Source organism: Rhodanobacter sp. FW106-PBR-R2A-1-15 (assembly GCF_058789735.1).
In genome coordinates this window covers 58767-115818 of record NZ_JBYTEM010000003.1, presented here as the reverse complement: position 1 = coordinate 115818, position 57052 = coordinate 58767, and the positions used below count along the sequence as shown (strand labels likewise).

The 57052-nt window shown below is 67.9% G+C and carries 49 protein-coding genes and 3 tRNA genes (1 of these 52 running past the window's edge); 29 read left to right on the top strand and 23 right to left on the bottom strand.

From position 1 onward, the window contains the following. From phbB to AC3WTD_RS02835, 16 genes are all read left to right on the top strand, one after another. Positions 1-524 carry the 3' portion of an acetoacetyl-CoA reductase gene (phbB, locus tag AC3WTD_RS02910; protein ID WP_492612861.1) on the top strand. The gene continues 238 nt to the left of window position 1, outside the view, so only the last 524 of its 762 coding nucleotides appear in the window; its start codon lies off the left edge, out of view; the stop codon is at positions 522-524. Between the two features lie 190 nt (positions 525-714). Beyond that, entirely contained in the window at positions 715-2262 is a 1548-nt protein-coding gene (locus AC3WTD_RS02905; RefSeq protein WP_492612860.1) for a M4 family metallopeptidase, read from the top strand. Positions 2263-2455: 193 nt separating this feature from the next. Further along, positions 2456-3958 carry an FAD-dependent oxidoreductase gene (locus AC3WTD_RS02900; protein ID WP_492612859.1) on the top strand — a complete coding sequence of 501 codons (1503 nt, stop codon included), beginning with the start codon at positions 2456-2458 and terminating at the stop codon, positions 3956-3958. Beyond that, positions 3951-4358 carry a DUF3293 domain-containing protein gene (locus AC3WTD_RS02895; protein ID WP_492612858.1) on the top strand — a complete coding sequence of 136 codons (408 nt, stop codon included), beginning with the start codon at positions 3951-3953 and terminating at the stop codon, positions 4356-4358. Before AC3WTD_RS02900 ends, AC3WTD_RS02895 begins: the two co-directional genes overlap by 8 nt. 58 nt (positions 4359-4416) lie before the next feature. Beyond that, entirely contained in the window at positions 4417-5058 is a 642-nt protein-coding gene (gene ccmA / locus AC3WTD_RS02890) for a cytochrome c biogenesis heme-transporting ATPase CcmA (RefSeq protein ID WP_425504507.1), read from the top strand. A gap of 84 nt (positions 5059-5142) precedes the next feature. Continuing rightward, positions 5143-5829: a heme exporter protein CcmB gene (gene ccmB / locus AC3WTD_RS02885; RefSeq protein WP_027493888.1), complete on the top strand. Its 687-nt coding sequence runs from the start codon at positions 5143-5145 to the stop codon at positions 5827-5829. 5 nt (positions 5830-5834) lie between these two features. Next, entirely contained in the window at positions 5835-6593 is a 759-nt protein-coding gene (locus tag AC3WTD_RS02880) for a heme ABC transporter permease (RefSeq protein WP_492612857.1), read from the top strand. After that, the gene (gene ccmD / locus AC3WTD_RS02875; protein ID WP_027493889.1) at positions 6590-6796 is read left to right on the top strand and encodes a heme exporter protein CcmD; all 207 of its coding nucleotides are present in this window, start codon (positions 6590-6592) and stop codon (positions 6794-6796) included. Before AC3WTD_RS02880 ends, ccmD begins: the two co-directional genes overlap by 4 nt. Before the next feature lie 24 nt (positions 6797-6820). After that, complete coding sequence (ccmE, locus tag AC3WTD_RS02870; protein WP_492612903.1) at positions 6821-7270, top strand: cytochrome c maturation protein CcmE; 450 nt, start codon at positions 6821-6823, stop codon at positions 7268-7270. Between the two features lie 105 nt (positions 7271-7375). Further along, positions 7376-9355 carry a heme lyase CcmF/NrfE family subunit gene (locus tag AC3WTD_RS02865; protein ID WP_027493891.1) on the top strand — a complete coding sequence of 660 codons (1980 nt, stop codon included), beginning with the start codon at positions 7376-7378 and terminating at the stop codon, positions 9353-9355. Next, positions 9352-9894, top strand: a complete 543-nt coding sequence (locus AC3WTD_RS02860; protein ID WP_027493892.1) for a DsbE family thiol:disulfide interchange protein — start codon at positions 9352-9354, stop codon at positions 9892-9894. Before AC3WTD_RS02865 ends, AC3WTD_RS02860 begins: the two co-directional genes overlap by 4 nt. A 71-nt stretch (positions 9895-9965) precedes the next feature. Next, positions 9966-10412 carry a cytochrome c-type biogenesis protein gene (locus AC3WTD_RS02855; protein ID WP_027493893.1) on the top strand — a complete coding sequence of 149 codons (447 nt, stop codon included), beginning with the start codon at positions 9966-9968 and terminating at the stop codon, positions 10410-10412. Continuing rightward, the gene (locus AC3WTD_RS02850) at positions 10409-11461 is read left to right on the top strand and encodes a tetratricopeptide repeat protein (protein WP_492612856.1); all 1053 of its coding nucleotides are present in this window, start codon (positions 10409-10411) and stop codon (positions 11459-11461) included. Before AC3WTD_RS02855 ends, AC3WTD_RS02850 begins: the two co-directional genes overlap by 4 nt. A gap of 2 nt (positions 11462-11463) precedes the next feature. Beyond that, positions 11464-12588 (top strand): homoserine O-acetyltransferase MetX, encoded by a 1125-nt coding sequence (gene metX, locus AC3WTD_RS02845; RefSeq protein WP_492612855.1) that lies wholly within the window; start codon positions 11464-11466, stop codon positions 12586-12588. Between the two features lie 47 nt (positions 12589-12635). Further along, on the top strand, positions 12636-13217 hold the full coding sequence (locus tag AC3WTD_RS02840; RefSeq protein ID WP_027493896.1) for a cysteine dioxygenase family protein: 582 nt from the start codon (positions 12636-12638) through the stop codon (positions 13215-13217). 27 nt (positions 13218-13244) lie between these two features. Beyond that, positions 13245-13330 (top strand) — tRNA-Leu (locus tag AC3WTD_RS02835). 60 nt (positions 13331-13390) lie between these two features. On the opposite strand, the gene AC3WTD_RS02830 is transcribed toward AC3WTD_RS02835, so the two are convergent. Further along, positions 13391-15325 (bottom strand): formylglycine-generating enzyme family protein, encoded by a 1935-nt coding sequence (locus AC3WTD_RS02830; protein ID WP_027493897.1) that lies wholly within the window; start codon positions 15323-15325, stop codon positions 13391-13393. Positions 15326-15423: 98 nt separating this feature from the next. Between AC3WTD_RS02830 and AC3WTD_RS02825 the strand changes: the two genes are divergently transcribed. Together AC3WTD_RS02825 and AC3WTD_RS02820 are read left to right on the top strand one after the other, a co-directional pair. Continuing rightward, on the top strand, positions 15424-16539 hold the full coding sequence (locus AC3WTD_RS02825) for a ribonuclease D (protein ID WP_492612854.1): 1116 nt from the start codon (positions 15424-15426) through the stop codon (positions 16537-16539). Positions 16540-16598: 59 nt separating this feature from the next. Then, positions 16599-16674, top strand: a tRNA-Ala gene (locus AC3WTD_RS02820). Between the two features lie 485 nt (positions 16675-17159). Here the strand turns inward: AC3WTD_RS02820 and ppk1 are convergent. Continuing rightward, positions 17160-19319 (bottom strand): polyphosphate kinase 1, encoded by a 2160-nt coding sequence (gene ppk1, locus AC3WTD_RS02815; RefSeq protein WP_027493899.1) that lies wholly within the window; start codon positions 19317-19319, stop codon positions 17160-17162. A 256-nt stretch (positions 19320-19575) separates the two neighbouring features. On the opposite strand from ppk1, the gene AC3WTD_RS02810 reads away from it, so the two are divergent. Next, a complete protein-coding gene (locus AC3WTD_RS02810) occupies positions 19576-20823 on the top strand; it encodes an MFS transporter (protein WP_492612853.1) in 1248 nt (415 codons plus the stop codon). Between the two features lie 189 nt (positions 20824-21012). Here the strand turns inward: AC3WTD_RS02810 and AC3WTD_RS02805 are convergent, their stop codons facing one another. The 5 genes from AC3WTD_RS02805 to amaB all read right to left on the bottom strand — a co-directional run bounded on the left by AC3WTD_RS02805 (position 21013) and on the right by amaB (position 25940). After that, positions 21013-21540: an REP-associated tyrosine transposase gene (locus AC3WTD_RS02805; protein WP_492612852.1), complete on the bottom strand. Its 528-nt coding sequence runs from the start codon at positions 21538-21540 to the stop codon at positions 21013-21015. A gap of 271 nt (positions 21541-21811) precedes the next feature. After that, complete coding sequence (murB, locus tag AC3WTD_RS02800) at positions 21812-22840, bottom strand: UDP-N-acetylmuramate dehydrogenase (protein WP_492612902.1); 1029 nt, start codon at positions 22838-22840, stop codon at positions 21812-21814. Between the two features lie 10 nt (positions 22841-22850). After that, positions 22851-23888: a quinone-dependent dihydroorotate dehydrogenase gene (locus tag AC3WTD_RS02795; protein ID WP_492612851.1), complete on the bottom strand. Its 1038-nt coding sequence runs from the start codon at positions 23886-23888 to the stop codon at positions 22851-22853. Between the two features lie 122 nt (positions 23889-24010). Further along, entirely contained in the window at positions 24011-24313 is a 303-nt protein-coding gene (locus AC3WTD_RS02790) for a DUF4190 domain-containing protein (RefSeq protein ID WP_492612850.1), read from the bottom strand. A 91-nt stretch (positions 24314-24404) separates the two neighbouring features. Then, on the bottom strand, positions 24405-25940 hold the full coding sequence (amaB, locus tag AC3WTD_RS02785) for an L-piperidine-6-carboxylate dehydrogenase (RefSeq protein WP_492612849.1): 1536 nt from the start codon (positions 25938-25940) through the stop codon (positions 24405-24407). Positions 25941-26166: 226 nt separating this feature from the next. Here amaB and AC3WTD_RS02780 point away from each other — a divergent pair. Continuing rightward, a tRNA-Arg gene (locus AC3WTD_RS02780) sits at positions 26167-26243 on the top strand. A 150-nt stretch (positions 26244-26393) separates the two neighbouring features. On the opposite strand, the gene AC3WTD_RS02775 is transcribed toward AC3WTD_RS02780, so the two are convergent. Both AC3WTD_RS02775 and AC3WTD_RS02770 read right to left on the bottom strand, forming a co-directional pair. Then, the gene (locus AC3WTD_RS02775) at positions 26394-27953 is read right to left on the bottom strand and encodes a protein adenylyltransferase SelO (protein WP_492612848.1); all 1560 of its coding nucleotides are present in this window, start codon (positions 27951-27953) and stop codon (positions 26394-26396) included. 65 nt (positions 27954-28018) lie between these two features. After that, the gene (locus AC3WTD_RS02770) at positions 28019-28957 is read right to left on the bottom strand and encodes a lysozyme family protein (protein ID WP_492612847.1); all 939 of its coding nucleotides are present in this window, start codon (positions 28955-28957) and stop codon (positions 28019-28021) included. Positions 28958-29519: 562 nt separating this feature from the next. On the opposite strand from AC3WTD_RS02770, the gene AC3WTD_RS02765 reads away from it, so the two are divergent. Together AC3WTD_RS02765 and AC3WTD_RS02760 are read left to right on the top strand one after the other, a co-directional pair. Further along, positions 29520-30110 carry a DUF1415 domain-containing protein gene (locus AC3WTD_RS02765; RefSeq protein ID WP_027491577.1) on the top strand — a complete coding sequence of 197 codons (591 nt, stop codon included), beginning with the start codon at positions 29520-29522 and terminating at the stop codon, positions 30108-30110. A gap of 47 nt (positions 30111-30157) precedes the next feature. Beyond that, positions 30158-30490, top strand: coding sequence for a YkgJ family cysteine cluster protein (locus tag AC3WTD_RS02760; RefSeq protein WP_027491578.1), 333 nt, complete (start codon positions 30158-30160; stop codon positions 30488-30490). Positions 30491-30576: 86 nt separating this feature from the next. Here AC3WTD_RS02760 and AC3WTD_RS02755 read toward each other — a convergent pair whose 3' ends face one another. From AC3WTD_RS02755 to AC3WTD_RS02745, 3 genes are all read right to left on the bottom strand, one after another. Continuing rightward, positions 30577-31278: a pseudouridine synthase gene (locus AC3WTD_RS02755; RefSeq protein ID WP_027493073.1), complete on the bottom strand. Its 702-nt coding sequence runs from the start codon at positions 31276-31278 to the stop codon at positions 30577-30579. Then, entirely contained in the window at positions 31275-32345 is a 1071-nt protein-coding gene (locus tag AC3WTD_RS02750; RefSeq protein ID WP_492612846.1) for a class I SAM-dependent methyltransferase, read from the bottom strand. Before AC3WTD_RS02750 ends, AC3WTD_RS02755 begins: the two co-directional genes overlap by 4 nt. Before the next feature lie 128 nt (positions 32346-32473). Further along, a complete protein-coding gene (locus tag AC3WTD_RS02745; protein WP_492612901.1) occupies positions 32474-34468 on the bottom strand; it encodes an OPT family oligopeptide transporter in 1995 nt (664 codons plus the stop codon). A 144-nt stretch (positions 34469-34612) separates the two neighbouring features. Here AC3WTD_RS02745 and AC3WTD_RS02740 point away from each other — a divergent pair, with 144 nt between their 5' ends. Together AC3WTD_RS02740 and AC3WTD_RS02735 are read left to right on the top strand one after the other, a co-directional pair. After that, the gene (locus tag AC3WTD_RS02740) at positions 34613-35170 is read left to right on the top strand and encodes a YaeQ family protein (RefSeq protein ID WP_027493075.1); all 558 of its coding nucleotides are present in this window, start codon (positions 34613-34615) and stop codon (positions 35168-35170) included. 75 nt (positions 35171-35245) lie between these two features. Continuing rightward, the gene (locus AC3WTD_RS02735; RefSeq protein WP_027493076.1) at positions 35246-35680 is read left to right on the top strand and encodes an FKBP-type peptidyl-prolyl cis-trans isomerase; all 435 of its coding nucleotides are present in this window, start codon (positions 35246-35248) and stop codon (positions 35678-35680) included. A gap of 254 nt (positions 35681-35934) precedes the next feature. Here AC3WTD_RS02735 and AC3WTD_RS02730 read toward each other — a convergent pair whose 3' ends face one another. Next, entirely contained in the window at positions 35935-36792 is an 858-nt protein-coding gene (locus AC3WTD_RS02730) for a PA4780 family RIO1-like protein kinase (RefSeq protein WP_027493077.1), read from the bottom strand. 33 nt (positions 36793-36825) lie between these two features. After that, entirely contained in the window at positions 36826-37845 is a 1020-nt protein-coding gene (locus AC3WTD_RS02725; protein WP_027493078.1) for an LLM class flavin-dependent oxidoreductase, read from the bottom strand. Between the two features lie 379 nt (positions 37846-38224). On the opposite strand from AC3WTD_RS02725, the gene AC3WTD_RS02720 reads away from it, so the two are divergent. Further along, a complete protein-coding gene (locus AC3WTD_RS02720) occupies positions 38225-39235 on the top strand; it encodes an HDOD domain-containing protein (RefSeq protein ID WP_492612845.1) in 1011 nt (336 codons plus the stop codon). Between the two features lie 434 nt (positions 39236-39669). Here the strand turns inward: AC3WTD_RS02720 and AC3WTD_RS02715 are convergent, their stop codons facing one another. From AC3WTD_RS02715 to AC3WTD_RS02705, 3 genes are all read right to left on the bottom strand, one after another. Beyond that, positions 39670-40167: a GNAT family N-acetyltransferase gene (locus AC3WTD_RS02715; RefSeq protein ID WP_027491787.1), complete on the bottom strand. Its 498-nt coding sequence runs from the start codon at positions 40165-40167 to the stop codon at positions 39670-39672. Beyond that, positions 40151-40336: an oxidoreductase-like domain-containing protein gene (locus AC3WTD_RS02710; protein WP_492612844.1), complete on the bottom strand. Its 186-nt coding sequence runs from the start codon at positions 40334-40336 to the stop codon at positions 40151-40153. Before AC3WTD_RS02710 ends, AC3WTD_RS02715 begins: the two co-directional genes overlap by 17 nt. Before the next feature lie 98 nt (positions 40337-40434). Next, a complete protein-coding gene (locus AC3WTD_RS02705) occupies positions 40435-41208 on the bottom strand; it encodes a class I SAM-dependent methyltransferase (protein WP_027491788.1) in 774 nt (257 codons plus the stop codon). Between the two features lie 216 nt (positions 41209-41424). Here AC3WTD_RS02705 and AC3WTD_RS02700 point away from each other — a divergent pair, with 216 nt between their 5' ends. The 4 genes from AC3WTD_RS02700 to AC3WTD_RS02685 all read left to right on the top strand — a co-directional run bounded on the left by AC3WTD_RS02700 (position 41425) and on the right by AC3WTD_RS02685 (position 50244). Next, positions 41425-42849 carry a hypothetical protein gene (locus AC3WTD_RS02700; protein ID WP_037089042.1) on the top strand — a complete coding sequence of 475 codons (1425 nt, stop codon included), beginning with the start codon at positions 41425-41427 and terminating at the stop codon, positions 42847-42849. Beyond that, on the top strand, positions 42846-45155 hold the full coding sequence (locus AC3WTD_RS02695; protein ID WP_492612843.1) for a transferrin receptor-like dimerization domain-containing protein: 2310 nt from the start codon (positions 42846-42848) through the stop codon (positions 45153-45155). Before AC3WTD_RS02700 ends, AC3WTD_RS02695 begins: the two co-directional genes overlap by 4 nt. Positions 45156-45318: 163 nt before the next feature. Beyond that, positions 45319-47310 carry an alpha/beta fold hydrolase gene (locus AC3WTD_RS02690; RefSeq protein ID WP_492612842.1) on the top strand — a complete coding sequence of 664 codons (1992 nt, stop codon included), beginning with the start codon at positions 45319-45321 and terminating at the stop codon, positions 47308-47310. Between the two features lie 186 nt (positions 47311-47496). Then, positions 47497-50244 (top strand): M14 family zinc carboxypeptidase, encoded by a 2748-nt coding sequence (locus tag AC3WTD_RS02685; RefSeq protein WP_492612841.1) that lies wholly within the window; start codon positions 47497-47499, stop codon positions 50242-50244. A 22-nt stretch (positions 50245-50266) separates the two neighbouring features. Here AC3WTD_RS02685 and AC3WTD_RS02680 read toward each other — a convergent pair whose 3' ends face one another. From AC3WTD_RS02680 to AC3WTD_RS02655, 6 genes are all read right to left on the bottom strand, one after another. Continuing rightward, positions 50267-51946: a M28 family peptidase gene (locus tag AC3WTD_RS02680; RefSeq protein ID WP_492612840.1), complete on the bottom strand. Its 1680-nt coding sequence runs from the start codon at positions 51944-51946 to the stop codon at positions 50267-50269. Positions 51947-52126: 180 nt separating this feature from the next. Continuing rightward, a complete protein-coding gene (locus AC3WTD_RS02675) occupies positions 52127-53860 on the bottom strand; it encodes a diguanylate cyclase (RefSeq protein WP_492612839.1) in 1734 nt (577 codons plus the stop codon). Between the two features lie 97 nt (positions 53861-53957). Continuing rightward, positions 53958-54266, bottom strand: a complete 309-nt coding sequence (locus AC3WTD_RS02670) for a hypothetical protein (RefSeq protein ID WP_492612838.1) — start codon at positions 54264-54266, stop codon at positions 53958-53960. A 219-nt stretch (positions 54267-54485) separates the two neighbouring features. Continuing rightward, positions 54486-56294 carry a GGDEF domain-containing protein gene (locus tag AC3WTD_RS02665; RefSeq protein WP_492612837.1) on the bottom strand — a complete coding sequence of 603 codons (1809 nt, stop codon included), beginning with the start codon at positions 56292-56294 and terminating at the stop codon, positions 54486-54488. Positions 56295-56306: 12 nt separating this feature from the next. Beyond that, positions 56307-56597, bottom strand: a complete 291-nt coding sequence (locus AC3WTD_RS02660) for a hypothetical protein (protein WP_027491796.1) — start codon at positions 56595-56597, stop codon at positions 56307-56309. Positions 56598-56685: 88 nt separating this feature from the next. Beyond that, positions 56686-56952: a hypothetical protein gene (locus AC3WTD_RS02655; protein ID WP_492612836.1), complete on the bottom strand. Its 267-nt coding sequence runs from the start codon at positions 56950-56952 to the stop codon at positions 56686-56688. Positions 56953-57052 lie beyond the last annotated feature (100 nt).

Below are 57052 nucleotides of genomic sequence, written 5' to 3'. Positions count from 1 at the left end.
GGGTCGAACAGCAGCACGGCGGCATCGACATCCTGGTCAACGCCGCCGGCATCACCCGCGACGCCAGTCTGCGCAAGATGACCCCGCAGCAGTGGCACGAGCTGCTGCAGGTGAACCTGGACGGCGTGTTCAACATGTGCCGCCAAGTGGTCGAGGGCATGACCGCGCGCGGCTTCGGCCGCATCGTCAACATCAGCTCGGTGAATGGCCAGACCGGCCAGTTCGGCCAGACCAACTATTCCGCCGCCAAGGCCGGCGTACACGGCTTCAGCATGGCGCTGGCGCGCGAGACCGCGCGCAAGGGCGTCACCGTCAACACCGTCTCGCCCGGCTACTGCGACACCCCGATGGTGGCCGCGGTACCGGACGAGATCCGCGCGCAGATCATTGCCGCCATTCCGGTCGGCCGCCTCGGCTCGCCCGCCGACATCGCCCGCGCCGTGGCCTTCCTCGCCGCCGACGACGCCGGCTACATCACCGGCGCCAACCTGCCGGTGAACGGCGGCTACTTCATGAGCTTCTGAGCCGGCCGGTCGGAACCCGCGCCGCCACGCCGCCGGCCGCCGCCAACGTCGACCGGCTGCATTGACGCGGACCGGCCTTGGCCGTAATTTCCTGCGATCCGGTTGCCGTCCTGGGGGGACTTCTCGCATACCGGACCGCAAGACGCACCCAGCGGGTGCGTCTTTCCAATCATGAGGAGGGGAAACACAGATGATGCACAAACCACTCGCCGCGGCGCTGCTGGGCGCCTTCGGCCTGGCCGCCATGTCCGACGCCGGCGCCGCCACGCATACCCGCGTCCAGGCCCAATCCATGGGCCAGATCGCGCCTGCCGCCTTGGCCAGCCGCATCGGCCTGGAAGCCGACGCCTCGTTGTCGCCGCGCCTGCAGGCGCGGACCGCCCACGGGACCTTCAAGACCCGCGAGCAACAGACTTTCCGCGGCGTACCCGTGTACGGCCGCCAGGTCGTGGTGGAACGCGACGGCAGCGGCAGCGTGCTCGGCGTCAGCGGCGAAATTTCTCGCGGTATCAGCCACGACGTCGCGTCGGTCGCCCCCGCCATCAATGGTGCCCGCGCCACCGCCCTGCTGCGCGAACACGCCGGCCTGCTGCCGCTTGGCATCGGCGTCAACGGCATCCAGGACAGCGACATCCAGAACGCGAAGAACGATCTGTACGTCTATGCCGAGGGCAACCGCGCCCGCCTTGCCTACCTCAGCTCGTTCTTCGTCGACCGCGGCAACGGCCCGACGCGCCCGATGGCGATCATCGACGCCAACACCGGCGAAGTGATCCAGGCCTGGGAAGGCCTCACCACCAAGGGCAAGCCGGGCGGCGGCACCGTCACCGGCACGCCCGCGCTCGCCACCGGCGCCGGCGGCAACCTGAAGACCGGCCAGTATTTCTACGGCACCAACTACGCCTCGCTCGCGGTCACCCAGTCCGGTTCCACCTGCTACATGCAGAACACGAACGTGAAGACCAACAACATGGCCGGCAGCACGCGCACGGGTACGTTGTGGAGCTTCATCTGCCCGAACAGCAGCGGCGACGGCGTGAACGGCGCCTATTCGCCGATCAACGATGCGCACCATTTCGGCGGCGTCGTGCACGACATGTACAACACCTGGCTCGGCGCGCCGCCGCTGACCTTCTCGCTGGTGATGAACGTGCATTACGGCCGCAACTACGAGAACGCGTTCTGGAACGGCTCGTCGATGAACTTCGGTGACGGCGCCAGCTACTTCTATCCGCTGACCTCGCTGGACGTGACCAGCCATGAAGTCAGCCACGGCTTCACCGAGCAGCACTCCAACCTGCAGTACTCCGGCCAGTCCGGCGGCATCAACGAGGCGTTCTCGGACATGGCCGGCGAAGCGGCCGAGTTCTATGACCGCGGCGGCAACGACTGGCTGGTCGGCGCCGACATCATGAAGACCGGCACCGCGCTGCGCTGGATGTGCACGCCGACCCAGGACGGCCGCTCGATCGACAACGCCGCCAACTTCACCAGCTCCATGGACGTGCATTATTCCAGCGGCGTCTACAACAAGGCGTTCTGCACGCTGGCGAAGACCACCAACTGGAATACGAAAAAAGCCTTCGAGGTGTTTGCGCGCGCCAATGCGATGTACTGGACGGCCACCTCCACGTTCAACTCCGGTGCCTGCGGCGTGGAAACCGCGGCAGTCGACTACGCCTACACCCGCAGCGACGTGACGGCGGCGTTCAATGCCGTCGGCGTGACCTGCAAGTAAGCAGCCCGCAAGTGCGTGACCCAAGGGCCGGCCCACCTGGGCCGGCCCTTCTCTTTTGCTGCAGCCTCCATGCGGGATCCGCCCGGCGCAGCCCACTCCCCATGGCGCTCCTTTGACACGGAACGGCCTGCCCGGGATTGCAGTCCCGCGGCGCTTGCGGAACAGTGTGCGGACTCCTTCTACGGATCGCAGCATGGCGCAGCAACCCATCACCCTCATCGGCGGCGGCCTGGTCGGCACCCTGCTGGCGCAGCAGCTGGCGCGGCGCGGTTTCGCGGTCGAGGTGTTCGAGAAACGGCCCGATCCGCGGCGCGCAGGCTTTCTGGGCGGCTGCTCCAGCGCATTCGGCAATCGCTCCCGACATCGCTCTACCTCCGGCATCCCTGCCGTCGCCTGCGCCCGCAGCACTGGCCCATCCATGGGCGGCGGCCGCTCGATCAACCTGGCGCTGGCCGAGCGCGGCCTGCAGGCGCTGCGTACGGCGGGGTTGGCCGACGACGTGCTGCAGCGGGCGGTGATGATGCGCGGGCGCATGGTGCACGACCGCGACGGCCGCAGCGCGCTGCAGCGCTACGGCGTGGACGACAGCGAGGTGATCTGGTCGGTCTCGCGCGGCGCGCTGAACATGCTGCTGCTGGACGCGGCCGAGACCGCCGGCGTGCGCTTCCACTTCGGCCAGTCGCTGACCGGCGCCGATTTCGGGCAGCAGCGCATCCGGCTCGCCGACGAAGCTGGCACGGAACGCGAACGGGACGCTGGCCTGCTGATCGGCGCCGACGGCGCCGGCTCCGCGCTGCGCGCGGCGATGAACGCACATGCGCCGCTGGGCGAACGCATCGAATCGCTCGGCCACGGCTACAAGGAGCTGGAGATCCCGCCGGCCGGCGAGTTGCCGGCGGCGCTGCAGCAGCAGGGCAGCGGCCGCGAGCAGTTCGCGCTGGAGCCGCACGCGCTGCACATCTGGCCGCGTGGCGGCTACATGTGCATCGCGCTGCCGAATGCCGAAGGCAGCTTCACCGTCACCCTGTTCCTGCCGGCGCAGGGCGCCGCGCCGAGCTTCGCGGCGTTGCCTGACATCGCGGCAGCGCGCACCTTCTTCGCCACCGACTTCCCCGACCTGCTGCCGCTGATCCCGCGCTTCGACGAGGATTTCGACAGCCATCCAGTGGGCACGCTGTCCACGCTGTACCTCGAACGCTGGCACTTGGACGGCCGCGCGCTGCTGATCGGCGACGCCGCGCACGCGATCGTGCCGTTCCACGGCCAGGGCATGAACTGCGGCTTCGAGGACACCGTGGTGCTGGCCGACCTGCTGGCCGCGGCGCCGGACGACAGCGCCGGGGTGTTCGCCGAATTCCAGCGCGTGCGCCAGCCGAACGCCGACGCGATCGCCGCGATGGCGCTGGAGAACTACGTGGAGATGCGCGACTCGGTGGCCGACCCGCGCTACCTGGCCAAGCGCGAACTGGGCAGCGCGCTGGCCGCGCGCATTCCGGGCCATTACATGGCGCGCTACCGGCTGGTGACCTTCACCCATGTGCCCTACGCCTACGCGCTCGAACGCGGCCGTGCGCAGGACCGCTTGCTGGAACAGCTGCTGCGCGATACGCCGAACGCGGCGGCCGTCGACCTCGACGCCGCGGGGCGGCTGTTCCAGGCGAAACTGGAACCGCTGCCGAGACTGCGCCATGGATGAGGCCCTGCTCGAGGCGTTCCGCGCCACCGCCTACCACGTCTGCCTGGACGCCGTGACGTGGGCGACGATCCGCGTAGACCTGCCGTTGCCGGCCCAACTCGCTGACGCGGTCGGTTCGCGCCCGTGGGCTTTCATCACGGCATGGAATCCGCAGGCGCGCCGACGCCCGCCGGCGGAGAACCTCGTCGCCCAGCGCGAACTGCTGGCCGCGCTGCAGGAGCAGCCCGGCGTCGACGTCCGCCCGGCCATCGGGGTGGGCACCTCCGGCTGGAGTGAACCCAGCCTGTTCGCCATCGGGGCGGACGCCCGCACCCTGGACCGGCTGGCCCGCGCCCATGGGCAATTGGCCTACGTGCATGGCGAAGCCAGTGGCGCCGCCCTGCTGCGGCTGCTGGACTGACCCGCACAGCGGCAGCGCGCCGCATGGACAAGCGCCATCGGCATTGCGGACAATCAAGGTGATGACCGCCGCCGATACCGCCCTGCCCCTGCTCGAAGCACGGGCCTTGAGTTTCTTTCGCCAGGATGAGCCGGTGTTCGCACCGCTGGATTTCCGTCTGCATGCGGGCGAGCTGGCCCTGGTCGAAGGCGACAACGGCAGCGGCAAGACCACCCTGCTGCGCATGCTGGCGGGGTTGCTGCACATCACCGCCGGCGAGCTGCACTGGCACGGCGAGCCGATGCAGCGCGACCGCTGCGCCGGCGAGATCCTGTTCCTCGGCCACCAGCTCGGCCTCAAGGCCGATCTCAGCCCACGGGAAAACCTGCGCATCGCCGCCGGCCTGCACGGGGTGCGCGATGATGGGACCAGCGCGGCCTCGGTACTGGCGCGAATCGGCCTGCGCGGCTACGAGGACGAACCGGTGCGCCGGCTGTCCGCCGGCCAGAAGAAGCGCGCCGCACTGGCGCGCCTGCTGCTGCTGCCGGCCAGCCTGTGGCTGCTCGACGAGCCGTACGCAAACCTTGACCGCATCGGCATCGCGCTGGTGAACGAATTACTGGAAAGCCACACCGACACCGGTGGCGCGGCGATGGTCACCAGCCACGGCACGGTGAGCTTCCACGGCGGCGAACCGCGACGGATCCGCATGCATGATTAACGCCGGGAATTCCATGCGTGGACGCCCTCCCCTGTTTGCCCCAAAGGGACTTCCTTCGGGACAAGCAGGGGGAGGAGTACAGCCATGAACCGCCCCAGCCTCGCCAGCGCCTGCGCCGCCATGCTGCGGCGCGACCTCACGCTCGCCTGGCGCCGGCGCGGCGACATCGCCATGCCGGTGCTGTACGCGCTGATCGTGACCATGCTGTTCCCGTTCGCGCTGGGGCCGGAGGACACCCTGCTGCAGCGGATCGCCGGCGGCGTGGTGCTGGTCACCGTGCTGCTGGCGATGCTGCTGGCACTGGACGCGATGTTCGCCAGCGACATCGAGGATGGCTCGCTGGAACAGCTGGTGCTGGCGCCGCAGCCGCTGGCGCTGCTGCTGGGCATGAAGATCCTCGCCCACTGGCTCGCCACCGCGCTGCCGCTGATCGTGATCGCACCGCTGATGGCCGCGATGCTGCACCTGCCCGGCGCGGTGATCCCGGTGCTGCTGCTGGCGCTGGCGCTGGCCACGCCGCTGCTCAGCCTGCTCGGCGCAGTACTGGTGGCGCTGACGGCCGGCACCCGGCGCTCTGGTATGCTGCTCGCCTTGATGTTGCTGCCGCTCTGCGTGCCAACCGTGATCTTCGCCGCCGGCGCCGTGGCTGCCGCCCAGCAGGGCTTGCCGTGGTTCGCGCCGGTCGCCTGGCTCGCGGCCGCGCTGGTGCTGGTCGTGGTGCTGGCGCCACTGGCCTGCGCAGCGGCCCTTCGCATTGCCCTGGACGCATAACGTTTATGTCTGACTGGATTCCGCTCTGGTTGCACAAGCTCGGCTCGCCGCCGACGTTCTACCGCTTCGCCGGCGCGCTGCAGCCGTGGGCGATGGCGTTGGCGCTGCTGCTCGGCGCGATCGGGCTGTATGGCGGGCTGGTGCTGGCGCCGACCGACTACCAGCAGGGCGATGCCTACCGGATCATCTTCATCCACGTGCCCAGCGCGTGGATGAGCATGTTCATCTACGGGGTGATGGGCGTGGCCTCGTTCATCGCGCTGGTGTGGCGGATCAAGCTGGCCGAGGTGGTGGCGATGGAGTCGGCGCCGATCGGCGCAGCGTTCACCTTCATCACCCTGGTCACCGGCTCGCTGTGGGGCAAGCCGATGTGGGGCACCTGGTGGACCTGGGACGCGCGGCTCACTTCCGAGCTGGTGCTGCTGTTCCTGTTCCTGGGCGTGATCGGGCTGTACCACGCGTTCGAGGATCGCCGCCAGGGCGCGCGCGCCGCCGCTTTCTTGGCCATCATCGGCATCATCAACGTGCCGATCGTGCATTTCTCGGTGAACTGGTGGAATACCCTGCACCAGGGCAGCACGGTCAATCTGTTCGGCCAGTCGAAGATCTCCGCGGACATGCTGTGGCCGATGCTGACCATAACCCTGGCGACCAAGTTCTACTACCTCGCCAGCCTGTTCAGTCGCGCACGCACCGACCTGCTGGCGCTGGAAGGCGGCAAGGACTGGGTGCGCAAGATCGCCGAAGACGAGGCCCGTCGATGAACGCCCTGCAGCACCTTCTAGCGATGGGCGGTTACGCCGCCTACGTGTGGCCGGCCTACGCGCTGTTCTTCGCCGTGCTGCTCGCCGACACCCTGGCGCCGCGCCTGCGTCGCCGCCGCGTGCTGGCGGAACTTCGTGTCCGCCTGGCGCGTCAGAGCGCGCGACAGGAACGCAAACCCCTTTCCACTCCACCATCTCCCTGAGCGGGGCGATCGACCACCATGCCCATGAACCCCACCCGCAAGCGCCGACTCACTATCGTGCTGGCCATCCTCGCCGCGGCGGCCGTCGCGGCCGTGCTGGTCGTGCTGGCGTTGCAGAACAACATGAACTACCTGCTCACCCCGAGCCAGGTGCAGTCGGGCGAGGCGGCCAGCTACAACACGTTCCGGCTCGGCGGCATGGTCAAGGCCGGCTCGATCCAGCGCTCCAGCGATTCGCTCAAGGTCACCTTCACCGTGGTCGACGCCGGCGGCACGATGCCGGTGGAGTACACCGGCATCCTGCCCGACCTGTTCCGCGACAACCAGTCGGTGATCGCCACCGGCCACATGGACGGCGCCCGCTTCGTCGCCACCGAAGTGCTGGCCAAGCATGACGAGACCTACATGCCGAAGGAACTCAAGGACGCCATGGCGAAGGCGCATGGACAGAAGGGAATCGAGAATCGGAAATAGGGCATCGGAACTCCTCAGGCCGCCCCTTCCCTACCGCGCCGTCGCACATGACGCCATGCTTCTGACGAATCCCGAATCCCGTATCCCGAATCCCGGCACCCAACCATGACCCCCGAACTCGGCCAACTCGCGTTGATCCTCGCCCTGCTGCTGGCACTGGCGCAGAGCATCCTGCCCTTGATCGGCGCGTGGCGCGGCAACCGCGCGCTGATGGCGGTGGCGCGCCCGGCGGCGGCCGGCCAGGCGGTGTTCGTCGCCATGGCATTCGGCATCCTGGCCTGGGCGTTCCTGCACTTCGACTTCTCGGTGCAGTACGTGGCCGACAACTCGAATCTGGCGCTGCCGTGGTACTACCGCATCGCCGCGGTATGGGGCGCGCACGAGGGTTCGCTGCTGCTGTGGATCCTGATCCTCAACTTGTGGACGGTGGCGCTGGCCGCGTTCAGCCAGAAGCTGCCCGAGGTGTTCGCCTCGCGCGTACTCGCCGTGATGGGACTGATCGCGGTGGGCTTCCTCGCCTTCATCATCTTCACTTCCAACCCGTTCGGCCGGCTGCTGCCGATGCCGGGCGACGGCGCGGACCTGAACCCGGTGCTGCAGGACCCGGGCATGACCTTCCATCCGCCGATGCTGTACATGGGCTACGTCGGCTTCTCGGTGGCGTTCGCGTTCTCGATCGCCGCCCTGCTCGGCGGCGAGCTGGAGCAGGCCTGGGTGCGCTGGGCGCGACCGTGGACCAACGTGGCCTGGGCCTTCCTCACCTGCGGCATCGTCGCCGGCAGCTGGTGGGCCTACGCGGAGCTGGGCTGGGGCGGCTGGTGGTTCTGGGACCCGGTGGAGAACGCCAGTTTCATGCCGTGGCTGGTCGGCGTGGCGCTGATCCACGCGCAGGCGGTGACCGAAAAGCGCGGCTCGCTGCGCGCCTGGACCATCCTGCTGTCGATCTTCGCGTTCTCGCTGTCGCTGCTCGGCACCTTCCTGGTGCGCTCGGGCGTGCTCACCTCGGTACATGCGTTCGCCTCCGACCCGCGCCGTGGCGTGTTCATCCTCGCCTTCCTGACCATCGTGGTCGGCGGCTCGCTGCTGGTGTACGCGCTGCGCGCGCCGAAGGTGCTGGGCGGCAAGCCATTCCAGGTGGTCTCGCGCGAAACCGCGCTGCTGACCAGCAACCTGATGTTCGCGGTGGCTGCGGCGATGGTGCTGCTGGGCACGCTGTTCCCGCTGATCGGCGACGCGATGAACCTGGGCCGCATCTCGGTCGGCCCGCCCTACTTCGGCTTCCTGTTCCCGCTGCTGATGCTGCCGGTGGTGCTGTTGCTGCCGTTCGGCCCGTTCCTGCGCTGGGGCAAGGGCGAGGCGTCGGCGCTCAAGAGCCTGCTGCTGCGCGTGGCCATTGCCGCGCTGGCCTGCGCCATCATCGCGGCCTTCCTGGTCGACGGCAACCTGAAGGCGATCGTCGGCGTGGCCGCCGGCGTGTGGGTCGTGGTCGGCGTGCTGCTCTATGCGTACAAGCGCTGGCGTGAAATGCCGCGCGGCCGGCGCTACCCGACCGAGATGGCCGGCATGCTGATGGCGCACCTGGGCGTTGGCGTGTTCGTGGTCGGCGTGCTGCTGTCCGAGTCGCTCAGCGTGACCCGCGACGTACGCATGGCGCCGGGCGAGAGCCAGCGCATCGGCAGCTACGAGTTCCGCTTCGACGGCGTGCACCACACCACCGGGCCGAACTGGACCGCCGACCAGGGCGCGGTCACCGTGACCCGCGGCGAGAAACGGATCGCGGTGATGCACCCGCAGAAGCGCACCTATCCGCGCGGCCAGGTGCAGACCGAATCCGCCGTGGACGCCGGCGTTACCCGCGACCTGTACGTGGCGCTGGGCGAGCCGATGGACGCGAACGACATCGAGGGCGCCTGGGCACTGCGGCTGTACTACAAGCCGTTCATCCGCTGGATCTGGGCCGGTGGCCTGTTGATGATGCTGGGCGGCCTGGTCTGCGCCGCCGACAAGCGTTTCCGCCTCAAGCGCAGCGCCACCGTCGGTGCCCCGGCGACCGACGGCCTGCTGCCGCAGGAGACGCGCGCATGAGCCGGCTGCTGCCGTTCATCGGCTTCATGCTGCTGGTGGGCCTGTTCGGCTTCGGCATCTGGTGGAACACCCAGCACGACCCGAACGCGATCCCGACGCCGCTGCTGAACAAGCCGGCGCCCGAGTTCAACCTGCCCAAGCTGTACGAGCCCGCGCAGACGGTCAGCAAGGCCGACCTGCTGGGCCGGCCTTACCTGCTCAACGTGTTCGCCAGCTGGTGCATCGAATGCGGCGTGGAGCATCCGGTCCTGACCGCCGAGGGCCCGACCCTGGGCGTGGAGCTGGTCGGCTACAACTACAAGGATGCGCCCGACGACGCCAAGGGCTGGCTGGCGAAACACGGCAACCCGTATAACCTGCTGATCGCCGACGAACCCGGCCACACCGCGATCGACTTCGGCGTGTACGGCGCGCCGGAAAGCTTCCTGATCGACGCGAAGGGCGTGATCCGCTACAAGCACATCGGCCCGCTGACACCCGAGGTGATGGCGAAGGAGCTGAAGCCGGCGATCGCGGCGATGCTGAAGGAGGCGCCGTGAAGTCGGGATTCGGGATTTGGGATTCGGGATTCGCAAAAGCAAAGGCATCGCCCGCAAGCGGGCTCCTACGCATGCTGTTGCTGGTCGTGCTGGCGTTCGCCGGCTTCGCCCACGCCCAGGCGATCGAGCCGATGCCGTTCAAGGATCATGTGCAGGAGCTGCGCTTCCAGCACCTCACGCACCAGTTGCGCTGCCCGATGTGCCAGAACGAGACGCTGGCCGATTCCAACGCGCCGATCGCGCGCGACCTGCGCAACCAGATCTTCCAGATGATGCAGCAGGGCAGGAGCGACGAGCAGATCAAGCAGTACCTGGTCGCGCGCTACTCCAGCTTCGTGCTGTACGACCCGCCGCTGAGCTCGCGCACCTGGCTGCTCTGGTTCGGCCCGCTGCTGATCCTGCTCGGCGGCGCCGGCGTGGTACTGGCGGTGATCCGCAAACGCAGCCGTGCCGGCGCCACCGCCGGCACGGCGACCGCGGCCGACGATCGGCCGATCGACAACGGGGACGACTGGTGAAGACCGCTTTCGTGATTGCCGCCGCCGTGATGGTTGCGGTGGCGCTGGCCGTGCTGTTGCTGCCGCTGCTGCGCCAGGGGCGCAAGCTGGGCCGGCCGCGCGGCGTGTTCGCCGTCGCCCTGCTGATCGCGCTGGTGCTGCCGCTGGGCACCGGCGCGCTGTATCTGCTGGTGGGCACGCCGGCCGCGCTGAACGGGGCGACCGCCGCGGCCGCTGCGCCGATCAGCATGCAGCAGGCGCTCACCGAACTGCGCGCGCACCTCAAGCAGCAGCCGGACGACCTGCAGGGCTGGATGCTGCTGGCGCAGACCAGCAGCATGCTGCGCCAGCCGGCCGAGGCGCGCGACGCATTCGACCAGGTGCTGCGGCTAGCCCCGAACGACGCCGAGGCGATGGTCGGCTGGGCCGAGAACGACTCCATGATGCGCAGCGACCACTCGATCGAAGGCCGGGGCCTGGAGCTGCTCAAGCGCGCCGTGCAGCTGCACCCGGACAGCCAGCGCGGCCTGTGGCTGCTCGGCATCGGCGATTTCCAGCGCGGCGCCTACCGCGAGGCCGCCGCCACCTGGCGCCTGCTGCAGCCGCAACTGGAGCCGGGCTCGAACGTGGCCAAGGCGGTCGCCGAGCAGATCGCCGTGGCTGACGCCCGTGCCGGCGGCGCCCCGGCCGATGCGTCGTCGAGCGCCGCCGCTGCTACCCAGCAAGGCGCCGCACTGCAGGTGCAGGTGGCGCTGGCCCCCGCGCTGAAGGACAAGCTTGCCCCCGGCGACGCATTGTTCGTCTATGCCCGCGCCGAGAACGGCCCGCCGATGCCGCTGGCCGTGGCCAAACTCGACCCCGCGCAGCTGCCCGTCACCGTCACCCTCACCGACGCGATGGCGATGACGCCGGCGTACCGGCTGTCCTCGGTCGAACGCGTCTTCGTCGGCGCGCGGATCAGCCACAGCAGCCAGCCGGCCGCCCAGCCCGGAGACCTGGAAGGCGACGCCGGTGTGGTCGCGGTGGACAGCAAGGCGCCGGTCAAGATCAGCATCGACCAGGTGCACTGACCATGGGCGACGCGCGCCGCTATTTCGCCCTGCCTTCGCCGTTTGCGATGAAGCGTGGTGGCGCCCTGCATGGCGCGCACGTCGCCTACGAGACCTGGGGCACGCTGAACGCGGCGCGCGACAACGCGGTGCTGGTGCTCACCGGCCTGTCGCCCAGCGCGCACATGGCATCGTGCGAAGAAGACCCGTCACCGGGCTGGTGGGAGGGCATGGCCGGCCCCGGCAAGGCCATCGACACCACCCGCTGGTTCGTGATCTGCGTGAATTCGCTGGGCAGCGACAAGGGTTCGACCTGTCCCGCCTCGACCGACCCGGCCACCGGCGAAGCGTACCGCCTCAGCTTTCCCGAACTTGCGCTGGAAGACGTGGCGAACGCCGCGCACGGCGTGGTCGCCAGCCTCGGCATCACGCGGCTGGCCTGCCTGATCGGCTGCTCGATGGGCGGCATGAGCGCGCTGGCCTACATGCTGTTGCACCCCGGCAGCGCACGCGCGCACATCAGCGTGGACACCGCGCCGCAGGCGCAGCCGTTCGCCATCGCAATCCGCTCGCTGCAGCGCGAGGCGATCCGGCTCGACCCGCAGTTCGACGACGGCAACTACGACATCCATGTGGAGGAAGGCGGCCGCTATCCCGAGCTCGGCATGAGCATCGCGCGCAAGCTCGGCGTGATCACCTACCGCTCGGCGATGGAATGGAACGGCCGCTTCGCGCGCATCCGGCTCGACCCCGAGCAGCGCGAGGACGAGCCGTTCGGCCGCGAATTCCAGGTCGAGTCCTACCTGGAGGGCCATGCCCGCCGCTTCGTGCGCCACTTCGACCCGAACAGCTACCTGTACCTGTCGCGCGCCAGCGACTGGTTCGACGTCGCCGAGTACGGCCGCGGCAGCGTACTGGAAGGACTCAAGCGCATCTGCATCGAACAGGCCATGGTGATCGGCGTCAGCACCGACATCCTGTTCCCGCTGCAGCAGCAGGAGCAGATCGCCGAGGGGCTGGAAGCGGCCGGCGCCAGGGTGGAGTTCGTGGCGCTGGATTCGCCGCAGGGCCACGACGCCTTCCTGGTCGACATCGACAACTACAGCCGCGCCATCGGCGGCTTCCTGAACCGGCTGCCGGCCTGCTGATCCCTGCGCTGATACTATCCACCCTCACGCACCGGACCGAGACCGTCATGCTCACCCTGGATTTCCCCGGTAGCCGCCTCCTGATCGACGCCATCGACGCCGCCGTGATCAAGCCGACCACCCACGAGCTCACCGACAGCCTGCGCCACAGCCTGTGCAAGCTGATCCGTGACAACGCGGTCACCCTGCCCGAGTGCGTGTTCGAGGCGAACGCCGACCACTACGCCCGCCGCGAGCTGTACTGCAGCGAGGAACACGGCTACTGCGTGGTAGCGATGACCTGGGGCCCGGGCCAGGGCACGCCGATCCACGACCACGACGGCATGTGGTGCGTCGAGGGCGTGTGGAACGGCGCGCTGGAGATCGTGCAGTACGAGCTGATCGAGCACGATGCGCAGCGCTACTGCTTCCAGCCGGTCGGCTCGATCCAGGCCGGCGCCGGCTCGGCCGGCAGCCTGATCCCGCCGCACGAGTACCACAGCATCCGCAACCCCAGCGACAGCGCGGTCACCGTCAGCCTGCACGTCTACTCCGGCCCGATGACCCGCTGCTCGGTGTTCCAGCCGCTGCCGGAGGACCGCTGGTACGGCCGCAACGTACGCCAGCTGGGCCTCGACCGCGTGCACTGAACCCGGCATAATTGCCCGCTCGCACATGCCGGTGTGGCGGAATGGTAGACGCGGCGGACTCAAAATCCGCTTGTGGTGACACAGTGGAGGTTCGAGTCCTCTCACCGGTACCAGGTATCGAAGAACCCCGCCCCGCGCGGGGTTTTTCATGCTTGGAGACCTCGAACAGGCTCTTACAGCTCGCGCACCACGCGGAACCCCACGCGGCCGCTGCGCAGTTCGACGTCGGCGCCCTGGCGGTAGGCCGAGTCCACCTGCTCCGGCGAGCTACCCCATGAGCCGCCGCGCACCACGTGGGAGCGGCAGCCGGGGTTGACCCAGGCACTGCCGTCGTCTGGTGCGCGGATGTAGTTGTCGTGCCAACAGTCCAGCGCCCACTCCGAGACGTTGCCGTTGATGTCGTACAGGCCGAACGGGTTGGCGGCGAAGCTCATCACCGGCGCCGGGCCCCAGTAGCCGTCACGGTAGTTGCGAAAAGCATGGCTCCAGCGGCGGCTGCTGCGCGAGCGGTCCCCGGAACCGGTCAGGTTCTCCACCACGTGCTTCGGCGCGTCGTCGCCCCACCAGTAGCGGCTGCTGGTGCCGCCGCGCAGGGCGTACTCGAATTCGGCCTCGCTGGGCAGCCGATAGGTTCTGCCGGTGCGCTGGCTGAGCCAGTCGGCATACGCCTTGGCGTCGTTCCAGGAGACGTTCACCACCGGCAGGTTGTCGTCGGCCTTGCGGCCGGCGTAGTCGTCCTGCCAGGTGGCCGAGCTGTCATCGCGCAGGGCACCGCTGCGCTCGTCGTACACGCTGGCGCCGCCCAGCTTGACCGAGTCGGGCACGTAGTTGCTGGCGCGCACGAACTCGCGGAACTGCGCCACGGTCACCGCACTGCGCGCCATCGCAAAGCCCTTGGCGATGGTGACCGTATGCTGCGGCTGTGCGGCGCCGCCGTGGTCGTCGTCGGCGGAGGCACCCATGCGGAAGCTGCCGGTGGGGATCACCACCATTGCCGGCGTCTTGCCCGGCAGGTCGACGTAGCGGTCGGTGAATACCTGGCCAGGCTTGTAGCTGGCGTACAGGCGCGCGTTGGTCAGCTGCTCGTCGAACGCCGCCAGCGCCGCCAGGTGCGGGGCGATCGCGCGCACCTGCACCGCCAGCTTCGTCGCCAGTTCGAGATTGCCGGCATCCAGGGCCGAATGCGCCTGCGCCAGCATGCCGTTGGCGCGCTGCTCGCGCATGTCGTCCACGCGCCTGTGCACGTCGATCATCTGCTGCGAGCCGGGGCGAATCGCCTGCGCCGCGGCCAGCTCGCGGTCGGCCCCGGCGAAATCGTTCTGCGCTACCGCCGCCAGCGCGCGGTCGAGCACCGCCCGCTGCACCTGGAAGATGCCCTGCTCGGCCACCGCGTTCTCCGGGTCGAGCTTCTGCACCTCGCGGTACATTTCCAGCGCATTGCCCCCCGCGGGCCGGTCGGCGTTGCCCTGCCGCAGCAGGCCGGCGGCATCGGCCAGCATCGGCCGCACCTGCTCCAGCACTTTCAGGCTCGCCTCCAGTTGCGCCACTTCCTTCTCGGCGTTCGGCAGCGTGCGCAGGGCGTCGAGCAGGTCCTGCGCCGCGTCGGCGTCGCCCACCGCGATGTCCTGGTCGATCTCCGCCACCAGCCGCGCGCGCACGTCGAACATGCCCTGCGCTGCGCGGCGGCTGTCCGGCTTGTCCTTCAGCGCCTGCTGGAACAACGCGGCGGCGCTGTCGGCGGCGCCGACCAGCCGGCCGGCATGCAGCGCCCGGGCGGCCTGCTCCAGCAGCGCGCGCACCTCGGGCGGGTCCACGCCCATCTGCTCGGGCAGGTTCGCGTTGCGGCTGCCGCGCGCGGCGATCACCGCCGCCGGCGCCAGCGTCAGCGGCGGCCCGGCATTCAGTTCGCTGATCGCCGACAGCCGTTCCGGCTGCGGGCCGCTGCCCGGCGTGACGGCCCCCAGCGACATCGAGCGGCGCGGTGCCTGTTCGGGGTTGACGTGGAACAGCCGCGGAAAGAAGTGGTACAGCAGCGCGAACCCCAGCACGATCACCCCGAGCGCCCCGCCGAGCGCGCGCTGTCGGCGCAGGGTTGCGTTGTTCGGCATGGATGGGCGTCCTTGGTGCGGCCTGTTATCGTGCGCTGTCCACCATAGGCAGAAACCGCCGGCAGGGCAATCCGCACCGAACCGTCCAAGGAGTACCGATGTCGCCACCCGAAACCGCTGCCGCCGACTGGATCGTCCACCCCGACGCCCTGCAGGCGTGGCTGGCCACGATACCCATCGGCGCCGCTGTCGGCCTGGACACCGAGTTCATGCGTCGCAACACGTTCTATCCGCAACTGGCGCTGCTGCAGCTGGGCTGGAACGGCCGTTACGCGCTGGTCGACCCGCTCGCCTTCGACATCGGCGCGGCGCTGCAGCCGCGGCTCGGCAGCGGCGCGGCGGTCACCATCATGCACAGCGCCGGCGAGGATCTGGAAACCCTCGCGCCGCTGCTGCCGGAAGGGCCGGGCCAGCTGTTCGACACGCAGATCGCCGCCGCCTTCGCCGGCATGGGTCTGGGCATCAGCTATCGCGCGCTGGTCGCCGAGCTGGCCGGGGTGGAGCTGGACAAGGGCGAGACCCGTTCGGACTGGCTGCAGCGCCCGCTTACCGACTCGCAGCGCAACTACGCCGCGCTGGACGTGGTGTACCTGAAGACCCTCCACGAACAACTGGCCGAACGCCTGCAGCGACGTGAGCGCAGCGCCTGGCATGCCGAGGACTGCGCGCGCCTGAAGCTGCGCGCCAGCCATCGCGAAGGCGACCCGCAGCCGCAGCGCGCGCTGCGCGGCGCCGCCGACTGGCCGCAAGCACAGCAAGCCCTGCTGCGCCGCCTGTTGCTGTGGCGCGAGCGCAGCGCCCGCCGCCTCGACGTGCCGCGCCCGTGGCTGCTCGACGACGCCCTGGCGCTCAACCTCGCCCAGCAGTCGCCGCGCAGTCTCGGCGATCTCGAACAGCGCAGCCGTGGTCAGCGTGCGCTGCGCTCGGCCCAGCGCGGCGAGCTGTTCGAGCTGCTCGCCGCCACCGTCAGCGACGAGGAAATCGCCGCCACCGCGCGCATTCCCGGCCACCCCCAGGGTGAGGCGAAGAAGGCGCTGGCCGCAATGAAGACGCTGGTCGACCACCTCGCCGGCGAACTCGACCTGCCGCCCGGCCTGCTGTGCCCGCGCAAGGTGCTGGAGGAGTACGTGGTCACCACCGAGTGGCCCGAGTTCCTCGAAGGCTGGCGCCGCGAGGTGCTGCACGAGCGCCTGCCCGCGCTGCTCCCCGGCTGAATCCGCACGCGGGGTCTTGGCGAAGCCCCGTCACGCTGCTAACATTCGCCGCTTGCCGTGGGGCGGTAGCTCAGCTGGGAGAGCGTCGCGTTCGCAATGCGAAGGTCGTGGGTTCGATCCCCATCCGCTCCACCATTCCATGCACGAAGAGCCTCCGGTCTCCGGAGGCTTTTTTGTTGCGCGTCCGCCGTGGCCGACGCCCTCGCCGCCAGCCCGATCACGCTCGAGGTCGATGCACCGGCCAGCCGCTTCACCGCCCGCGCCCCGTGAAAGAAACGCCTGCCGCATTGCTCGACATACTGGTGGCGCTGGGCCGCGCCCGCGAAGAGGACGACCGCTACAGCAGCCAGCAGGCCTGCCGGGGTTTTCCCCGGCTGACCTTCCCCGGCACACCAAGCGCCAAGCCCCGAGCCTTGCGCTCCGGGCAAAAAGCTCGACGCTCCAAGTAGAAAGATTCACGCCCCGAGCAAAAGAGCTCGACGCCCCGAGCAAAAAAGCTCCGTGCTCCAGGCGAAAAGCTCCACGTTCCGCCAGCATCGTAGGGCGGGCGCTGCCCGCCCTACGATGCTGGTGTCCCGATGGTGCATGGCGGGTGGTGCCCGCCCTTCGAGATGCGGGCTTCAGTGCGTGCCGCTGGCCCCCGCCCCGCACAGCTTCTCCATCAGCTCGGCCTGCACGTTGCGGACGGGTTCGCCGGCAGCAGGCGAGAGGCGCAGGTACTCACCGTCGGGCTGCAGCAGCGAGGCGCTGGCGTTGTCGGTGAGGTACAGCTCCAGTGCCTGCCGCACCCGGTGCTGCAGCTTCTTGCCATCGACCGGGAAGGCGGTCTCGACGCGGCGGTCGAGATTGCGTTCCATCAGGTCGGCGCTGGACAGGTATAGCTGCGGCTCGCCGTCGTTGGCGAACCAGTAGGCGCGGCTGTGTTCGAGGAAGCGACCGATGATCGAACGCACCCGGATGTTTTCGGAGACGCCTGCCACACCGGGACGCAGGCAGCAGATGCCGCGCACGATCAGATCCACCTGCACGCCGGCGATGCTGGCCTTGTACAGCGCACGGATGACCTTCGGCTCAGTCAGCGCATTGACCTTGATGAGAATCTGCGCCGGCTTGCCCGCTGCTGCGTGCGCGCTCTCGCGCGCGATCAGTTCCAGCAGGGTTTTCTTCAGCGTGAACGGCGCATGCAGCAGCTTCTTCATGTGCAGCACCTTGCCCATGCCGGTGAGCTGGCTGAACAGCTTGTGCACGTCCTCGCACAGCGCCTCGTCGGAGGTGAGCAGACTGTAGTCGGTGTACACGCGGGCGTTGCCGGTATGGTAGTTGCCGGTACCGAGGTGGGCGTAGCGCACCAGCTCGCTGCCCTCGCGGCGCTGGACCAGCATCAGCTTGGCGTGCGTCTTGATGCCTACCACGCCGTAGATCACCATGGCGCCGGCCTGCTGCAGGCGCGAGGCGAGCGAGAGGTTGGATTCCTCGTCGAAGCGCGCGCGCAGCTCGACCACCGCGGTCACTTCCTTGCCGGCGCGGGCGGCGTCGACCAGCGCGTCGACGATCTCGGAGTTCGCGTTGGTGCGGTACAGCGTCTGCTTGATCGCCAGCACCTTCGGGTCCGCCGAAGCCTGGCGCAGCAGGTCGACCACCGGCGCGAACGACTCGTACGGATGCAGCAGCAGCACGTCCTGCCTGCCGATCACCTCGAACAGGTCCTCGGCGTGCTGCAGCACCTTCGGCAGCGCCGGCGTGAACGGCGGGTATTGCAGCTTCGGGTAGCTGACGTTGTTGGCGATGCGGAACAGCCTCGCCAGGTTCACCGGGCCGTTCACCTCGTACAGTTCCGACTCGTTGAGGCCAAACTGCTTGAGCAGGTAGTCGGTCAGCTCCTTCGGGCAGTTGTCGGCCACCTCCAGCCGCACCGCGTCGCCGAAGCGGCGCGAGTACAGCTCGCCGCGCAATGCCAGCGCCAGGTCCTCGACGTCCTCCGGGTCCAGCGTGAGGTCGGCGTTGCGGGTCAGCCGGAACTGGTAGCAGCCGAGCACGGCCATGCCGGGGAACAGTTCCTCCGCATGGGCGTGGATGATCGAGGACAGCAGCACATAGTTGTCGCCGCCGCCCTCGCAGATTTCCAGCGGCAGGCGGATCAGCCGCGGCAACACGCGCGGCGCCGGCACGATGGCCAGGCCGGAATCGCGGCCAAACGCGTCCACGCCATCCAGCCGCACGATGAAGTTGAGGCTCTTGTTGACCAGCAGCGGGAACGGATGGGTCGGGTCCAGCCCGATCGGGGTGACCAGCGGCGCCACCTCCTCGCGGAAATAGCGGCGCACCCACAGCTTCTGCTTGTGCGTCCACTGCGTGCGCCGCACGATGCGGATGCCGTGCGTGGCCAGTTCCGGCAGGATGCGCTCGTTGAGGATCGCGTACTGCCGCGCGATCTGCCGGTGTGCGATCTCGCTGATCTCGGCCAGCGCGCGTTTGGGCGGGATGCCGTCCGGCCCGATCATCTCGTGGTCCAGTGCGATCTGCCCTTTCAGCCCGGCCACGCGGATCTCAAAGAACTCGTCCATGTTCGCGGAGAAGATCAGCAGGAACTTCAGCCGTTCCAGCAGCGGCGTGCGCTCGTCCAGCGCCTGGTCCAGCACGCGGATGTTGAACTTGAGCTGCGACAGCTCGCGGTGGATGTACAGGCGGCCGTCGCCGAGGTCCGGGCCGGGCACCGAGGCCGCGGCATCGTTGGCGGCGACGTCGGTTGGCAAAGTTTCGCGAATCAGGCGGCTGGTCATTCGATACACCAGGTTCGGCAAGGGGATGCAGCACCCCATGGTAGCCCGCCACGAGCGGGGCCGGCCGAGCGCGGGGCCTGCGGGTCAGGCCGCGCTCAGCCTGCGGCATTTTCCTTGCCGCAGAATGACACCCGCACTGACCGAACTGGCGGCACATGCGGGCCGGCGGCACATGCGGGCCGGCGGCGGTTTGCCCTATGGTGGCCGCCCCACCGGCCTTCGCGGCCGTGCCGCCCCACCGCCAAACCCACGCCTCATGCAGACCCGCGCCGAGACCATTCCGCTATCCCCTGCCGCCCCCGCGCCACCGACGGCTGCCGTACCGGTCGCGGAGCGCACCCAGTTCGCGGTGCTCGGCGGGATCAGCTTCGCGCACATGCTCAACGACATGATCCAGTCGTTGATCGTGGCGATCTACCCGATCCTGAAGAACGACTTCCAGCTCAGCTTCGCCCAGGTCGGCCTGATCACACTGACCTTCCAGCTCACCGCCTCGCTGCTGCAGCCGCTGGTGGGCATGGTTACCGACCGCCGGCCGATGCCGTACTCGCTGCCGGTGGGCATGGGCTTCACCCTGTGCGGCCTGTTGCTGCTGGCGACGGCGCCGAACTTTCCGGTGCTGCTGCTTGCCGCGGCGCTGGTCGGCACCGGCTCGTCGGTGTTCCACCCCGAATCCTCGCGCGTGGCGCGGATGGCCTCGGGCGGGCGGCACGGCCTGGCGCAGTCGCTGTTCCAGGTCGGCGGCAACACCGGCTCGTCGCTGGGGCCGCTGCTGGCCGCGTGGATCATCGTGCCGCACGGGCGCGGCAGCGTGGCGTGGTTCTCGTTGGCGGCGCTGCTGGCGATCGTGGTGCTGCTGCAGGTGGGGCGCTGGTACAGCCGGCACCATGCGGTGCGCCGCAAGGCCACGGCGGGACGTTTCGAGATCCTCGCGCTGTCGCGCAACCGGATCGTCGGCGCACTGGCGGTGCTCGGGCTGCTGATCTTCTCCAAGTATTTCTACCTGGCCAGCCTCAGCAGTTATTACACCTTCTACCTGATCCACAAGTTCGGCGTGTCGGTGCAGAGCGCGCAGGTACACCTGTTCGTGTTCCTGTTCGCGGTGGCCGCCGGCTCGCTCATCGGCGGCCCGGTCGGCGACCGGATCGGACGCAAGTGGGTGATCTGGGTATCCATCCTCGGCGTGGCCCCGTTCACCCTGCTATTGCCCCACGTGAACCTGCTGTGGACCGGGGTGCTGACGGTGGTCATCGGCCTGGTGCTGGCCTCGGCATTCTCGGCGATCCTGGTCTACGCGCAGGAACTGATCCCCGGCCGCGTCGGCATGATCTCGGGCCTGTTCTTCGGCTTCGCCTTCGGCATGGGCGGCATCGGCGCCGCCGTGCTCGGCGGGCTGGCCGACACGCATGGCATCGAATACGTCTACCGGTTGTGCGCGTACTTGCCGTTGATGGGGTTGATTACGGTGTTTTTGCCGGATATCGAGAAGCGGGTTCGGGCGTAGCTTCGTAGGGCGGGCATCGCCCGCCGGCTCTTCCGATCGTCCCCGCGAAGCGCCGCATGAGAGCGGCGGGCAATGCCCGCCCTACAGTGGCTCGCTGCCGTATATCGAAAAGCGGGCGCGGGCGTGCTTCGTAGGGCGGGCACCGCCCGCCGGCTTTTCCGATCGTCCCCGTGAAGCACGCAGGAGAGCTTACTCGCCAAAGCTTTGGTCGAGCGGTATGGCGGGTTCGCTGTTGCCCCAGTCGACAGGGTAGATGCCTTGCCGAACACAACGATGGAAGCTCGAATGCGGCCAGTCGATCACCCGCGCCACGTGCCCGTGCTTGACCGGGTTGTAGTGCAGGTAATCCATGTGCGCAGCGAAATCGGCTTCATCGCGGATCAGGTGTTCCCAGAATCGCGGTTGCCACAGTCCGGCATCGCGCCCTCGCCCGGATCTATGCGCGAGACCGCAACGACGAGTGAAGCCAGCCTTGATCCGCCCCCAACGTGAGGAAAAATCCATGTCGCCCTTGGGGAGTGTCCACAGGGCGTGCATGTGTTCGGGCAACACCACCCACGCATCGATCAAGAAGGGCATTTGACGATGCACTTCGGCCACGCTCTGGCGCAACACCGCGACCGCTTCGATCGTCGCCAACAGCGGACGCCGCTGCGCCGTCACCACCGTGAAGAAGTAAGTCGCTCCGGCGTTCCTTGCACGGCGATAGTTCGGCATGCGTCGATGGTAACAAGGTGGCGCCATATCTGGAGGTGCGACGGAACCACGCTCGGTCCCGCGAGACGGACACTGCTTGCGCTGCCCTCCGTGCAAGGCAAGGGCGGCGGGGAGTGCCCGCCCTACATGCGACGCCTTTCTTGCCTCCGATGGGCGTGATCACGGCGCTTTGCCGGATATCAAACATCCCGCCACCCGTACCGCCTCGTAGGGCAGGCACTGCTCGCCGGCTCTTCTCATACGCGGCAAGAGCAACGGCCCACGACGCGGTTCAGACGGCGCCGATTACCACCGGCTCCGGCTCCAGCTGCACGCCGAACTTCTCGCGCACGCCGTGCATCACCTGCTGCGCCAGCGTCCACAACTGCGGGCCGGTGGCATGGCCGTGGTTGACCAGCACCAGCGCATGCCGGTTGGAGATGCCGGCATCGCCTTCGCGGATACCCTTGAAGCCGGTCGCCTCGATCAGCCACGCCGCGGAAATCTTGCAGCGGCCGTCCGGCTGCGGCCAGGCGGCCAGCGCGGGGTGCTCGCGCTGCAGCGCCTCGGCCAGTGCGGCGTCGACGATCGGGTTCTTGAAGAAGCTGCCGGCGTTGCCGATCACTGCCGGGTCGGGCAGCTTGCGCATGCGCAGGCGCACCACCGCCTCGGCAACGTGGAACGGTGCGGGCTTGTCCACGCCCATCCGCGCCAGTTCCTCGTCGATGCCGGCGTAGTCGGTGCGCAGCGGACGGCTGCGCGGCAGCACGAAGCGCACGGCGGTGACCACGTAGCGGCCGGGCTGGTGCTTGAACAGCGAGTCGCGATAGGCAAAGGCGCAGGTGGCGTGGTCCAGCGTCACCACGCGGCGCTCGCGGGTGTCCCACGCTTCCACACTTTCGACGAACTCGGCCACTTCGCAACCGTAGGCGCCGATGTTCTGGATCGGCGCAGCGCCGACCGTGCCTGGGATCAGGATCAGGTTTTCCAGGCCGGCGTAGCCCTGGCCCAGCGTCCAGCGCACGAAGTCGTCCCAGCGCTCGCCGGCGGCCACCGCGATGCGTGCGCTGTCGCCGCCCTCTTCTACCTGCACACCGCGCGTGGCCATCGCCAGCACGGTGCCGTCGAAATCGCTGGTGAACAGCATGTTGCTGCCCTCGCCCAGCACCAGCAGGCGGCTGTGGCGCACGGCGGGGAAGTCCAGCAGTTCGGGCAGTTTCGCCGCGTCGCGAATTTCCGCCAGCAGCGTCGTCCGCGCATCGACGCGCAAGGTGTTGCGCTTCGCCAGCGGAGCGTTCTCGACGAGCGTGTAGCCGCCCATGTCCACTCGTTCAGGCGGCATCGGCGTTCTCGCGCTGGCGGCGGATCTCGTCGACGCATTCGGCGACCAGCGGCGGACCGCGGTAGATCAGGCCCGAATACAGCTGCACCAGTGAGGCGCCCAGCTCCATCTTCTCGGCGGCGTCGCTGCCGTCGAGGATGCCGCCCACGCCGATCAGCGGGATACGCCCCTGCAGCCGCGCGTGCATGCCGGAAAGCACCGCGGTGGAGCGCTCGAACAGCGGCTTGCCGGACAACCCGCCGGTTTCGCTGCCACGCGGGTCGTCGGCCACCGCCGCGTGGTCGATCGTGGTGTTGGTGCAGATCACGCCGTCGATGCCGGTGCGCAGCAGCACCTCGGCGATCGAGTCGAGTTCCGCCTCGGACAGGTCCGGTGCGATCTTCAGCAGCATCGGCTTGCGCCGGCCGTGCTGCGAACCCAGCCGCTCCTGCGCCTCGCGCAGCACCGAGATGAAGCGGCGCAACGTGGCTTCCTGCTGCAGGTCGCGCAGGCCCTGGGTGTTCGGTGAGGAAATGTTCACCGTGACGTAGCTGGCCAGTTCGTACACGCGGGTAAGACACAGCAGGTAGTCACTGACCGCCTTCTCGTTCGGCGTGTCCTTGTTCTTGCCGATGTTGATGCCGAGCACACCGTGGTAGGCGGAACCTTGCACGTTGCGCACCAGCGCGTCGACGCCGGCGTTGTTGAAGCCCATGCGGTTGATGATCGCCTCGTGCCGCGGCAGGCGGAACAGGCGCGGCCGCTCGTTGCCCGCCTGCGGCCGCGGCGTCACCGTGCCTACCTCGATGAAGCCGAAGCCGAGCGCATCGAGCGCATCGAGGTACTCGGCGTTCTTGTCCAGGCCGGCGGCCAGCCCGACCGGGTTCGGAAAGGCGATGCCGAAGGCCCGCGTCGGCAGATCGCCGGGCGGCTTGACCAACCGATGGGCGAAGCCGCTGCGCTGGGCCACGCCCAGCGCATACAGGGTGGCGCGGTGCGCGGTCTCGGCGTCGAGCCTGAACAGCAGCGGGCGCAGCATGTCGTACATGGGTCAGCCCGGTTGGCCCGCGAACGCGCGGATGGGGTGATCGAAGCGCGCCGCACCGCTTCCGGCGCAACCGCCAGCAGCGACGACGCGACGTCCGGAGCAGGCGAACGGCATGCGCGGCATCAATGCCAGTTCGCGAAGGTGAAGCCGAAGATCAAGGCGGCAATCAGCACGAACACCGCCAGCACGCACAGCAGCAGCTGCACATAGCCGAGCACCAGCCCGGCTACCGCCATGCCGTCGCCCTCGATGCGGGCATCGAGCGGGCCGCGGCGGATCTCGCCGCGCGCCAGGTGGCCGCAGATGATCGCCACGATCGCGCCGATGAACGGCAGCACGCACCAGGCGAGGATGCCGAAGACCAGGCTCACCACCGCCAGCGAACTGGTGCTGGCGCCCGGACGGTAGGACGGTTGATAGCTCATCGGGTCGCTCGCTCAGGCAAGAGGTGGATCGGCGCCGTCGTGTACTGTCGTCGGCTGCGGGCGGCGAACTGCCCGCGGTCGACGCATGTCCTCACAGGTCGAACTTGATGCCCTGCGCCAGCGGCAGCGCATCCGAGTAGTTGATGGTATTGGTCTGCCGGCGCATGTACACCTTCCAGGCATCCGAGCCGGATTCGCGGCCGCCGCCGGTCTCCTTCTCGCCGCCGAACGCGCCGCCGATCTCGGCGCCGGAGGTGCCGATGTTGACGTTGGCGATGCCGCAATCGGAACCGGCTGCGGAGAGGAACTGCTCGGTGGCGCGCAGGTTGTTGGTGAAGATCGACGAGGACAGGCCTTGCGGCACGTCGTTCTGCATCTCGATCGCCTCGTCGATGGTCTTGAACGGCATCACGTAGAGGATCGGCGCGAACGTCTCGGCCTGCACCACCTCGTCCGAGTTCTGCAGCCCGGTGATGATGGTGGGCAGTACGAAGTTGCCCTTGCGGTCGGTGAGCGCCTTGCCGCCGGTGCGCACCGCGCCGCCCGCGGCCTTTGCCCTCTCGATCGCGGTGAGGTAGCCCTGCACCGCCTCGGCGCTGTTCAGCGGACCCATCAGCGTGGTGGCCAGGGTGGGATCGCCGATCTTGCCCTCGACCTGCCGGTAGGCCTTGACCAGGGTATCGAGCACGCCATCGAAGATCGACTCGTGCACGAACAACCGGCGCGTGGTGGTGCAACGCTGGCCAGCGGTACCGACCGCGCCGAACACGATGCCCGGGATGGCCAGCTTCAGGTCGGCCGTCTCGTCCAGGATGATCGCGTTGTTGCCGCCCAGCTCCAGCAACGAGCGGCCCATGCGCCGGGCTACGCGCTCGCCGACCATGCGGCCGACCCTGGTGGAGCCGGTGAAGCTGATCAGCGCAATGCGCTTGTCGTCCACGAAGGCCTGCGCGAGGTCGCTGCCGGCGTCGTTGAACAGGAAGAACAGGTCGGGGAAACCACCGGCCTTCAGCGCGTCGTTGCAGATGCGAATGGCGGCGATGGCGGAAAGTGGCGTCTTCGGCGACGGCTTCCAGATGCAGATGTCGCCGGCGATGGCGGCCAGCATGGCGTTCCACGCCCACACCGCGACCGGGAAGTTGAACGCGCTGATGATGCCGACCAGGCCCAGCGAATGGTACTGGTCGTACATGCGGTGGCCGGGGCGCTCCGAGTGCATGGTGACGCCGTACATCATGCGGCTCTGGCCCAACGCGAAGTCGGCGATGTCGATCATCTCCTGCACTTCGCCGTCGCCCTCGGGCTTGATCTTGCCCATCTCCAGCGCCACCAGCGAACCCAGCGCATCCTTGTGCTTGCGCAGCGCCTCGCCGCACAGCCGCACCGCCTCGCCGCGGCGCGGCGCCGGCGTGGCGCGCCATAACTTGAACGCTTCCTGCGCGCGCTTGACGATCACCTCGTAGTCGGCGGCGCTGGAGGCATGCACGCTGCCAATCACCTCACCGGTGGCCGGGTTCACCGGCTGCAGCGTGCCGGCGTCGGTGGTCTTCGACCACTCGCCCTGGCCAAGGTAGCTGCCGGACTGCTCGCCGTGGAGGCCGAGCGCGCTGAGGATTGCATGGGACATGGACGTCTCCTGGACGTGCGGCGCTCGCGGGCGCCGTGAGTGAAATCTGCAATTGCCCATTCTAGCAGGCCGGCCGCCTTGCTCCCTCCACTGCTTGCAGGGGAGGGTTGGGGTAGGGTCGCTCTTGATCCGGGTTTTCGGCGAGCCTGCGCAACCCCCTATCAGCCTTCCCTGCGAGCAAGGGGGAGCAGCAGAACCGCGCGATCCATGCGAAAATCCCGCCACCGCCCTCGTAGCTCAGTTGGATAGAGCGGTCCCCTCCTAAGGGACAGGTCGGACGTTCGAATCGTCTCGAGGGCACCAATTTTCGACCGCGGGTCGGCTCTGCTCCAAGCTCGTCATCCCAGCGTAAAGCTGGGATCCAGCGACTCCAGGCATGTGAATAGCCAAGGCGCTGGATTCCAGCTTTCGCTGGAATGACGAACGTTTGGGGGTTTCAAGGTTCCCAAAGACTCAGGAACTGCACGACAGCATCGAGCAGCCAGCCTTGTGCCGCGCCCAGTCCGGGCGCTTTTGCGCGTACGCCTCACGGCCGGGCTGGTCGTCGTACGGGTGGCGCAGCACGTCGAGCAGCTCAGCGACACCGCTGGCGTCGCCCTGCTCCGCGCGGTCGATCGCCTGCTGCGCCAGGTAGTTGCGCAGCACGTAGCGCGGGTTGGCCAGGCGCATCCGTTCGCGGCGCTGCGCCGTCGGCAGCGGATCGTCGGCCAGCCGCGCCGCATAGCGGGCCAGCCAGTCGGCAAGCGTGGGCTCGGCCGTGCGCCGCTTCGCCTCGTCGTAGAACGCGTCGCCGAACGGCGCCAGCGTGGGCGCCTGCACGTCGACGTCGGCCAGTGCGCGGAACCACAGCGTCATGTCGACCTCGGCCTGCTGCAGCAGCGATTGCAGCGACTGCATCAGCGCCGCGTCCTCCTCGCGGCATTCGGCCAGGCCCAGCTTGGCGGCAACGTTGGCGCGGTCGGCGGCAGCATAGGTGGCGGCGTAGTGCTGCAACCCGGCTTCCAGCAGTTCGACGCCGTCGAACAGCGGCGCCAGCGCGCCGGCCAGGCAGCTCAGGTTCCACCACGCCACGTTCGGCTGCTGGCCGTAGCGGTAGCGGCGGCGCTGCGCGTCGGTGGTGTTCGGGGTCCAGTCCGGGTCGTAGTTGTCGACCCAGCCGTACGGGCCGTAGTCGATGGTGAGGCCGAGGATCGACATGTTGTCGGTGTTCATCACCCCATGCACGAAACCCACGCGCATCCAGTGCGCCAGCAGCGTGGCGGTGCGCTCGCACACCTGCCGGAACCACGCCGCGTACAGCACCTCACCGCTGCCTTCCAGTTCCGGAAAATCGCGGCGGATGGTGAACTCGACCAGCTGGCGCAGCAGGGCGATGTCGCCGCGCGAGGTGGGCAGTTCGAAATTGCCGAAGCGGATGAACGAGGGCGCCGCGCGGCACACGATAGCGCCCGGTTCCGGCGCGGCGTGGCCGTCGTAGAACATGTCGCGCACCACCGTTTCGCCGGTGCCGACCAGGCTCAGCGCGCGCGTGGTCGGCACGCCCAGGTGGTGCATCGCCTCGCTGCACAGGAACTCGCGCACCGAAGAGCGCAGCACCGCGCGGCCGTCCGCGCCGCGCGAATACGGCGTCAACCCGGCGCCCTTCAATTGCAGTTCCCAGCGCTCGCCGGCGGCGTTGACGACTTCGCCCAGCGAGATCGCGCGGCCGTCGCCGAGCTGCCCGGCCCAGTGGCCGAACTGGTGCCCACCGTAGTTCGCCGCGTACGGCTGCATGCCGTCGAGCAGCGCATTGCCGCCGAACACTTGCGCGAACTCCGGCGCGGCGAGGTCCGCTGCACTGAAACCCAGCATAGCCACCATCTCCGCCGAATACGCCAGCAGGCGCGGCGCTGCGACCGGCATGGGGTCGACCCGCGAGTACAACGCACCGTCGACCTGGCGCAGCCGCGCGCCCTGCTCCGGATCGCCGGGCAGCTCGCGCACGAACGCATTGTCGAAACGAAGATCGAACATCGGTCGCCTCGGAAGCTGCAGCCTATATCCGGGCGCCGTCGGCCCAATGCAAGGCCGCAGCGCGGCTAGCGCGCCACCGCCTGTCTGCGGCGCGCCGGGCGATGGATCGCCTGCAGCCGCTGGTAGACGGTCAGCACGGCGCTGCCGTAATCCCGCGCGCGGCTCGGCGTGTGGCTGTGGTAGTAGCCCACGCCGAGCACGCGGTCGCGGGTCTGGCGCATGCCGTCGCGCAGGATTTTCGCTGCCACCGTGATGTTGGTGCGCGGGTTCAGCAGGGTCAGCGGATCGCGCACCGCGTCGCGATGCATCGGGTAGTAGACCTGCATGATGCCGACGTCCTGCACCGCCGAACCGAACTGGCTCGCCGCCGCCATCGCCAGCTGCACGTCATGGCGCTTGCCGCGCACCAGGCGATCGTTGACGCGGAACAGCCACGGCGTAGGCGCAACCTTGCCGTCCGGGTACAACGCCTTCGACTCCACCAGGGCGACGCTGTACAGCAGCAGGGGATCGACGCCGGCGCTGTGGCCGATCTGCGACCACAGGCTGTCCCGCGAGGTGATGTCCAGGTCGGGCTCCTCGATCGGCATCATCAGGTCCATCGTGCTGACTTCGGACAACAGCGTGCGGCCGCTCTCGACCGGCGCGGAGCGTACTGCCGATGGAACCGCCGCCGCGTTTGCCGGGACTGCCGCGGCAACCGCCAGCATTGGCACCGGCCTGACCGGCAAGGGCGCGGCGCGCAGGGTGGGTGCCGGCGTTGCCGGTGCACCAACCACGACCGCGGCCGATCCTGATCCAGTCGCCGGATGCGTGCCGATGCGCAGCAACACCAGGGCAACGCCGGCGATCGCGCTCGCGGCGACCAGCCGGCGCGCACCCGCCCATTCCGGCCACGTCGAGATGCGCGCGCGTGCCCACGGCACGATCCGGGCGACGACGAGTCGCCACAAGCCGGCGGCTGCCGTCACCTGCCAACCATCCAGCGGCCAGGTGGGCGGCAACAGCCAGCGTTCGGTTGGCGGCTGCCGCGTACGCGGTGACAGCCGGGCGGGCACGGCCCGTGAACGGGCCCACTGGGCAGGTGCTGGCATCACCACGAGCGGGGTGGCGGCGCGGTGGCGTCCCGACGAACCGCCGGACCTCCAGCACGCCGGCGCCATCAGATAAACCTGGCCCGGCTTCCGGGGGATCTCCCGCGCGATCGCGGGGCGCTTGGCCGGATACCTGCCACCGCCCGCCTCGGCGCAAACTTTCCCCCGTGGCGGCACGCCACCGGACGTGACCACGCAAGCATCAACCCCGGCATACCCGCGGCTCGCGCCGTGCGAGGTATCTGCGGTCGTTGGGGTCGAACCATCCACGAGCGAATCCTGTTCAGGGGCACGACCGCGGCGGGTTCCCCGTGCCGGGGACCGCCATTAAATCAGGTTTGTGAAATCGGTTCCCGCATCCGGGTGCTCCCCCGCGAAACCGGATGCAAGCCTGCACGGCCCCGACAGCGCGGGCACAAGCCCGTGCACCAGCCAGCCGCTATAGTCGACTGCCTCTCCCCGCGAAAACCGCATGGACCCGACGCCCGCCAACGACCTCAACGCTGACGCGCTGCCCGGGGACGCGCCCTACCTCGCCGCCACCACGCGCTGGCTGGAACGTGCGGTGATCGGGCTGAACCTGTGCCCGTTCGCCCGCGCGCCGCACGTGCAGGGCAAGCTGCGCCTGCGGGTGAGCCAGGCACGCGACACCGATACGCTGCTCGACGACCTCTGCGGCGAGCTGCAGTCGCTCAATGCACTGGCGCCGGACGAATGCGAGACCGGCCTGCTGATCCACCCGTTCGTGCTCGGCGACTTCCTCGACTACAACGACTTCCTCGACGTGGCCGACGCCGCCGTGCAGACGCTGGGACTGGAAGGCGAATGGCAGGTGGCGGGCTTCCACCCCGACTACCAGTTCGCCGACAGCGCGCCGGACGACGTCGGCAACCTCAGCAACCGCTCGCCGTATCCCACGCTGCATTTGCTGCGCGAATCCAGCGTCGAGCGTGCGATGGAGGGGATGTGCGATACCGACAGCATCTACCGCCGCAATATCGAGACACTGCAGCGCCTGGGGGCTGATGGCTGGCAGGCGTTGTGGCGTGACAAGCCGCGCTGAACAGCCGCCACAACAAAGTGTTCATGCCGGTGCTGTCATGCTGACGCGTGAACAATCTCCCCGATCCCCACGCGGAAAGCACCGACCCCGCCGTGCAATGCACGACCTGCGAAGCGGTGTGCTGTCGCCTCACCGTGGTGCTGATGCCGGAAGACCGCGTGCCCGCCTGGCTGATCGACCACGACGAACATGGCATGGCGACCCTGGCCAAGGGCGAGGACGGCTGGTGCGCCGCGGTCGACCCGAACACCTTCCGCTGCACCATCTACGAAGACCGCCCCACCATCTGCCGCAAGTTCGCGATGGGCAGCCCGAGCTGCCGCGACGAACGACGCAAGTGGTTCGGCAACACGATTCCCACCGTGGTGCACCTATTGTAGGAGCGCACCCTGTGCGCGCGATGCTCTTCGTCACGTAACGAAAAGCATCGCGCACAGGGTGCGCTCCTACAGAGGTTGCCGTTGCCCTACGCCGCGAAAATCAGCGCGACCTCGGCGGCATCGAGCGCGCGCCATTCGCCCGGTGCCAACCCGCCCAGCGTGAGGGCGCCGATCGACACCCGCTGCAGCGTCTCGACGTGATTGCCGGCGGCGGCGAACATGCGGCGCACCTGATGGTAGCGGCCTTCGCTGACGCCGAGCCGGGCGTGCCGCGACCCCAGCACCTCCAGCGCGGCAGGCGCGAGCGGGGTGGTTTCCTCTTCCAGCATCAGCGTGCCGCTGGCGAACAGCTCGCCCTCGTCGCCGCGCAGGTCCTGCGCCAGGGTGGCCTCGTAGACCTTGGTCACGTTCGCCTTCGGCGAAATGATCCGGTGCAGCAAGGCACCGTCGTCGGTGAACAGCAGCAGGCCCGAGGTGTCGCGGTCGAGTCGGCCCACCGTGGACAGCGCCGGCGTGCGCACGCGGTAGCGCGGCGGCAGCAGGTCGTAGACCACCCGGCCCGGGTCCTTGCGCGAGCAGGTGACGCCGAGCGGCTTATGCATCATCAGGGTGAGCCCGGGCGGCGGGTCGAGCGGTTCGTCGTCGACGCGGATGGTTCCGTACGGCACCACGTCGTCGGCGTACAGCACCTCGCCATCGGCATCGGTGATGCGGCCGGAGCGGAACAACTGGGTCACGTCCTTGCGACTGCCGTAGCCCAGGTTGGCAATCAGCTTGACCAGTTTCATTCGCGTACTCCCGTCGCCTCGATCACCTTGAACCCTTCCTGCACGGCCAGCGTGCGCACCTCATGGAAACGCGCGGCCAGCACCGCCTCGTACGGCAGATGCCGGTTTGCCACGATCAGCAAGCGGCCGCCCGGCAGCAGCGCCTCGGCCGCGCTGACGATGAACGCGCGACCCAGCTCGGGCAGGTCAGCACGCCCCTGGTGGAACGGCGGGTTGCTGACGATGGCGTCGTAACGCTGCGCCAGGCCGCGGGTCACATCGTGCCAGCGCACCGTCACCGCCACGTCGCGCCCGCACTCGCGCTGCGCCCGCGCCAGGTTGAGCCGCGCCGGCTCCAGCGCGCGCGCTTCGGCTTCGTACAGGTCGATCGCCTCGACCCGCGGGCAACGCGCCACCACCTGCGCGGAAAGATAACCGTAGCCAGCGCCGAGATCGGCCACGCGACCGTGCAGGTCTGCCGGCAGGTGTTCCGCCAGCAGCGCCGAGGCGCGGTCGACGCGGTCCCAGGCGAACAGGCCGGGACGACTGAGATAGCCGTCGGCGATGTCGCGCGACGCGTCCAGCGCCAGCCATGCGGCCAGCAGGTCGTGATCGATGTCGGCCGGCTGCGGCGTACTCCAGAACACCCGGCACTTGTGCTTGGACAGGTGCTGCACGGCGCCGGCCAGTTTCGCCAGGTCCGCCTCGCCCGACTTCGCGCCTTCCGCATTCGGCATTGCCGCCAGCACGGTGCCGCCCGGCGCCAGCAGCCGCAGCGCGCGGGCGAACAGGGCGCGCGCCTCGTCGCGCTGGCGCGGCGGCAACAGCAGCACCAACGGAAATTTTTCATCAGCTGCCGCTTCACCCACGCGCAGGCCATGGCGGCCCAGCTCGTCGGCGAACGGCAGGAAACTCTGCTCGCACAGCCAGCCAGGCTGCACCATCTCGCGCAGGCGCACGCCGGCACGGGCGCGCAGGAACAGCACGCGGCCGTCCGCCGGCAAGTGCAGCTCGCCAGCCTCGAACGGCACGAACAGCGCGGCCAGCGCCGCATCCGGCGTGGCCGCGAAGAATCCGCCAGCAGTCACGTCATCCCTTCCACCTCGAACGATGGCGGCATTGTACGTGGCGGCCGGCGGGAGCCGCTTGGCGGAGCGCGCTTCCGCCGTGCGGCAGCAGCGTGTTCCGCGCACGGTGTCGGCCCCGCCGTTGCGCCCTACACCGCCCGGCCCATCCGGCCGATCCAGCGGTACATCGCCCAGGTCACCGCCACGAACAGCACGCCGCCAATCCAGATCGCGGCATCGTGGAAGTTGTCGCCCACCAGCGCCAGCGGCGCGTTGCGATCGGCGAAGCCTAGCTTGTCGGAAAACGCCACCAGCGCGGCCACGATCACGCCGAGCAGGCTCTCGCCCACGATCAGGCCGGAAGCCAGCAGCACGCCCAGCTGCTTGGTGGCCTCCGCCTTCGGGCCGCGATCGGCACGCTGCTCGAACCACGCGCCGACCAGCGCGCCGACCACCACCATCAGCGTGGTGGAAGTGGGCAGATAGATGCCCAGGCCCACTGCCAGCGGCGGCAGCCGCATCGACTTGCCGGTGCGCGCCAGCGCCTCGTCCAGCACGATGATGCCCACGCCGATCGCGCCGCCGATGGTGATCAGGCTCCAGTCGATGTTGCCGGTGATCACGCCCTGCGCCAGCGCCGAGATCAACCCGGCCTGCGGCGCCGGCAGCGCGCGCGACGGGTCCACGCCCGGTGCGCCGAGGAAGCCGTAGGCCTGGTTGAGCAGGTCCAGCACCGGCGGGATCACCAGCGCGCCGGCGACCACGCCGATCACCAGCGCCCACTGCTGCAGCGAGGGCGTGGCGTCCACCAGCTGGCCGGTCTTGAGGTCCTGCAGGTTGTTGTTGGCGATCGAGGCCACTGCGAACACGATGGCGGTGATGAACAGCGCGAAGGCCACCAGTGCCTTGCCCGCTTCCGCCGGCAGCATCGACTTCACGCCCAGCACCAGCAGCAGCGCGGCGATGATCACCACCAGGATGCCCACGCCCGACAGCGGGCTGTTGCTCGAACCGATCAGGCCGGCCATGTAGCCGCACACGGCGGAGACCAGGAAGCTCAGGATCACCACGAACACCACGCCGCCGACCACCAGCAGCGTGGTGTGCTCGCCCAGCCCGCTGATGTTGCTGAAGTGGCCCAGCAGCCACCCCACCGGGATCAGGCACAGCAGCGTGATCAGGCCCACCATGCCGATCGGCATGTCGTGCTCGGTGCGCGGCAGCGTGGCCAGCTGGCCCGCCTTGCGCACGCGCGAGGCGGCCATCGCGCTGGCCAACCCGCCGATCACCGGCTTGACCAGCTTGGCCAGCGTCCAGATCGCCGCCACGCCGATGGTGCCGGCACCGACGAAGCGTACGTAGTGGCTCCAGGCGCCCTGCGCCACCGCATCGGCGGCGCCGTCGGCGGGATGCAGCAGCAGGAAGTGCGGCACCGCCCAGCCCCAGCCGATCAAAGCGCCCACCAGCATCGCCACGCCAACCCACAGCCCAACCAGGTGGCCCACCGCGAACAGCGCGAACGACAGGCTGAAGTCGAACCCGGTGGCGGCGCCCTTGTCGCCCACGCGGAAATAGCTGGACACCGCGGCGGCGAACAGCCTGGTCTGCACGATCACGTAGAACGCCGCCGAGACGATCGCGCCGGCGACCACTGCCTTCAGCCCCGCGCCACCCGACTCCACCGACCCGGCCGCCTCCTCCGAACTGGTGCCCACCTTGAGCACCTCGGCGCAAGCCACGCCTTCGGGGTACGGCAGGTCCGAGTCAGTGACCAGCGCGCGGCGCAACGGGATGGTGTACATCACGCCGAGGATGCCGCCGGTGGCGCAGATGCCGAAGCTCATCCAGAACGGGAAGCCGTTCCACCAGCCGATGATGATCAGGCCGGGCAGCACGAAGATGATCGAGGACAGCGTGCCGGCGGCCGAGGCCACCGTCTGCACGATGTTGTTCTCCTGCATGGTGGAGTTCTTCAGCGAGCGCAGGATGGCCATCGAGATCACCGCCGCCGGAATCGAGGTGGCGAAGGTGAGGCCGGCCTTGAGGCCGAAGAACACGTTGGCCGCGGTGAACACCACGGTGATCACGATGCCGATGACCACCCCGCGCAGGGTGAATTCGACGCGCGGCGACGCGCTGGACATTGGCTGTGCGCTCACAGGATGGCTCTCCCCCGGGGTGGATGGCTGCGACGCAAGATAGCGTGGAATGCCCGCCGATGGTTATTCCCGACGGCCTGGACCGCCGCCTGCGCGTAGAATGGGCGGCTGTTGTCCCGAGAGATCCCCATGGCACTCAACGCCACCATCCACAAGGTCGAGCTGCAGGTCAGCGACATGGACCGGCACTACTACGCCGGCCACGCGCTGACCCTGGCGCGGCACCCGTCGGAGACCGCGGAGCGCCTGATGGTGCGCCTGCTCGCGTTCGCGCTGTACGCGGACGAACGGCTGGAGTTCGGCAAGGGCCTCAGCGATGAGGACGAGCCGGCGCTGTGGCGCAAGGCATATAGCGGCGAGATCGAACTGTGGATCGAGCTCGGCCAGCCCGACGAGGCGCGCATCCGCAAGGCCTGCGGCCGCTCGCGTCAGGTCGTGGTGGTCAGCTACGGCGGCAACGCCGCGGAGCTCTGGTGGAACAAGCTCGGCCACGCGCTCGGCCGCCACCGCAACCTCAGCGTGCTCGACATCCCCGCCGCCACCGTCGCCGAACTGGCCGCGCTGCTGCAGCGTGGCATGCGCCTGCAGGCGCTGGTGCAGGACGGCCAACTGCAGCTGATCAGCGAAACCGGCGCGGTCGCGGTCGAACCGCTCAGGCGCATGGGTATGGCCGAACTGGTCGGCTGACGCGGCACGGCCGGCTGACGCGCCGCGCTTTCCCGCATAATCCCGCCCGACCTCTTCAATCCTTCGGAGTCACCCATGCGCTGGTTGCTGCCCCTGCTCGCCGTGTTCGCCCTCGCCGCCTGCGGCACCCCACCGCCGGCACAGGCCAGCGGACAGGTCGACAAGCTCACCGTGATCGACCAGAAAATCGGTACCGGCGCCGAGGCGAAGGCCGGCATGGACGTGCTGGTGCACTACACCGGCTGGCTGTACGACGAGCACGCGAAGGACAAGCACGGCGCCAAGTTCGACAGCTCGTACGACCACGGCGCACCGTTCAACTTCACGCTGGGCGCGGGCCGGGTGATCGACGGCTGGGATCAGGGCGTGGCCGGCATGCGCGTGGGCGGCAAGCGCACCTTGCTGATCCCTGCCGCGCTCGGCTACGGCGCCCGCGGCGCCGGCGCCGACATCCCGCCGAACGCCTCGCTGGTATTCGACGTGGCGCTGGTCGACGTCAGCGCGCACTGAACCATTTCCTCTGCCACATGTAGGAGCCCGCTCGCGGGCGATGTTCTTGTGGCGGGACTCGGGACTCGGGACTCGGGACTCGGGACTCGGGACTCGGGACTCGGGACTCGGGACTCGGGACTCGGGATTCGGGATTCGGGATTCGGGATTCGAAAAAGCATCGCCCGCGAGCGTGCTCCTACGCACAAGCGGCTGGGCAGCTTGTAGGTTGGGGTGAGCGCAGCGAACCCCAACAATCCGTGCCCTGGAATCGCTCAACCTTCCTGCACCGCCGCCTCGCGCCCCTGCTGGCGGATTAGCGCCTCTTCCCGCGCGTCGATGATCGACTGCATCACGCTGTCGACGTCGGCGATGCTTTCGTCGAACTCGAAGCGGCCGCTGAGTTCGCTGTCCGGGTGCAATTCGCCCAGTTCGTACAGCGCCCACATCTCCTCGCCGTAGTGGGTGTCCAGCAGCTCCGGCGCGAAGCGCGCCAGGCTGATGGTGATGTTGCCGACGTCACGGCGCAGCATGGTGCGCGCCGCATTGTTGCCGGCGGCGCTGACCACCTGCGGCAGGTCGATGATCACCGGGCCAGCTGGCCCGACCAGCACGTTGTATTCGGACAGGTCGCCGTGGATCAGCCCCACGCACAGCATGCGCGCCACCTGCTGCATCAGGAAACGGTGGTAGTCGCGCGCGGTGTCGGCCGACAGTTCCACTTCGCCCAGCCGCGGCGCCGAATGGCCGTCGGCATCGGTGACCAGCTCCATCACCAGCACGCCGCTGAAATAGCCGTAGGGTTTGGGCACGCGCACGCCGGCGGCGGTGAGCTGGTACAGCGCGTCGACCTCGGCGTTCTTCCACGCCGCCTCGGCTTCCTTGCGGCCGAACTTGGTGGCCTTGCCCATCGCCCGCATCTGCCGGCTGCCGCGCACCTTGCGACCTTCCTGGTACTGCACGCGCTGCTGGAAACTGCGCTGCGCCATGTCCTTGTAGACCTTGGCGCAGCGGACGTCCTCGCCCGAGCGCACGACGTAGACGGAGGCCTCCTTGCCGCTCTTCAGCGGCCGCAGCACCTGGTCGATCACGCCTTCGTCGATCAGGTCCTGCAGGCCCTTGGGAGTTTTCATGCGTGGTGGGCTTCGGTCATGGGGAACACGGCATTATCCCCGATCGGTGGCCGGTTCGCGGCCGGTACCAAGCCGATCACGCGCCGCCGCCGCGATCTCGAACGACTGCCGCCGCGCCGCGTGCTCGAATACGTTGGCGGTAAGCAGCAGCTCGTCCGGCCGGTGCCTGGCGATGAACGCCGCGATGCCGTCCTTCACCGTATCGGCAGCACCGACCACCGTGCAGGCCAGCGCGCGCTCCACCATCAGCTTCTCCGGCGGCGTCCAGTACGCCTCGATGTCGTCGATCGGCGGCGGGACCAGCCCCGGCTTGCCGCGGCGCAGGTTGATGAAAGTCTGCTGCTGGGTGGTGAACAGCCGCCGCGCCGCGGCGTCGCTGTCGGCCGCGACCACGTTGAGGCCCAGCATCGCGTACGGCCGCTGCAACCGCGCCGACGGGCGGAAGTCGCGCCGGTACAGCGCCAGCGCCTCGTCCATCGCGTCCGGCGCGAAATGCGAGGCGAACGCGTACGGCAGGCCGAGCTGCGCGGCCAGCTGCGCGCCGAACAGGCTGGAACCGAGCAGCCACACCGGCACTTCGATACCGGCGCCGGGCACGGCCCGCACTTGCTGCCCAGGCTTGGCCGGCTCGAAGTAGCCGAGCAGTTCCAGCACGTCCTGCGGGAATGCATCGGTGTTGTCGAAGTAGCGGCGCAGCGCCCGTGCGGTGGGCTGGTCGGTGCCGGGCGCGCGGCCCAGGCCCAGGTCGATGCGCCCGGGGTACAGCGAGGCCAGCGTGCCGAACGCCTCGGCCACCTGCAGCGGCGCGTGGTTCGGCAGCATGATGCCGCCGGCGCCGACGCGGATGGTCGAGGTGCCGCCGGCCACGTGGCCGATCAGCACCGCCGTCGCCGCGCTGGCGATGCCGGGCATGTTGTGGTGTTCGGCCAGCCAGTAGCGGTGGTAGCCGAGCCGTTCGGCCAGCCGGGCCAGGTCCAGCGTGTTGCGGAACGCCTGACCGGCGTCGCTGCCTTCGGTAACCGGCGCCAGGTCGAGGATGGAAAACGGGATCATGTCAGGCTCTCACCGAATGGGATGGCCACGATGTGGGGGCTGCCGCGCAGATTGCCACCGCCGCGGCTGCCCCGCGCCAGGCCGCCCCACGGGCGCCGAAACGACCTAGACTGACATCGTGTCACGCGTCACCTGTCGCCGTCATTCAACCTCACTGGGAGAGCAGCATGAGCAAGGGCATGGACACCAAGAAGGACGAGAAGAAGAAGCCGGCCAAGACCCTGAAGGAAAAGCGGGCCGCCAAGCAGGAAAAGAAGAAGAGCACCAAGTAGGCCGGGCCGGCGCCGCATCCTCGCTAAACTTTCCCCGCAGGGCGCCGATAGCCCGTAACGGGTTGCCCGGGAGTCGGCACGCGGGGATGAGGGGGACGATGGGGAACATGTGGCGGCGCATTTTCCGCAGCCGACGGCCGAAGCCACGCGCAAGACGCGCGCCGCCTGCCGCCACGACGCCGGCGCGCACCACCGTCGCCGCCCGGCCGGCGCTGCCGCTGGCGGCCATCCGCGACCGCTTCCATCGTTTCGTGCTCGGCCTGGCCGACAGCCACGCCAGCGAACCCGGCGCGGCCGAGCTCGCCACGCTCAGGCAGCTGGAGCTGCTCGGCAGCCGCTTCGACATGCACAGCCTGCCACGCCTGCCCACGGTGCTGCCGCAGCTGTTGCGCGCGCTGAGGAACGACAACACCGGCGGCGGCGAACTGGCCCGGTTGATCGGCCGCGATCCGCTGATGGTCGGCGAGATCATGCGGGTCACCGGCAGCGTGCACTACCGTGCGGCGCAGCCGATCACCAGCCTGCAGCAGGCGGTGGTGCTGCTGGGCCAGGACGGGCTGCGCCGGGTACTCACCCAGCACGTGATGAAGCCCATCCTGCAGGCCCATGCCGGCGCGTTCGGGCAGGCCGCCGGCGAGCGCCTGTGGCATCACGCCGAGCGCTGCGCGCATGCCTGCGCCTGGCTCGGCCGCCACAACCACAGCGATGCGTTCGAAGCCTACCTGGCGGGCATCGTCTGCCATGCCGGCGATGGCGCGGTGATCCGTCTGCTGGACCGGATCGGCCCCGCCGACGACGCCGAGCCGCCGTCGCCTGGCTTTCTCGCCGGCTGTGCCGACCTCGCCGCGCAGCTTTCGCTGCAGGTGGCGCAGCACTGGGAGCTGCCGCGGCGGGTGGTCGACGCACTGGCCGAGCGGCGACTGCAGCCGACGCCGGCGGCCTCGCCGCTGGGCAACGCGCTGGCGGTGGCCGACCTGCTGGCGATGGCCCAGCTGCTGGCCGAGCACGAGCGCCTGGCCGAGGACCCGGATCTCAGCCAGGGCTGGCCCGAGGTCTTCGCGCCGAACCTGGTGGCGCGCTGCCGGCAGGATCTGCGGCGCAACTTTTCCGGGGCGTGAGCGATCCGCGGCTCCCGCCGCGAGGCGCCGCGGCGGGAGGCGATAACGCGCCTCCCGCTGCCGCTCCTACTGTGGCGTGACGCTGACGTCGCCGAGCACCAACGAAGTCTGCAGGCTACGGTCTTCCACGCCGTAGAAGTTGACCTGCACGGTCTGCCCCCTGTACGCATCGAGGCTGACCGTGTGGGCCGGAACGGCACCTGCAGGGCGGCGTCGACCCCTGGTGGTCCGGCAACACCGGCGCAGCCGGCGCCAGGCAACAGGCCACCCACCCCGCAAGCATCAGGCCGCGGGTCATCCATGTCTTCAATCGCATTGTCAAATCCTCGCGGGTTGGCAAGGATTCCCCGGCGCGTTTTATAGGCGACCAACGATGGCGACGGCATGACCAAAATTCCTGGAAGCCGCCATGCGGCGCCGGCGCGTGGTGCCCGTCAGTACCGGTCCAGTCGCATCGGCTGGGTCAGCAACCCGCTGCGGCTGACCGTCGGCGGCCCGCTCCGCACGAAGCCGAAGTGCCGATACACCGGCACCGCCATGGCCGAGGCATTCAGCGTGAACTGCCGCGTGCCGGCGCGACGCACCGCATCCCGCATCGCGCGCCGCCACAGCTGGCGTGCGATGCCGCGACCGTGCAGGCGGGTGCTGACGAAAAACTGGAACAGGTGGCAGTCGTCCCGCATCGCCGCCACGCCGGCCAGGCGACCGTCCTGCTGGCAGGCCAGGTGGAAGCGCTGACCGGCGAGGATCTTCCTGCGGATCACCCGCGCGCTCATGCCGTGAAGCAGCTCGGCCGCCGCACTGGCCGGTTGCTTGGGCAGAATCCAGCGCCGCGTCACCCGGCGTGCCAGCCGACCGATCGCCAGCGCATCGTCCGGGCCGGCGAGGCGATAGCGGATGGCGCTGGGCATGCGCTCAGGGGTGACGCGCATGCCACGCCGCCAGCGCCGCCTGGTAGCGCTCAAGTGCTTCGTCGTAGACGTCGTGGACGCAGCGCACGCAACCCTCACCGCAGCAATCGGCGGCATCCGGCTCGCTCGGCGGCTGCGGCATCGGGTCGGCCGGGTCGAGGTTTGGCGGGATGGGCGGGACGGGATTCACGGCACTCCGGACGGCATCAGCTGCGGGGCGGCGGGCCGCCCGGCAGCCGATGGTGGCGCCGATCGCCGCCGCGACTCAAGCGGCGGCGGCGCGGCGAATCATTTCGCCGGCTTGCGGAAGCGGTAGACGAACTGGTCGGTGTGGCCGCGTATCGACTTGTCGAACACCTTGGCGTTGAGCGGGTCGGCCGGGTTGCGCAGCGCGTCGCTTTCGCCGTCGAACACGAAGCCGGCCGCTTCCACTTCCTGCTTCACCACGGCCGGGTCGATGCGGTGCAGGGTGTCGGTGTCGGCGAGGCCGGAGCCGGCCGGGGCCATGTGGTCGATCACCACGAACAGGCCACCCGGCTTGAGCGCGTCGTAGACCCGCTTGTCGAAGCCGGCCATGTCCACCGGGCCCATGAACGGGTCATGGTAGTCGTGGTAGTTCTGCGCAGTGAATACCAGGTCGATCGGCTCCGCCGCGCTCAACAGCGCGGCCGGCTGCTGCAACAGGCTGACGTTCGCATAGTGCGGTGTGGCCACCAGGCCCTGCCAGTTGGCGAAACTTTTTGCGGAGTATTTCCCCATCTCGTGCGGCCACACGGTGTAGACGTGTCCCTGCGGGCCGACGACGGCGCTGAACACGCGCGTCCAGTAGCCGCTGCCCGGCACCAGTTCCAGCACCTTCTGGCCCGGCTTCACTTCGGCGAAGGCCATCACCTGGGCCACCTGGCGGCGGGTGTCCTCAGCGCGGTCGGTCTGGCGGGCGGGATCAGCGAGCGCTTTCTGCACCGCGGCGGAGACCGCCGCCTCGTGCGGTTTCTCCGTCTGGGCCAGGGCCACCGCGGGAATGCTGGCGGCAAGCAACACGGCAAGGATGGCAGGACGCATGGTCGTACTCCTTCAGTGGGCCAAGGGTTTACCGATTGTGCGCCCGATTCGCGCTGATGAACCCGTGCCGCTTGGCACGGGGCGCCGCGGCAGTTCATGCTGCATGCTCGATCCACGACCACGCCATGCCCCAGGCCGGCTTTTCCAGGGCCTGCACAGCCTGGCGCCCGGCAGAGCCGTCAGACGACCTCCCGAACACCGTATCAGGAGTACCCGATGCCAAGGCGCCGCCCCCTTCCTGCACTAGGCCTTGCGCTGGCGCTGTGCCTGTGCGGTCGGCTGGGCCATGCGCAGTCGGCTGCGCAATGGCAGGCGGCGCAGGTCGCCGCCGCGCAGAAGTCCGAGCAGATCATGCAGGAGGCCAACCAGCACAAGAGCCTGCTGGCCCAGTACCGGGTGATGCGCTACTCGTACGCCACCGATCCGGACCCGGCGTTCCACATCATTTTTGGCCAGTACCTGAGCTGGTACCAGACGTTCGTCGGCAATTACCCGGATGCTGCGGCCAGCTTCTCGATCAAGCAGCCGGCGCTGCCGGACGACCGCCCCTCGCCGCTGGGCAACGCCGACTACCGCGCCCGCCCCGCGCTCGAAGCGATTCCCGAGCTGGCCAGGAACTACCGCGCGGTGTTCCTCAACGAAGCGCACAACATACCGCTCACCCGCACGCTGACCGTGCAGTTGCTGGGCAAGCTGCGCGTGGAGGGCTTCAACTATTTCGCCGCCGAGACGCTCTACCAGACCGACACCGGGCTGCAGGCGCGCGGTTATCCGGTCGCCAGCAGCGGCTTCTATACCGAGGAGCCGATTTACGCCGAGATGGTGCGCACCGCCTTGAAGCTCGGCTTCAAGGTGGTGGCCTACGAAGCGCTCTCCGCGGCTACCGGCGACGCCCGCGAAGCCGAGCAGGCGCGCAACCTCTACCGCGAGGTGTTCAAGAACGACCCGCAGGCGCGGCTGGTGGTCAACGCCGGCTATGCGCACATCCAGGAATCGGGCGTCTACCTGGGCGGCTCCTCGATGGCCGAGCACCTGCACAAGCTCAGCGGCATCGATCCGCTCACGGTGGAGCAGACCATGCTGTATCCCCACCCGTCGGCCAGCGACGACCACCCCGACTACGCCCCGGTGATGCAGCAACTGCGCCCCGACGCGCCGATCGTGTTCGTGGACAAGAAAGGCCAGCCGTGGTCGTTGCGCGCGGGCTATGACGTCAGCGTGTTCTTCCCGCCCGAGCGGATCAAACGCGGCCGCCCCACCTGGCTGGACCTCGGCGGCAGCCGCAAGCCGTATCTGGTCAGCGGCGAACGCTGCAACCACGTCTACCCGTGCATGGTCGAGGCGCGCTATGCCGGCGAAGGCGCCGACGCGATACCCGCCGACCGCCTGGTGCTCGACCCGCTGCCGTTGAACCCCACCACCAGCGACCGCATCAGCAACGGGCTGATCGAACCCCACAACCTGCTCTATCTGCGTCCCGGCAAATACCGGCTGAGCTACACCGATGCGGACGGCCACCAGCTGTTCGCCAACGACGTTACCATCCGCGACCAGGACGCGGCCACACCATCCGACCCCGCCGAGCCGCTCGCACCAGCACGGCCGGCCGCAGCCACCACCATCCAGGGGAAATCACCATGACCCGATCCGCCCTCCGGCCGCTGCTCAGCCTGGGCTGCCTGCTGGCAGCCTTCGCCGCGGCGGCCGCCAGCCCCGGCGGCCGCGCCGACGACGCCCCGCTGTTCGGCTTCAGCGCCAGCGCGGCGACGGCCCAGCAGGATCTCGAACGGCGCTTCGACGCCCAGCTCGATCCCGCCGAGCTGCGCGGCTGGCTCAAGCAGATGGCGTCGCAGCCCAACCAGGTCGGCTCGCCGCACGACAAGGCGAATGCCGAGTTCATCCTGTCGAAGTTCCGCGAATGGGGCTGGAACGCGCACATCGAGACCTTCAGCGTGCTCTACCCCACGCCGAAGAAGGTGGCGCTGGAGCTGCTCGGGCCGAAACCGTACGTCGCGGCACTGCACGAACCAGCCATCGAAGGCGACGCCACCTCCGGCCTCGCCGGCGTGCTGCCGCCCTACAACGTCTACGGGGCCGACGGCGATGTCAGCGCGCCGCTGGTCTACGCCAACTACGGCATGCCCGACGACTACAAGGAACTGGCCCGGCGCGGCATCGACGTGCGCGGCAAGATCGTGCTCACCCGCTACGGCCACGGCTGGCGCGGGTTGAAGCCGAAGCTGGCGCAGGAACATGGCGCGGTCGGCTGCCTGATCTACTCGGACCCGCACGACGATGGCTACGCCATGGGCGACGTCTATCCGCAGGGCGGCTGGCGCCCGGCGCAGGGCGTGCAGCGCGGCTCGGTGGCCGACATGCAGCTGTATCCGGGCGACCCCTTGACTCCGGGCATCGGCTCCACGCCCGGCGCGAAACGGCTGGCGCTGAAAGACGCAAAGACCATCCTGAAGATCCCGGTGCTGCCGATCTCCTACGCCGACGCCACGCCGCTGCTGCAGGCGCTGGCCGGCCCGGTGGCCCCGGCCGGGTGGCGCGGTGCGCTGCCGCTGACTTACCGCGTCGGCCCGAGCGCGGCGAACGTGCACCTGACCGTGCAGTCGGACTGGAAGCAGCAACCGGTCTACGACGTGATCGCCACCATCGAGGGCTCGGCCGAGCCGGACCAGTGGATCGTGCGCGGCAACCACCACGACGGCTGGACCTTCGGCGCGTGGGATCCGCTCTCCGGCACCATCGCCCTGATGGCCGAGGCCAAGGCCATCGGCGGCCTGGTCAAGCAGGGCTGGCGACCCCAACGCACGCTCGTCTATGCCAGCTGGGACGGCGAGGAGCCCGGCCTGCTCGGTTCCACCGAATGGGCCGAGACGCATGCCGCGGAACTCCAGCAGAAGGCCGTGCTGTATCTCAACTCCGACACCAACGGCCGCGGCTTCCTCGGCGCCGGCGGCAGTCACTCGCTGCAGCACCTGGTCAACCAGGTGGCCGCCGGCGTGACCGACCCGGAAACCGGTGTCAGCGTGCGCGAGCGACTGCGTGCACACATGCAAGTGGCCGGCAACAACAAGGACGCCAAGCCGGAAGTCAAGGCGATCGCCAAGCTGGCGGCGGCCGGCGGCGACCTGCCGCTTGCCGCGCTGGGCTCGGGCTCCGACTACAGCGCGTTCCTGGAACATCTCGGCATCGCCTCGCTGGACCTCGACTTCGGCGGCGAGGACGACGACGGCGGCATCTACCACTCGCGCTACGACTCGTTCGACCATTACGCGCGCTTCGGCGACCCGAGCTTCGACTACGGCATGGCGCTGGCCAAGGTCGCCGGCCACGTGATGCTGCGCAGCGCCGAGGCCAACGTGCTGCCGCTGCACTTCGGCGACTTCAGCGACACGCTGGGCCGCTACCTCGACGAACTGCACAAGCTGGTCGACGACACGCGCGAGGCTACCGAACAGCAGCACCAGCTGCTGGACAGCCATGCATTCGCGCTCAATGCCGATCCGACGCGGCCGGTCGCCCCGCCCGCGCGCGATTCCGACATGCCGGCGATCGACCTCGCCCCGCTCGACCGCGCGGCGAAGCAGCTTGCGCAGAGCGCCAAGGCCTGCCAGGCCGCCTACGACAAGCGTGCCGCCGCCGGCTTCAACCTCACCGCCGCGCAGCGCCAGCAGCTCGACCGTCTGGCCGGCAGCATGGAGCAGCGCCTCACCGATCCCGCCGGCCTGCCCGGGCGCAGCTGGTTCAAGCACTTCATCTATGCGCCGGGCATGCTCACCGGCTACGACGTCAAGACCGTGCCCGGCGTGCGCGAGGCCATCGAGGCGCGTCGCTGGGACGAGGCCAGCCACTACGCCGCACTCACCGCCAAGGTGCTCGACCGCTACCGCGCGCAACTCGACCAGTTGACGGCGCTGCTGGACAAGCAGTCCTAGCCTGCAGCATCACGCTCGATCGCGAGACGGCCAGACCACCGGCCGCCCCCGATCCGCTCCAACGCCGCACCCGTCCCGATGCGGTCGGCGCCCTGCTATAAATGCCGCCCTGAGGCAGCCGGCAGGTTGTACGGTCGTTCAATCACGACAGGGAAAATCAGCGATGAGGATGCAGCGCTGGATCGTTGCGGGTCTGCTCTTGCTGTCTACTGCCGTGCTGCAGGCACAGCCGGTCTCCTATGCCGAGCTGGCGCGACATGCCCAGTACAAGGACGTGAGAATCTCGCCGGACGGCAAGTACCTGGCCGCCACCGCAGTGGTGAACGGGCAGACCGTGCTGGCCCTGATCCGGGTGTCCGATCACCAGGGCAACCTGGTTCGCCCGCGGCAGGAGGACGACGTGATCGCTTTCTGGTGGGCGTCCGCTACCCGCGTGCTGTATTCCGTGGGCGAACGTGTCGGCGGTTACGATGCGCCGTTTGCCACCGGCGAACTATTCGCGGTCAACGCCGACGGCAATGGCGCGAACATGCTGTACGGCTACCGCCGCAGTGGCATGAGCACCGGCTCGCACATCCAGCGGGCGACGGCCGAATATGGCAGTGCCGAACTGATCGCCACCATCCCGGACGATCCCAAGCATGTGCTGGTATCCATCAGTTCGTGGTCGGGAGCCGGGCTCGAGGGCGCCATCCCCGTGGCCTACCGCATGGACGTGCGCAACGGCAACAAGACACAACTCATCGTTGCCCCCATGCGTGGCGCAAGCTTCGTCGCCGACCACCAGGGGCGGATCCGCTTCGCGGCTGGTTTTGACAATGACGGCAACGTCAGGGTCTACCAGCATCCGATCGATGGTGATGGCTGGCAGCTGCTGCCGGAAGCAAGCAGGAACCGCGCGATACCGATCGAATTCAACCGCGATGACAGCGAGGCGTATTTCACCTGTTCGGCACCCGCCGCCTTCGGCGTTTGCCGCTGGGATCCGGCAAAGCAGTCGCTCAGCGTCGTGTGGAGCAATCCACACGTCGAAGCAACCCGGATACTGCAGGGCCTGGCCGACGACAGCATCCTCGGCGTGGGCTTCACGGACGGCAGTAGCGGCGCGGCGTTGTTCGACCCGCAGTCACTCGCTGCGCAGACCCTGCTGGCGCTGATGAAGCAGTTCCCTGGCGAGAGCGTCCGCTTCGTCTCCGGCACGCGCGACGGCAGCCTGAGCGTGGTGCTGGTCGAGGCTGATGCCGATCCCGGCACGTTCCTGCTGTACGACGCCAAGGCCAACAGGCTCACGCCGCTGCTGGCCCGGGCCTCGTGGATCGACCCTGCCCGGATGGCCACCATGCAGCCGCTCGACTTCGCGGCACGCGACGGCATGCAGTTGCACGGCTACGTGAGCTATCCGCCCGGCAAGGAAAGCGCCAGGCACCTGCCGATGGTGGTGCTGGTGCATGGCGGCCCGTTCGGCATCCGCGACCATTGGGAATACCAGCCGGACGTGCAGGCGCTGGCCACCCGTGGCTACGTCGTGCTGCAGGTGAACTACCGCGGTTCCGGTGGCTACGGCTACGACTACGAACGCGCCGGCTGGAGGGAGTGGGGCGGCAAGATGCAGGACGACGTCACCGACGCCACCCGTTGGGCCATCGCGCAAGGCCTCGCCGACCCGCAGCGCATCTGCATCTACGGCGCCAGCTATGGCGGTTATGCGGCACTCGAAGGGGCGGTGAAGGAACCGGACCTGTACAAGTGCGCGATCGGCTACGTGGGCGTCTACGACCTGCCCCTGATGTACCGCCGCGGCGACATCCCGCAATCGAGCTACGGCGAAGCTTATCTCAAGCGTCAGCTGGGCGACGACATGAACGTGCTGGCTACCCATTCGCCGATCAACCAGCTCGACCGGCTCAAGGCGCGCGTGATGCTGGTGGCCGGCGGCGAGGACAAGCGCGTGCCGCCCGTCCAGGGTCTCAGCCTGCACCAGGCGCTGGCGAAACGGAACATCGCGCACGAGTGGCTGTACAAGCCCAACGAGATGCACGGCTTCTACAACGAAGCCAACCAGGCCGAACTGTATGCAAAGCTTGTGCAGTTCATCGGCTCCAGCATCGGCCCCGGCGTCACGGCGACAGGGAGCGGCAATACCGCCACCCACTGACCCTCTGCGGGGACAGGCGCGCTCCTGCCCGGTTCCGGCAGGAGCGCGTCGCACAGCTCGCCCACGTGGCAACCGATCGCCGTGGCGGCACAGGATTGCCCTGCCCAACTGATGGGCTACGCGCAGCCACACCGTTCTGGCAGAGTGCGACGATCAGCCGCCACACGACTCCCGGGGAAACTCATCATGCACGCACCCGTCCGGCTCTCGCTTGCCGTCCTGCTGGCATCAGGCACTCTCGGCGCACTGGCAGCGACCGCAGCCGACGGTTCGACACCGTATGCCCGCGATCCAGCCCAGCCGATCGACCAGACCTATACCAGCCAGATCCTGAAGTTCACCACCGACCCCTCATTCAATTCGCCGCTCACCGACTACCTGCCCGCCTCCGCCAGCGTGCCCACGCCGGACAAGGTGCTCGGCCGCATCGCCGGCGTGCCGGATTACCTGCCGCATGTGGCCGACGTCCATCGCTACTTCCGGGAGCTCGCCGCGGCCAGCCCGCGGGTGAAGGTGTTCTCGATCGGCAAGAGCGAGGAAGGCCGCGAGATGATCGCGGTGGCGATCGCCGACGAAAACCTGCTGGCCGGCCTCGACGCCAACAAGGCGCGCCTGGCCAAGCTGGCCGACCCGCGCCGCATCGGCATGGACGACGCCGTCGCCGACCAGTTGGTCGCGCAGTCCACGCCGGTCTACTACATCACCGGCGCCATCCACTCCACCGAGACCGGTTCGCCCACCGCGCTGATGGAGCTGGCCTATCGCTTGGCGGTGGACGAGGCGCCGTACATCCGGCGCATCCGCTCGCACGTGATCACCCTGATCACCCCGGTGGTGGAGGTCGACGGCCGCGACCGCATGGTCGACCTGTACAACTGGCACCTGGCGCACCCAGGCCAGAACTACCCGCGGCTGCTGTACTGGGGCCACTACGTGGCGCACGACAACAACCGCGACGCGATGGGCATGTCGCTGAACCTCACCCGCAACGTGGCCGACACCTTCGTCGGCTGGCACGCGCAGGTGCTGCACGACCTGCACGAATCGGTGCCGTTCCTGTACGACAACACCGTGGGCGACGGCCCGTACAACGCCTGGATCGACCCGATCCTCGCCGGCGAGTGGCAGCAGCTGGGCTGGGACAATGTGCAGCAGATGACCAGGCTCGGCATGCCGGGCGTGTTCGCCCACGGCGGCTTCGATACCTGGAGCCCCGGCTACCTGATGTTCATCGCCGCCATGCACAACGGCATCAGCCGCCTGTACGAGACCTACGGCAACGCCGGCGCCGACACCGTGCAGCGCATCCTCGAACCGGAGGAATACCAGCGCACCTGGTACCGCCCGAACCCGCCGCTGCCGACCGTGCTGTGGTCGCAGCGCAACAACAACAACTACCAGCAGACCGGCCTGCTCACCGCGTTGAACTACTTCGCCGGCAACGGCCAGCAGTTCCTGAAGAACTTCTACCTGAAGGCCAAGCGCTCGATCGAGAAGCCGCAGCAGGCCGGCCCGGCCGCCTACGTGTTCCCGGCCGGCGACAAGCGCAGCGGCTCGCGCGCCCAGCTGCTGCGCATCCTGCAGCTGCAGCACGCGGAGATCAGCCGCACCAGCGCACCGGTCACGGTGACCCTGCCGAAGCAGGACGACGACAGGAAGAAAGCGAAGACGCGGACCTTCCCTGCCGGCAGCTACGTGGTGCGCATGGACCAGCCGTACTCGCGCATTGCCGACACCTTGCTCGACCGCCAGTACTGGTCGCCAAAGGACCCGCAGCAGCACCCCTACGACGACACCGGCTGGTCGATGGGTGACCTGTTCGACGTGCAGGTGGTGCGCGTCACCGACACCGCGATCCTGAAGGCGCCGATGCGCCTGCTCGACGTGCCGGTCACCGTACCGCAGGGTCTGGCCGCGCTCGACATGCCGTCGGCGAAGCTGCCGCGCATCGCGCTGATGCACACCTGGCTGAGCACCCAGACCGAAGGCTGGTGGCGCATGGCGCTGGACAAGCTCGGGGTGCCGTACGACTACATCAGCACCCAGGACGTGGCCAAGGCTGGCGACCTGCGCGCGAAATACGACGTGATCCTGTTCGCCCCGGTCGGCGATACCAGCACGCAGCGCATCGTCGACGGCCTGCCGATGTGGGGCGAACCGCTGCCGTGGAAAACCACCGCGCTGACGCCGAACCTCGGCCACATCGACGCGACCGACGACATCCGCCCCGGCCTCGGCGAGAGCGGCATCGCCCACCTCAAGCGCTTCGTGCAGGCCGGCGGCCTGCTGGTCACCGCCGAGGACACCGCAAAGTTCGCCATCGACGTGGGCCTGGCACCGGGCGTCTTCGTCACGAAAACCGAGAAGCTGAAAGTGGTCGGCAGCGTGCTGCAGGCGAAGTTCGTCGACCGCGGCAGCCCGATTGCCGCCGGCTACGACAGCGACGAGCTGGCGCTGTACAGCGCGGCGGGCCAGTCGTTCAAGGTGTCCAACCTGGTCACCGGCGACCACGGGCTGCCGACCGCGAAGGAATTCCAGCGCCCGACCGGACGCGGCGGCCCGCACGACACGGACACCCCCGAAGGTCGCACTTCGACCGCCCCGGCCGCCCTGCCCGACGTCAAGCCGTGGCAACCGCTGCCGCTCAACGCCGAGCAGATGCGCAACAACCCGTGGGTGATGCCCGCCGAGCAGCGCCCGCGCGTGATCCTGCGCTACGCCGAGGCGAAGAACCTGCTGATCTCCGGCCTGCTCGACGGCGGCGACGAGATGGCCGAGCGTGCCGCCGTGGTCGACGCCCGCTACGGCAAGGGCCACGTGCTGCTGTTCGCCGGCAACCCGATCTGGCGCGGCGAGACCATCGGCAGCTACCCACTGGTGCTCAACGCCATCGTCAACTTCGACAAACTGGACACGCCACCGGCGAAACCCTGACTCCGGCGGCGAATCCGCCCTGCTATTTCGAGGGCGGCGCGGCCGGCTTCATCATGGCGTCGCGCACGGCCTTGAACGGATTGCCGGCATACCACTGCGGCCACACGCCCGCATGGCTGAGGTGTTGCCCCAATTCGTACAGTGCCTGGGTGTCCTGGAGGATGCCTTCCAGGTTCCAGTGCGGATCGAACACGTCGTTCGTCGTGTGGTAGCGGTGTGCGGTGTAGTCCTCGGCCGCCTTCTGGCCGGCAGCGCGGCCGCCCTCGATCAGATCCAGGCCCGAACTGGCCAGCAGCGCCGGCACGCCGGCCCGCGCGAAGTTGAAATGGTCGGAGCGGAAGTAGAAGCCGTTTTCCGGCGTGGTCTCCGGCGAAATCACCCGGCCCTGCTTGCGCAGCACGCCGGCGAGCATGTCCTCCAGCTCGGACTGGCCCTTGCCGATCACCGTCATGTCATGCGCGGGGCCGATCATCGGCAACGCGTCGACGGCGATGTCGGCCACCGTGCGGTTCAACGGGAACACCGGCTTGGCCGCGTAGTACTGCGAACCGAGCAGGCCCGATTCCTCCAGCGTCGGCATGAAGAACAGCACGCTGCGCTCAGGCGGCTTTGCCTGGTGTGCGAACGCGCCGGCGATCTGCAGCAGCATGCTCAGGCCGGTGCCGTTGTCGACGGCGCCGGCATAGACCTGGTGACCCTTGCGGCTGGGGTCGGTGCCCAGATGGTCCCAGTGCGCGGTGTAGACCACCACCTCGTCGGGCTTGTAGCTGCCCTCGACCATCGCCAGCACATTCTTCGATTCGATGTGGCCGATCTTGTTGTGCAGGGTGATCGAGGCGGTCGCGTGCAACGGCACCGGCTCGAAGCCGGGCTTCGCCGCGGCCCGTTCGAGTTCGGCGAAATCGAAGCCGGCGGCGGCGAACAGCCGGGTGGCTGCGTCGCGCGTCAGCCAGCCGGCCACCGGCAGCCGCGGGGACGGATCGACGTTGGCCGGCAGGCTCAGCTGCGGACCGACCGCGCCGTTCTGCAGCACGCTCCACGGATAACCGGCCGCGGCGTCGCTGGTGTGCACGATGAAGCAGGCGGCGGCGCCCTGCAGCGCGGCCTGCGCGTATTTGTACGGCCAGCGGCCGTACCAGGTCATCGCGCGGCCGTTGAACAGCTTCGGATCGCGGCTGGCGAAGCCGGGATCGTTGACCAGCACGATCACCGTCTTGCCTTTCACGTCGACGTCCCGGTAGTCGTTCCAGTGCCAGGCGGGCGCATCCGCGCCGTAGCCGAGGAACACCACCGGCGAATCCTTCAGCGCAACCTCGGCTTTCGCCTGCAGGGTCTGCGCCACCATGTCGGTGCGGTACGCCAGCTTCAGCGGCTTGCCGCCCGCGGCGACGTCCAGGCTGACGTCGGTATTCAGCAGCAAGGTGGAGTCGGCCGGCACGGTCTGGAACCACGAACCGTGGTTGCCCGGCTGCAGGCCCATCCGCTTGAACTCGGCCACCAGGAAATCGGTGGTGCGCTGCGCGCCGATCGTGCCGGGCTTGCGCCCGCCGAACGCATCGGAGCTGAGCGTCTGGTCGAAGCGGGCGAAATCGGCGGCGTCGATCGACGGCGCCCGCGCCGTGTCCGCTTCAGTCGTCGCCGCCTGCAGCGGCAACGCGACCAGGCCCAGCGCGGCCACCAGGGCAAAATTCCTCACTCGCATCAAAACGCTCCCACCGATGAAATCGACCACCTTTGTAGCGCGCCCCTGCACCGCTGTCCATGCAACAGGCTTCGCCAATGATCGTCGGTGGCAGCGGCAAACCTGCAACGTGGCCGTCGACCTGGCGCCATGATGCTGCCGCCATCGCAAGGGTGGCAGCCCGGTGCGCCCGCACGACAATCAGCTGCGCATGGCGGCGTCAAAAAGCCTGATCCGGTTGCGTCCCTCGCGCTTGGCCTGGTACAGGGCGCAGTCGGCATCGTTCATCAGCTGTCGCAGCTCATAACCGCTGCTGGCTGCGGCAGCCACGCCGAAGCTGGCCGAGATCGGGATGCCGGGGACATCCCCGGCGATCGAGGCGGCGGCGATCGCCGCGCGCATCTGCTCGACCCGCGGCAGCACGTTGTCCAGCGTGCACTCGGGCAGCAACAGGCCGAACTCCTCCCCGCCGAGACGGCCGAACACGTCGGTGGAGCGCAGGTGCGCCTGGCAGGCATCGACCGCACGCTTCAGCACCCGGTCGCCCACCGCATGCCCGTGCGTGTCGTTGACCAGCTTGAAGTGATCCAGGTCAATCAGCACCAGGCAGGCATCGCGCGCCGACTTGTGGCAGTAGCGCAACTCGCGTTCGGCCTCGTTGACGAAGTGCTGCCGGTTGAAGATGCCGGTAAGGCCGTCGCGCCGCGCCAGCCGCATGAAGCGCAATTGCGAACGCTTGACCCGATAGGCCCACAGTGCAATGGACGCCAGTACCAGCAGCAGCAGCGCGATATACAGCCGGCTGGTTTCTGCCGCCTTGCGATCCAGCTCGCCCTGAAGGGCGAGAATCCTGTTCTTCTTGTCGAGCCCCTCGATCTGCAGTTTCTTTGCCAGTACCTGCTGTTTGACGGTCTGGTACGCCAGTGCCTTCGCGCTCACATCATCCAGATAACCCTTGTCGGCGACCATGTAGCCTTTGAGATAGGCCAAAGCTTCGCCCAAGTCGCCTTGCTTCTCCTCAACCTGGTACAAAACCCGATAGGCAGAGGCAGTCGATGCGGAATATACGCCTCCGATGCTTTTGTTTTTCTCGACAACACGAAGTGCATGTATTTTTGCCAGTCCGGCATCGCCACGTTTCCAGTAAGCCTGTGCCAGCAAATCGTCAAAATCGGAAACAAGCGGCGGGTAGCGCTTGCGCTGAACATCCGCATAATTTTCCTGCAGCAGGCTGATGGCTTCGGCGGATCGCCCCCGCTCAATTTCCAACTTTGCGACGACTGTCTTGAACATGCCGGCAATCAGGATATTGCCGGCCCGGTCACAGGCTTCCCTTCCGTTGCGGATTTTTTCCTCGACGATCTGCCATCGCCCCGCCCGAAGAAGTGCATCGAGCTTGTAGTACCAACCGATGCAGGCACTCTTGGGGCTCTCGGCTCCTTTGATCAATTGCTCCGCATAGTCGATCGCCAAGTCGTATTGACCCGCCTCGAGGTACAACTGCGAAGCAACGCCAAGGGCTTGTATGCGGACTCGTCCTTCAGTTACTCGTGGAAGCTCTTCCAGAAGGAGGCTCAACCGTGCAAATGCCTCCTCGTATCGGGATTGCGTCACCAGGAGGTCTACCGTTGTCGCAGCGGCGCGAAACGACAGGGTTGGATCTTCCGACTGATCCGCGATCGCCTTCATCAAGGGAAGTGCCGTCTTGAAGTCCCCGCGAAAGACAATCTGTCGCGCATCGAGATAGCGTCGGTGCAATTGCTGCTGTGAGGAAAGCCTCAACTTGCTGTCATCGAGTCGTTGCATCAATGCGTTGAACTCATCGATGTTATTCGACTCGGCGCCATCAGCCAGTTTGAGAAGTTGTGCAGGGTCCTGGGGCAAAGAGGCGTGCTGCGGCTCGGCCGCAATAACCGCGCCGGCACGCGCAAGCAACCATATTGCCCATACGGCGAGGAGCAGACAGCGCCGTGCTCCCTGTCGAAACATTTGTCTGATCATCCACGCCTAACGGCAACCCGAGTTATACGGGTCATTTTCTGGGCCCCCTTGATGGTTTTTCCTTCACCCTGCCCTTGCCGTCCTCGTCTTTATCGTCCTTATCATCCTTATCGTCTTTATCATCCTCGTCCTCATCTTCCTTGCCTGGATTGATATAACAGCAGAAAGCCCCTTTCCCCAGTTTGGTCGCAAGGCTTTGGCCATCCCCGGCAAGGATCGCCACGCGCAACTCCGGATCAACCTCGGTACCGGACAGCGCAAGCCCCACATCATCCCGAGATGCATGGCGCAACCGCGCGTCCTGCCCCACCCGTTCCAGAAAATCGATCATATCGAACATCGGTCATCCCCCTGTCAGGATGATTGCCGGCTATCTGGTGATGGCCGCATGAAATCCCTCTGCCGGTCTTCCCCCGTTTCCCGCGCATTGCGCGCTGCAAGCAGCAAACCTGGCTGCCTGACGGGCCCAAAATACACCATTCCTTCGACGCCGTGCCATCGCATTGGGGTGCCTATCCTTGCCCCAGGCGGCAGGCGGAACGGCAGCCATCCGGCTCGGCTACTGCACGCCTTCGGTCGTCACGGCAACCGCGCTCAGTTGCGGTTTCGACCGGCCGTCGCTGACGCTGACCCGATTGCGGCCCTCGCGTTTGGCCCGATACAAGGCGTCGTCGGCGTGGATCAGCAGTTGGCGCAGGTCATGCCCGGAATGCTTGGTGGTCGCCACGCCAAAACTGGCCGAAACGCAGATTTCCTCGGCAGCATCGCCGCAGACCTCCACGATCGCCAAGCGGATCCGTTCGGTCCGGGCAAGCACCTGCTCGAGCGTGCACTCCGGCAACACGATGCCGAACTCCTCCCCGCCCAGGCGGCCGAAGATGTCGGTGGAACGCAGATGCGCCTGGCAGGCGGCCACGGCACGCTTCAGCACGCGATCACCCACCGCATGTCCGTAGGTGTCGTTGACGGCCTTGAAGTGGTCCAGGTCGATCAGCACCAGGCAGGCTTCCCGCCCCGACTTCCGGCAGTACTGCAACTGCTGCTCGGCCTCGTTGATGAAATGCTGCCGGTTGAAGATATCCGTGAGCCCGTCGCGCCGCGCCTGGCGCATGAAACGCAGTTGCGAGCGCTTGATGCGGTAGGCCCAGAAGCCGATAAAAGCCAGCACCGTAAGCAACAGCAATATGTATAGACGACTCGTTTCGGAAGCTTTTTTGTCGAGGTTTCGCTGGAGCTGCAGGATTTGGTTCTGCTTGCTCAATGTGTCTAACTGCAGTTTTTTGGCGAGAAGTTGTTGCTGGACGATCTGAAAAGCGAGTGCCCTGGCCCCCACTTCATCCAGCCAACCATTGTTTGACGCCATATAGCGCTCGTGATGGTCAAGAGCGGCCCGCAGGTCTCCCTGACTTTTCGCAATAAGATAGAGAACGCGCTCGGCAGTACTCAAGGATTCCGAATATTTGTTCCCACCACTTCGAGCAACCACTTGGAGTGCCGATTGCTTCGATAAGGCAATCTGGCCGGTACGCAAGTATGCCTCGGCCAATAGCGCATCAACCTGCGAGAGCAACCACGAGTAGCCACTTCTCTCCACTGCATCGTAACTGCTCTTCAGTAGTGTAATTGCCTCTTCTGAATGCCCCCGCCCCAATGCAACTCTCGCCAGGTACAGGCGAACGCCATTGGCATAAAGTTCGTCGCCCACCTTCTCGCACAGATCTATGCCCTGTTGAAACTTCTCGTTAATTCCGTCCAGCTTGCCTGCCTTGTAGAGCGCCACCAGTCTTGCGTAGCCCGTTTTGCATATCCAATCGTTCGGCTGCTGGGTTTCATTGGCAAGCTGGTCAGCATAATTCCAGGCAAGGTCGTACTGCCCAGACTCCTCGTAGAGGAGCGTAGCGACGGTGAGCGCCAGGGCACGAGCATCCGGGTCAGAAATCGTATGCAGCCGCGATAGCAGCAAATTCAAGCGTCGGAACGCATCCTCGTAACGGGAACGCTCCGCAAGAGAGTTCACCACGAGGGAGTCTGCCTTAAAGCGTAAAACCGAATCCCGCGAATGATTCAACACGGTATCAGCCAACCGATCCGATGTTGCGTAATCGCCGACGTAAGCTGCCTGCCATGCTTGAAGGTAATGCAGATATTCCTGTTGCGCGGGCGGCAACTTCGCAGCCTGTTTGTCGAGATGCTGCAAGAGCTCCAGGAATCTGTCGTAGTTCTGTGTTCTGCTGCTATCGGCCTCCTTCAGCAGGGAGGCGCTCTGGTCAACAGTCGGGAGCACAGCCGCATGGGCAGTACTCCCGGATAATCCGAGCAATATCCACCCCGCGATCACCATCCGGCGATTCACTACGGATGCGGGCATTGACTTAGCCGGTCAACTCCACGCACTCGACGCGGAGCGGCTTGTTTCGTCCTCGCGCTCTGGAGTTTCGTCGCCGCCTTCATCCTCCTGCTCTTCCTGCTCCTCGCCGGGCGCAAGCATCGCGCAATGTGTCGCAATGCCGAGCAATGCCTTCAATGTCGATGAATCCTCTGAGAGGATCGCATCCTGCAAAGTCAAATCCAGCCCCGTGCTCGCCATCACATGCTCAAGCTCATTGACCGATGCTCGGCTCAACTGTGCGTCCCGCCCCATCCGTTCAAGAAACTCGACAACGTCCGACATATGCATTCCCCCCGACTGTTGTTGGCTTGGTCAACGTCTTGGGGAACGCTGCCTCGCTGGCGCTATGCGCCAGCGAGGCCATTCCCATTCAAGCACGCTGTTCGTGGCAGTACTCGTCTTCATCGTTGATACCGGGAACAAGCAAACACCGTACCTGCGCAGGAACCAGCAAACAGCATACATTCTGCGCCCCCACCAGCGCAGTCAGTCGTTCCTGGTCCTTGGCCAGCACAGCCTCCTTGATATCCTGATCGAACTGGCTATGGGCCAGCATGCGCTGCATGTCCCCTGCTGAAGCATAGCGCAAGCTGGCGTTCTGACCGACGTTCTCAAGAAAATCGACGATATTCGACATGGCGTATCTCCCGGATAGTCAATGGATTGGAATGACGCGGCTGGCCTGATTCGCAGGGGTGGGATGGTTTGCCCCGCAGTGAGGCTTCAAACCGCGCCGA

Bases quoted from the DNA above. Each gene is read 5' to 3' on its own strand.
- AC3WTD_RS02840 (WP_027493896.1), top strand. From the start codon at position 12,636: ATGCTCACCCTGGATTTCCCCGGTAGCCGCCTCCTGATCGACGCCATC.
- AC3WTD_RS02805 (WP_492612852.1), bottom strand. From the start codon at position 21,540: ATGCCGAACTATCGCCGTGCAAGGAACGCCGGAGCGACTTACTTCTTC.
- AC3WTD_RS02705 (WP_027491788.1), bottom strand. From the start codon at position 41,208: ATGCGTCCTGCCATCCTTGCCGTGTTGCTTGCCGCCAGCATTCCCGCG.
- AC3WTD_RS02655 (WP_492612836.1), bottom strand. From the start codon at position 56,952: ATGTCGAATATCGTCGATTTTCTTGAGAACGTCGGTCAGAACGCCAGC.
- AC3WTD_RS02715 (WP_027491787.1), bottom strand. From the start codon at position 40,167: ATGCGCGTCACCCCTGAGCGCATGCCCAGCGCCATCCGCTATCGCCTC.
- AC3WTD_RS02795 (WP_492612851.1), bottom strand. From the start codon at position 23,888: ATGTACGACATGCTGCGCCCGCTGCTGTTCAGGCTCGACGCCGAGACC.
- metX (WP_492612855.1), top strand. From the start codon at position 11,464: ATGGGCGACGCGCGCCGCTATTTCGCCCTGCCTTCGCCGTTTGCGATG.
- AC3WTD_RS02680 (WP_492612840.1), bottom strand. From the start codon at position 51,946: ATGCGAGTGAGGAATTTTGCCCTGGTGGCCGCGCTGGGCCTGGTCGCG.
- AC3WTD_RS02735 (WP_027493076.1), top strand. From the start codon at position 35,246: ATGCGCTGGTTGCTGCCCCTGCTCGCCGTGTTCGCCCTCGCCGCCTGC.
- AC3WTD_RS02700 (WP_037089042.1), top strand. From the start codon at position 41,425: ATGCCAAGGCGCCGCCCCCTTCCTGCACTAGGCCTTGCGCTGGCGCTG.
- amaB (WP_492612849.1), bottom strand. From the start codon at position 25,940: ATGTCCCATGCAATCCTCAGCGCGCTCGGCCTCCACGGCGAGCAGTCC.
- AC3WTD_RS02900 (WP_492612859.1), top strand. From the start codon at position 2,456: ATGGCGCAGCAACCCATCACCCTCATCGGCGGCGGCCTGGTCGGCACC.
- AC3WTD_RS02730 (WP_027493077.1), bottom strand. From the start codon at position 36,792: ATGAAAACTCCCAAGGGCCTGCAGGACCTGATCGACGAAGGCGTGATC.
- AC3WTD_RS02665 (WP_492612837.1), bottom strand. From the start codon at position 56,294: ATGCCCGCATCCGTAGTGAATCGCCGGATGGTGATCGCGGGGTGGATA.
- AC3WTD_RS02695 (WP_492612843.1), top strand. From the start codon at position 42,846: ATGACCCGATCCGCCCTCCGGCCGCTGCTCAGCCTGGGCTGCCTGCTG.
- AC3WTD_RS02690 (WP_492612842.1), top strand. From the start codon at position 45,319: ATGAGGATGCAGCGCTGGATCGTTGCGGGTCTGCTCTTGCTGTCTACT.
- AC3WTD_RS02860 (WP_027493892.1), top strand. From the start codon at position 9,352: ATGAGCCGGCTGCTGCCGTTCATCGGCTTCATGCTGCTGGTGGGCCTG.
- AC3WTD_RS02725 (WP_027493078.1), bottom strand. From the start codon at position 37,845: ATGATCCCGTTTTCCATCCTCGACCTGGCGCCGGTTACCGAAGGCAGC.
- murB (WP_492612902.1), bottom strand. From the start codon at position 22,840: ATGGGCGGCTACACGCTCGTCGAGAACGCTCCGCTGGCGAAGCGCAAC.
- AC3WTD_RS02720 (WP_492612845.1), top strand. From the start codon at position 38,225: ATGTGGCGGCGCATTTTCCGCAGCCGACGGCCGAAGCCACGCGCAAGA.
- AC3WTD_RS02830 (WP_027493897.1), bottom strand. From the start codon at position 15,325: ATGCCGAACAACGCAACCCTGCGCCGACAGCGCGCGCTCGGCGGGGCG.
- AC3WTD_RS02670 (WP_492612838.1), bottom strand. From the start codon at position 54,266: ATGTTCGATATGATCGATTTTCTGGAACGGGTGGGGCAGGACGCGCGG.
- AC3WTD_RS02745 (WP_492612901.1), bottom strand. From the start codon at position 34,468: ATGTCCAGCGCGTCGCCGCGCGTCGAATTCACCCTGCGCGGGGTGGTC.
- ccmD (WP_027493889.1), top strand. From the start codon at position 6,590: ATGAACGCCCTGCAGCACCTTCTAGCGATGGGCGGTTACGCCGCCTAC.
- AC3WTD_RS02775 (WP_492612848.1), bottom strand. From the start codon at position 27,953: ATGTTCGATCTTCGTTTCGACAATGCGTTCGTGCGCGAGCTGCCCGGC.
- AC3WTD_RS02855 (WP_027493893.1), top strand. From the start codon at position 9,966: ATGCTGTTGCTGGTCGTGCTGGCGTTCGCCGGCTTCGCCCACGCCCAG.
- AC3WTD_RS02755 (WP_027493073.1), bottom strand. From the start codon at position 31,278: ATGAAACTGGTCAAGCTGATTGCCAACCTGGGCTACGGCAGTCGCAAG.
- AC3WTD_RS02685 (WP_492612841.1), top strand. From the start codon at position 47,497: ATGCACGCACCCGTCCGGCTCTCGCTTGCCGTCCTGCTGGCATCAGGC.
- AC3WTD_RS02765 (WP_027491577.1), top strand. From the start codon at position 29,520: ATGGACCCGACGCCCGCCAACGACCTCAACGCTGACGCGCTGCCCGGG.
- AC3WTD_RS02810 (WP_492612853.1), top strand. From the start codon at position 19,576: ATGCAGACCCGCGCCGAGACCATTCCGCTATCCCCTGCCGCCCCCGCG.
- ppk1 (WP_027493899.1), bottom strand. From the start codon at position 19,319: ATGACCAGCCGCCTGATTCGCGAAACTTTGCCAACCGACGTCGCCGCC.
- ccmE (WP_492612903.1), top strand. From the start codon at position 6,821: ATGAACCCCACCCGCAAGCGCCGACTCACTATCGTGCTGGCCATCCTC.
- AC3WTD_RS02740 (WP_027493075.1), top strand. From the start codon at position 34,613: ATGGCACTCAACGCCACCATCCACAAGGTCGAGCTGCAGGTCAGCGAC.
- AC3WTD_RS02880 (WP_492612857.1), top strand. From the start codon at position 5,835: ATGTCTGACTGGATTCCGCTCTGGTTGCACAAGCTCGGCTCGCCGCCG.
- AC3WTD_RS02895 (WP_492612858.1), top strand. From the start codon at position 3,951: ATGGATGAGGCCCTGCTCGAGGCGTTCCGCGCCACCGCCTACCACGTC.
- AC3WTD_RS02905 (WP_492612860.1), top strand. From the start codon at position 715: ATGATGCACAAACCACTCGCCGCGGCGCTGCTGGGCGCCTTCGGCCTG.
- ccmB (WP_027493888.1), top strand. From the start codon at position 5,143: ATGAACCGCCCCAGCCTCGCCAGCGCCTGCGCCGCCATGCTGCGGCGC.
- AC3WTD_RS02865 (WP_027493891.1), top strand. From the start codon at position 7,376: ATGACCCCCGAACTCGGCCAACTCGCGTTGATCCTCGCCCTGCTGCTG.
- AC3WTD_RS02660 (WP_027491796.1), bottom strand. From the start codon at position 56,597: ATGTCGGACGTTGTCGAGTTTCTTGAACGGATGGGGCGGGACGCACAG.
- AC3WTD_RS02825 (WP_492612854.1), top strand. From the start codon at position 15,424: ATGTCGCCACCCGAAACCGCTGCCGCCGACTGGATCGTCCACCCCGAC.
- AC3WTD_RS02790 (WP_492612850.1), bottom strand. From the start codon at position 24,313: ATGAGCTATCAACCGTCCTACCGTCCGGGCGCCAGCACCAGTTCGCTG.